This window comes from Actinomadura sp. NPDC048394, assembly GCF_040651755.1.
Classification (GTDB): Bacteria; Actinomycetota; Actinomycetes; order Streptosporangiales; family Streptosporangiaceae; genus Spirillospora; species Spirillospora montaniterrae.
The window spans coordinates 1-54562 of record NZ_JBEZJL010000042.1 but is presented as its reverse complement, the minus strand read 5'-3'; the positions used below and the strand labels follow the sequence as shown (position 1 = coordinate 54562).

General features: G+C 72.7%; 58 protein-coding genes, 1 tRNA gene and 1 pseudogene (1 of these 60 cut by a window edge). 27 read left to right on the top strand and 33 right to left on the bottom strand.

Annotated elements, in window-relative coordinates:
- The 9 genes from AB0C78_RS28855 to AB0C78_RS28815 all read right to left on the bottom strand — a co-directional run.
- On the bottom strand, window positions 1-526 hold the 5' portion of the coding sequence (locus AB0C78_RS28855) for a response regulator transcription factor (RefSeq protein WP_151544541.1). Its footprint begins 128 nt before the window's first position; only the first 526 of its 654 coding nucleotides appear in the window; the start codon lies at window positions 524-526; its stop codon lies off the left edge, out of view.
- Between the two features lie 60 nt (window positions 527-586).
- Complete coding sequence (locus tag AB0C78_RS28850; protein WP_360753726.1) at window positions 587-1939, bottom strand: sensor domain-containing protein; 1353 nt, start codon at window positions 1937-1939, stop codon at window positions 587-589.
- A 181-nt stretch (window positions 1940-2120) separates the two neighbouring features.
- Window positions 2121-4208: a transcription termination factor Rho gene (rho, locus tag AB0C78_RS28845; RefSeq protein WP_360753724.1), complete on the bottom strand. Its 2088-nt coding sequence runs from the start codon at window positions 4206-4208 to the stop codon at window positions 2121-2123.
- Window positions 4209-4676: 468 nt separating this feature from the next.
- On the bottom strand, window positions 4677-5630 hold the full coding sequence (gene thrB / locus AB0C78_RS28840) for a homoserine kinase (protein ID WP_360753722.1): 954 nt from the start codon (window positions 5628-5630) through the stop codon (window positions 4677-4679).
- On the bottom strand, window positions 5630-6697 hold the full coding sequence (gene thrC / locus AB0C78_RS28835) for a threonine synthase (RefSeq protein ID WP_360753719.1): 1068 nt from the start codon (window positions 6695-6697) through the stop codon (window positions 5630-5632). The genes thrB and thrC overlap by 1 nt, the downstream gene beginning before the upstream one ends.
- Window positions 6698-6750: 53 nt before the next feature.
- Window positions 6751-8064, bottom strand: a complete 1314-nt coding sequence (locus AB0C78_RS28830) for a homoserine dehydrogenase (RefSeq protein ID WP_360753716.1) — start codon at window positions 8062-8064, stop codon at window positions 6751-6753.
- A complete protein-coding gene (gene lysA, locus AB0C78_RS28825; RefSeq protein ID WP_360753714.1) occupies window positions 8061-9458 on the bottom strand; it encodes a diaminopimelate decarboxylase in 1398 nt (465 codons plus the stop codon). The genes AB0C78_RS28830 and lysA overlap by 4 nt, the downstream gene beginning before the upstream one ends.
- Window positions 9455-10135 carry a DALR anticodon-binding domain-containing protein gene (locus tag AB0C78_RS28820; protein WP_360753711.1) on the bottom strand — a complete coding sequence of 227 codons (681 nt, stop codon included), beginning with the start codon at window positions 10133-10135 and terminating at the stop codon, window positions 9455-9457. The genes lysA and AB0C78_RS28820 overlap by 4 nt, the downstream gene beginning before the upstream one ends.
- A 36-nt stretch (window positions 10136-10171) precedes the next feature.
- Window positions 10172-10534 (bottom strand): response regulator, encoded by a 363-nt coding sequence (locus tag AB0C78_RS28815; protein ID WP_151541835.1) that lies wholly within the window; start codon window positions 10532-10534, stop codon window positions 10172-10174.
- Window positions 10535-10664: 130 nt separating this feature from the next.
- Here AB0C78_RS28815 and AB0C78_RS28810 point away from each other — a divergent pair.
- A tRNA-Arg gene (locus AB0C78_RS28810) sits at window positions 10665-10736 on the top strand.
- A gap of 146 nt (window positions 10737-10882) precedes the next feature.
- On the opposite strand, the gene AB0C78_RS28805 is transcribed toward AB0C78_RS28810, so the two are convergent.
- On the bottom strand, window positions 10883-11308 hold the full coding sequence (locus AB0C78_RS28805) for a hypothetical protein (RefSeq protein ID WP_360753709.1): 426 nt from the start codon (window positions 11306-11308) through the stop codon (window positions 10883-10885).
- Window positions 11309-11486: 178 nt separating this feature from the next.
- On the opposite strand from AB0C78_RS28805, the gene AB0C78_RS28800 reads away from it, so the two are divergent.
- Window positions 11487-11714, top strand: a complete 228-nt coding sequence (locus AB0C78_RS28800; protein ID WP_360753707.1) for a hypothetical protein — start codon at window positions 11487-11489, stop codon at window positions 11712-11714.
- A 170-nt stretch (window positions 11715-11884) separates the two neighbouring features.
- Here the strand turns inward: AB0C78_RS28800 and AB0C78_RS28795 are convergent, their stop codons facing one another.
- From AB0C78_RS28795 to AB0C78_RS28785, 3 genes are all read right to left on the bottom strand, one after another.
- A complete protein-coding gene (locus tag AB0C78_RS28795) occupies window positions 11885-12313 on the bottom strand; it encodes a hypothetical protein (protein ID WP_360753701.1) in 429 nt (142 codons plus the stop codon).
- Window positions 12310-12492 (bottom strand): hypothetical protein, encoded by a 183-nt coding sequence (locus AB0C78_RS28790; protein WP_360753698.1) that lies wholly within the window; start codon window positions 12490-12492, stop codon window positions 12310-12312. Before AB0C78_RS28790 ends, AB0C78_RS28795 begins: the two co-directional genes overlap by 4 nt.
- A 235-nt stretch (window positions 12493-12727) precedes the next feature.
- Window positions 12728-13861, bottom strand: a complete 1134-nt coding sequence (locus tag AB0C78_RS28785; protein WP_360753695.1) for a hypothetical protein — start codon at window positions 13859-13861, stop codon at window positions 12728-12730.
- 687 nt (window positions 13862-14548) lie between these two features.
- On the opposite strand from AB0C78_RS28785, the gene AB0C78_RS28780 reads away from it, so the two are divergent.
- A complete protein-coding gene (locus AB0C78_RS28780; protein ID WP_360753693.1) occupies window positions 14549-14785 on the top strand; it encodes a hypothetical protein in 237 nt (78 codons plus the stop codon).
- 199 nt (window positions 14786-14984) lie between these two features.
- Here AB0C78_RS28780 and AB0C78_RS28775 read toward each other — a convergent pair whose 3' ends face one another.
- Window positions 14985-15116 (bottom strand): hypothetical protein, encoded by a 132-nt coding sequence (locus tag AB0C78_RS28775; RefSeq protein ID WP_360753691.1) that lies wholly within the window; start codon window positions 15114-15116, stop codon window positions 14985-14987.
- A gap of 107 nt (window positions 15117-15223) precedes the next feature.
- Window positions 15224-15505 (bottom strand): DUF6247 family protein, encoded by a 282-nt coding sequence (locus AB0C78_RS28770; RefSeq protein WP_360753689.1) that lies wholly within the window; start codon window positions 15503-15505, stop codon window positions 15224-15226.
- Between the two features lie 520 nt (window positions 15506-16025).
- Here AB0C78_RS28770 and AB0C78_RS28765 point away from each other — a divergent pair.
- The 10 genes from AB0C78_RS28765 to AB0C78_RS28720 are packed head-to-tail and all read left to right on the top strand — an operon-like array spanning window position 16026 to window position 26430.
- On the top strand, window positions 16026-17210 hold the full coding sequence (locus AB0C78_RS28765) for an ROK family transcriptional regulator (protein ID WP_360753686.1): 1185 nt from the start codon (window positions 16026-16028) through the stop codon (window positions 17208-17210).
- Complete coding sequence (locus AB0C78_RS28760; RefSeq protein ID WP_360753683.1) at window positions 17210-18223, top strand: enolase C-terminal domain-like protein; 1014 nt, start codon at window positions 17210-17212, stop codon at window positions 18221-18223. The genes AB0C78_RS28765 and AB0C78_RS28760 overlap by 1 nt, the downstream gene beginning before the upstream one ends.
- Before the next feature lie 8 nt (window positions 18224-18231).
- A complete protein-coding gene (locus AB0C78_RS28755; protein WP_360753681.1) occupies window positions 18232-19752 on the top strand; it encodes an ABC transporter substrate-binding protein in 1521 nt (506 codons plus the stop codon).
- A complete protein-coding gene (locus AB0C78_RS28750; protein WP_360753679.1) occupies window positions 19749-20699 on the top strand; it encodes an ABC transporter permease in 951 nt (316 codons plus the stop codon). Before AB0C78_RS28755 ends, AB0C78_RS28750 begins: the two co-directional genes overlap by 4 nt.
- Window positions 20696-21568, top strand: coding sequence for an ABC transporter permease (locus AB0C78_RS28745; protein ID WP_360753676.1), 873 nt, complete (start codon window positions 20696-20698; stop codon window positions 21566-21568). Before AB0C78_RS28750 ends, AB0C78_RS28745 begins: the two co-directional genes overlap by 4 nt.
- The gene (locus AB0C78_RS28740; RefSeq protein ID WP_360753674.1) at window positions 21565-22341 is read left to right on the top strand and encodes an SMP-30/gluconolactonase/LRE family protein; all 777 of its coding nucleotides are present in this window, start codon (window positions 21565-21567) and stop codon (window positions 22339-22341) included. The genes AB0C78_RS28745 and AB0C78_RS28740 overlap by 4 nt, the downstream gene beginning before the upstream one ends.
- A 14-nt stretch (window positions 22342-22355) precedes the next feature.
- On the top strand, window positions 22356-23096 hold the full coding sequence (locus AB0C78_RS28735) for an SDR family oxidoreductase (protein WP_360753671.1): 741 nt from the start codon (window positions 22356-22358) through the stop codon (window positions 23094-23096).
- Window positions 23097-24902 carry an ABC transporter ATP-binding protein gene (locus AB0C78_RS28730; RefSeq protein ID WP_360753668.1) on the top strand — a complete coding sequence of 602 codons (1806 nt, stop codon included), beginning with the start codon at window positions 23097-23099 and terminating at the stop codon, window positions 24900-24902. It begins immediately after the preceding gene.
- Window positions 24899-25489, top strand: a complete 591-nt coding sequence (locus AB0C78_RS28725) for a bifunctional 4-hydroxy-2-oxoglutarate aldolase/2-dehydro-3-deoxy-phosphogluconate aldolase (protein WP_360753666.1) — start codon at window positions 24899-24901, stop codon at window positions 25487-25489. Before AB0C78_RS28730 ends, AB0C78_RS28725 begins: the two co-directional genes overlap by 4 nt.
- Window positions 25486-26430: a sugar kinase gene (locus tag AB0C78_RS28720; protein ID WP_360753664.1), complete on the top strand. Its 945-nt coding sequence runs from the start codon at window positions 25486-25488 to the stop codon at window positions 26428-26430. The genes AB0C78_RS28725 and AB0C78_RS28720 overlap by 4 nt, the downstream gene beginning before the upstream one ends.
- A 105-nt stretch (window positions 26431-26535) precedes the next feature.
- Here AB0C78_RS28720 and AB0C78_RS28715 read toward each other — a convergent pair whose 3' ends face one another.
- The 4 genes from AB0C78_RS28715 to AB0C78_RS28700 form a co-directional block, all read right to left on the bottom strand.
- A complete protein-coding gene (locus AB0C78_RS28715) occupies window positions 26536-27141 on the bottom strand; it encodes a carbonic anhydrase (protein ID WP_360753662.1) in 606 nt (201 codons plus the stop codon).
- 104 nt (window positions 27142-27245) lie between these two features.
- A complete protein-coding gene (locus tag AB0C78_RS28710) occupies window positions 27246-27725 on the bottom strand; it encodes a hypothetical protein (protein WP_360753659.1) in 480 nt (159 codons plus the stop codon).
- An 86-nt stretch (window positions 27726-27811) separates the two neighbouring features.
- Complete coding sequence (locus tag AB0C78_RS28705; RefSeq protein WP_360753657.1) at window positions 27812-28261, bottom strand: DUF6069 family protein; 450 nt, start codon at window positions 28259-28261, stop codon at window positions 27812-27814.
- Window positions 28262-28321: 60 nt separating this feature from the next.
- Window positions 28322-29293 (bottom strand): RNA polymerase subunit sigma-70, encoded by a 972-nt coding sequence (locus AB0C78_RS28700; RefSeq protein ID WP_360753654.1) that lies wholly within the window; start codon window positions 29291-29293, stop codon window positions 28322-28324.
- Window positions 29294-29440: 147 nt separating this feature from the next.
- On the opposite strand from AB0C78_RS28700, the gene AB0C78_RS28695 reads away from it, so the two are divergent.
- Window positions 29441-30457, top strand: coding sequence for a hypothetical protein (locus tag AB0C78_RS28695; RefSeq protein ID WP_360753651.1), 1017 nt, complete (start codon window positions 29441-29443; stop codon window positions 30455-30457).
- 115 nt (window positions 30458-30572) lie between these two features.
- Here the strand turns inward: AB0C78_RS28695 and AB0C78_RS28690 are convergent, their stop codons facing one another.
- On the bottom strand, window positions 30573-31052 hold the full coding sequence (locus AB0C78_RS28690; RefSeq protein WP_360753648.1) for a hypothetical protein: 480 nt from the start codon (window positions 31050-31052) through the stop codon (window positions 30573-30575).
- Between the two features lie 304 nt (window positions 31053-31356).
- On the opposite strand from AB0C78_RS28690, the gene AB0C78_RS28685 reads away from it, so the two are divergent.
- Window positions 31357-31968, top strand: coding sequence for a glyoxalase (locus tag AB0C78_RS28685; RefSeq protein WP_360753796.1), 612 nt, complete (start codon window positions 31357-31359; stop codon window positions 31966-31968).
- 50 nt (window positions 31969-32018) lie between these two features.
- Here AB0C78_RS28685 and AB0C78_RS28680 read toward each other — a convergent pair whose 3' ends face one another.
- From AB0C78_RS28680 to AB0C78_RS28665, 4 genes are all read right to left on the bottom strand, one after another.
- Window positions 32019-32279 (bottom strand): hypothetical protein, encoded by a 261-nt coding sequence (locus AB0C78_RS28680; RefSeq protein WP_360753646.1) that lies wholly within the window; start codon window positions 32277-32279, stop codon window positions 32019-32021.
- Window positions 32280-32299: 20 nt separating this feature from the next.
- Window positions 32300-32662, bottom strand: coding sequence for a nuclear transport factor 2 family protein (locus AB0C78_RS28675; RefSeq protein WP_360753643.1), 363 nt, complete (start codon window positions 32660-32662; stop codon window positions 32300-32302).
- A gap of 12 nt (window positions 32663-32674) precedes the next feature.
- Window positions 32675-33871, bottom strand: a complete 1197-nt coding sequence (locus AB0C78_RS28670) for an MFS transporter (RefSeq protein WP_360753640.1) — start codon at window positions 33869-33871, stop codon at window positions 32675-32677.
- A 287-nt stretch (window positions 33872-34158) separates the two neighbouring features.
- Entirely contained in the window at window positions 34159-34815 is a 657-nt protein-coding gene (locus AB0C78_RS28665; protein WP_360753637.1) for a TetR/AcrR family transcriptional regulator, read from the bottom strand.
- A 114-nt stretch (window positions 34816-34929) separates the two neighbouring features.
- Between AB0C78_RS28665 and AB0C78_RS28660 the strand changes: the two genes are divergently transcribed.
- From AB0C78_RS28660 to AB0C78_RS28650, 3 genes and pseudogenes are all read left to right on the top strand, one after another.
- Entirely contained in the window at window positions 34930-35799 is an 870-nt protein-coding gene (locus AB0C78_RS28660; RefSeq protein WP_360753635.1) for an alpha/beta fold hydrolase, read from the top strand.
- Window positions 35800-35840: 41 nt separating this feature from the next.
- A pseudogene (locus tag AB0C78_RS28655) lies at window positions 35841-35996 on the top strand (methyltransferase domain-containing protein); the annotation flags it as partial.
- A gap of 70 nt (window positions 35997-36066) precedes the next feature.
- Window positions 36067-36414, top strand: coding sequence for a hypothetical protein (locus tag AB0C78_RS28650; RefSeq protein ID WP_360753633.1), 348 nt, complete (start codon window positions 36067-36069; stop codon window positions 36412-36414).
- On the opposite strand, the gene AB0C78_RS28645 is transcribed toward AB0C78_RS28650, so the two are convergent.
- Together AB0C78_RS28645 and AB0C78_RS28640 are read right to left on the bottom strand one after the other, a co-directional pair.
- Window positions 36377-37699, bottom strand: a complete 1323-nt coding sequence (locus AB0C78_RS28645) for an ATP-binding protein (RefSeq protein ID WP_360753631.1) — start codon at window positions 37697-37699, stop codon at window positions 36377-36379. The genes AB0C78_RS28650 and AB0C78_RS28645 overlap by 38 nt on opposite strands.
- The gene (locus tag AB0C78_RS28640; protein WP_360753629.1) at window positions 37699-38361 is read right to left on the bottom strand and encodes a response regulator transcription factor; all 663 of its coding nucleotides are present in this window, start codon (window positions 38359-38361) and stop codon (window positions 37699-37701) included. Before AB0C78_RS28640 ends, AB0C78_RS28645 begins: the two co-directional genes overlap by 1 nt.
- 142 nt (window positions 38362-38503) lie before the next feature.
- Here AB0C78_RS28640 and AB0C78_RS28635 point away from each other — a divergent pair, with 142 nt between their 5' ends.
- A complete protein-coding gene (locus AB0C78_RS28635; RefSeq protein ID WP_360753627.1) occupies window positions 38504-39082 on the top strand; it encodes a hypothetical protein in 579 nt (192 codons plus the stop codon).
- Window positions 39083-39164: 82 nt separating this feature from the next.
- Here the strand turns inward: AB0C78_RS28635 and AB0C78_RS28630 are convergent, their stop codons facing one another.
- The 5 genes from AB0C78_RS28630 to AB0C78_RS28610 all read right to left on the bottom strand — a co-directional run bounded on the left by AB0C78_RS28630 (window position 39165) and on the right by AB0C78_RS28610 (window position 44627).
- Window positions 39165-40400, bottom strand: a complete 1236-nt coding sequence (locus tag AB0C78_RS28630; protein ID WP_360753624.1) for an ABC transporter permease — start codon at window positions 40398-40400, stop codon at window positions 39165-39167.
- The gene (locus AB0C78_RS28625; protein ID WP_360753622.1) at window positions 40397-41194 is read right to left on the bottom strand and encodes an ABC transporter ATP-binding protein; all 798 of its coding nucleotides are present in this window, start codon (window positions 41192-41194) and stop codon (window positions 40397-40399) included. Before AB0C78_RS28625 ends, AB0C78_RS28630 begins: the two co-directional genes overlap by 4 nt.
- Window positions 41191-42351, bottom strand: a complete 1161-nt coding sequence (locus AB0C78_RS28620) for a peptidoglycan-binding protein (protein ID WP_360753619.1) — start codon at window positions 42349-42351, stop codon at window positions 41191-41193. The genes AB0C78_RS28625 and AB0C78_RS28620 overlap by 4 nt, the downstream gene beginning before the upstream one ends.
- Before the next feature lie 118 nt (window positions 42352-42469).
- Window positions 42470-43129, bottom strand: a complete 660-nt coding sequence (locus AB0C78_RS28615) for a methyltransferase domain-containing protein (protein ID WP_360753616.1) — start codon at window positions 43127-43129, stop codon at window positions 42470-42472.
- Window positions 43130-43232: 103 nt separating this feature from the next.
- The gene (locus AB0C78_RS28610) at window positions 43233-44627 is read right to left on the bottom strand and encodes an MFS transporter (RefSeq protein ID WP_360753613.1); all 1395 of its coding nucleotides are present in this window, start codon (window positions 44625-44627) and stop codon (window positions 43233-43235) included.
- 88 nt (window positions 44628-44715) lie between these two features.
- On the opposite strand from AB0C78_RS28610, the gene AB0C78_RS28605 reads away from it, so the two are divergent.
- From AB0C78_RS28605 to AB0C78_RS28585, 5 genes are all read left to right on the top strand, one after another.
- The gene (locus AB0C78_RS28605) at window positions 44716-45306 is read left to right on the top strand and encodes a TetR/AcrR family transcriptional regulator (RefSeq protein WP_360753610.1); all 591 of its coding nucleotides are present in this window, start codon (window positions 44716-44718) and stop codon (window positions 45304-45306) included.
- Window positions 45307-45408: 102 nt separating this feature from the next.
- On the top strand, window positions 45409-46062 hold the full coding sequence (locus AB0C78_RS28600; RefSeq protein ID WP_360753608.1) for a TetR/AcrR family transcriptional regulator: 654 nt from the start codon (window positions 45409-45411) through the stop codon (window positions 46060-46062).
- 315 nt (window positions 46063-46377) lie between these two features.
- Complete coding sequence (locus AB0C78_RS28595) at window positions 46378-47067, top strand: hypothetical protein (RefSeq protein WP_360753605.1); 690 nt, start codon at window positions 46378-46380, stop codon at window positions 47065-47067.
- 292 nt (window positions 47068-47359) lie between these two features.
- On the top strand, window positions 47360-48130 hold the full coding sequence (locus tag AB0C78_RS28590; protein ID WP_360753603.1) for a hypothetical protein: 771 nt from the start codon (window positions 47360-47362) through the stop codon (window positions 48128-48130).
- Window positions 48131-48197: 67 nt separating this feature from the next.
- Window positions 48198-49016: a hypothetical protein gene (locus tag AB0C78_RS28585; protein WP_360753600.1), complete on the top strand. Its 819-nt coding sequence runs from the start codon at window positions 48198-48200 to the stop codon at window positions 49014-49016.
- Between the two features lie 114 nt (window positions 49017-49130).
- Here the strand turns inward: AB0C78_RS28585 and AB0C78_RS28580 are convergent, their stop codons facing one another.
- Both AB0C78_RS28580 and AB0C78_RS28575 read right to left on the bottom strand, forming a co-directional pair.
- Entirely contained in the window at window positions 49131-50309 is a 1179-nt protein-coding gene (locus AB0C78_RS28580; RefSeq protein WP_360753598.1) for a HAMP domain-containing sensor histidine kinase, read from the bottom strand.
- On the bottom strand, window positions 50309-50971 hold the full coding sequence (locus AB0C78_RS28575; RefSeq protein WP_151541790.1) for a response regulator transcription factor: 663 nt from the start codon (window positions 50969-50971) through the stop codon (window positions 50309-50311). Before AB0C78_RS28575 ends, AB0C78_RS28580 begins: the two co-directional genes overlap by 1 nt.
- Before the next feature lie 186 nt (window positions 50972-51157).
- On the opposite strand from AB0C78_RS28575, the gene AB0C78_RS28570 reads away from it, so the two are divergent.
- From AB0C78_RS28570 to AB0C78_RS28560, 3 genes are read left to right on the top strand one after another with little or no spacing between them, the layout of a single operon-like run.
- Window positions 51158-52093 (top strand): ATP-binding cassette domain-containing protein, encoded by a 936-nt coding sequence (locus AB0C78_RS28570; protein WP_360753595.1) that lies wholly within the window; start codon window positions 51158-51160, stop codon window positions 52091-52093.
- Complete coding sequence (locus AB0C78_RS28565) at window positions 52090-53661, top strand: ABC transporter permease subunit (RefSeq protein WP_360753592.1); 1572 nt, start codon at window positions 52090-52092, stop codon at window positions 53659-53661. The genes AB0C78_RS28570 and AB0C78_RS28565 overlap by 4 nt, the downstream gene beginning before the upstream one ends.
- Window positions 53662-53663: 2 nt before the next feature.
- The gene (locus AB0C78_RS28560) at window positions 53664-54440 is read left to right on the top strand and encodes an ABC transporter permease (protein ID WP_360753793.1); all 777 of its coding nucleotides are present in this window, start codon (window positions 53664-53666) and stop codon (window positions 54438-54440) included.
- The last annotated feature ends 122 nt before the right edge of the window (window positions 54441-54562 follow it).

Sequence of the window (54562 nt, the reverse complement as noted above, 5' to 3'; positions counted from 1 at the left end):
CGAGGCCCTCGGCGATCGCGCCGTTGGAGCGGCCCTGCGCCATCAGCCCCAGCACCTCCCGCTCGCGCGGCGTCAGCGCCTCCAGCGGGTCGTCGGCGCGGCGCCGGCCGAGCAGCTGCCCGATCACCTCCGGGTCGATGACGGTCCCGCCGGCGGCGATCCGGCGGACCGCGTCGATGAACTCCGCGACGTCCGACACCCGCTCCTTCAGCAGGTAGCCGACGCCCTCGGCGCCGCCGCCGATCAGGTCCGTCGCGTACCGCTCCTCCACGTACTGCGACAGGACGAGGATCGGCGTGCCGGGCCTGCGCTCGCGGACGGCGAGCGCCGCGCGCAGCCCCTCGTCGGTGAACGACGGCGGCATCCGCACGTCCACGATGGCGAGATCCGGCTCGTGCTCCTCGACGATGCCGAGCAGCCCGGGGCCGTCCCCGACCGTCGCGACCGTCTCGATCGCCGCGTCCGCGAGCAGCCGGACGAGCCCTTCGCGCAACAGCACCGAGTCCTCGGCGATCACTACCCGCATGCGCCCATTATCGGGCCTCGCGGGCGGCGCCGGGCCGCGCCGCCGGGTGCCGTCAGGGGGTCACCAGGTGCAGGGCAGGTCCGCCCGGACGATCGTGGGGCCGCCGGGCGGGCTGTCCACGATGAGCATCCCGTCGATGGTGGCGGCCCGGTCGGCCAGCCCGGACAGGCCGCCGCCGGCCCGCGCCACCGCGCCGCCGACGCCGTTGTCGGTCACCTCGACGACGACCCAGCGGTCCTCGCGGGCGACCCGGACGGACGCGCGGGTCGCCCGCGCGTACTTGGCGATGTTGGCGAGCGCCTCGGCGACGATGAAGTAGGCGATGCTCTCCACCGCGGCCGGCGGCCGGTCCGGCAGGTCGACGTCGACCTCGACGGGGACGGGCGCCCGGCCCGCGAGCCCGGACAGCGCCGGGTCGAGGCCGCGGTCGGTGAGGATCGCCGGGTAGATGCCGCGGGCGAGGTCGCGCAGCTCGGTGATGGCCTCCTTGGTGCCGGCGTGCGCCTGCTCGATCAGCGCCCGGGCGCCCTCCGGGTCCTCGTCGAGCTTCGCGCGGGCCCGGCCGATGTCCATCGCGACGGCCAGCAGCCGCTGCTGCGCGCCGTCGTGCAGGTCCCGCTCGATGCGGCGGCGCTCGAACTCGGCGGCGTCGACGCCGCGCGCCCGGCTGGCCCGCAGGTGCGCGGTCCGCTCCCGCAGCTCCAGGTTCTCCGCCTGGGACGCGTTCGGGCCGAGCATCAGCCGCGCCCACGCCCCGTGCGCGATCGCCATGCCCCGCGTCACGTACAGCGCGCCCGCGAGGACGACCAGCCCCGCCAGCGACACAGGGAGCGCCTCGACCGGGTTCCCGGACCAGTACGTCACCCATCCGAGGTTGATCTCCATGCCGCCGCCGACCAGCACGATCAGCGGCATGAACAGCAGGGTGCCCGTCAGCCCCCACAGCGCGACCGACACCACGAACTCGACCAGCGTGAGGGGGAACAGCAGCCCGAGGTAGACGAGGTCCTTCCAGGTGGCGGGGTCGGCCGCCATCGCCTTCACCCGGGCGAACGGGTTGCGGCTCTCCGGCCGCGGCCGGTACGGGTCCGGGACGGCGACGCCGAACGCGGCGCGGACGAGCCGGCGCTCCAGCCGCGCGCCGCACCGCCACGCCACCATCAGCAGCGCCAGCAGCGGGAACCCCACCCAGATGATCAGCGTGCCGAGCGACACCGCGAGGCCGGCGACCAGCACGACGAACCAGGTGAGCCCGAACGCGAAACTCACCGCCAGGTACAGCGCGGACGTCCAGGTCACCGCGGACCGGGCCATCGCCGCGGGATGCCACGGGCCGTCCATGACCGACACCGCGCGGCCCGCCCGCGTCGCGCCGCCACCGGCGGCCCCGATGTCCCTGCTCAGCTCGCCCACGTCGTCCCTCCACGCCCGTTCCAACCTACGGTGCAAGCCTGCCTTCCGGGACGCCCGGCCACCATGGAGGTCCCCGCCGGATCGGGGTGGGGCTAACCCCACCATCGCCCTGCGCGGCGGCGCCCCGGAAACGCGGAACGCCCCCGCCCGGGGTCCGGGCGGGGGCGTCGCGGCGCGTGGATCAGCGGTCGTCGGAGACCGTCGTCTTCTGCACCTGCAGCAGGAACTCGGCGTTGGACTTGGTCTCCTTCATCTTCTCGATGAGGAGCTCCAGCGCCTGCTGGGTGTCGAGGGCGTGCAGCACCCGGCGCAGCTGCCAGACGACCCGCAGCTCCTCCGGCGCCATGAGGATCTCCTCCTTGCGGGTGGACGACTGGTCGACGTCCACCGCCGGGAAGATCCGCTTGTCCGCGAGCGACCGGTTGAGCTTCAGCTCCATGTTGCCGGTGCCCTTGAACTCCTCGAAGATGACCTCGTCCATCCGGGAGCCGGTCTCGACCAGCGCGGTGGCGAGGATCGTCAGCGAGCCGCCGTTCTCGATGTTGCGGGCCGCGCCGAAGAACCGCTTGGGCGGGTACAGCGCGGTCGAGTCGACACCACCGGACAGGATCCGGCCGGACGCCGGCGCCGCCAGGTTGTAGGCCCGGCCGAGGCGGGTGATCGAGTCGAGCAGCACGACGACGTCGTGGCCCAGCTCGACGAGCCGCTTCGCGCGCTCGATCGCCAGCTCGGCGACCGTGGTGTGGTCCTCCGCGGGACGGTCGAAGGTCGAGTGGATGACCTCGCCCTTCACCGTCCGCTGCATGTCGGTGACCTCTTCCGGACGCTCGTCCACGAGGACGACCATCAGGTGGCACTCCGGGTTGTTCTTGGTGATCGCGTTCGCGATCGCCTGGAGCACCATCGTCTTGCCGGCCTTCGGCGGCGACACGATCAGGCCGCGCTGGCCCTTGCCGATCGGCGACACCAGGTCGATGATCCGGGTGGTCAGGATGCCCGGGTCGGACTCCAGCCGCAGCCGCTCCTGCGGGTACAGCGGGGTCAGCTTGGTGAAGTCGACGCGGCCCTTGGCCTGCTCCGGCTCCATCCCGTTGACGGTGTCGAGCCGCACGAGCGCGTTGAACTTCTCGCGCCGCTCGCCCTCGCGGGCCTGCCGGACGGCGCCGGTGATGACGTCGCCCTTGCGGAGGCCGTTCTTGCGGACCTGCGCCAGCGAGACGTACACGTCGTTCGGGCCGGGCAGGTAGCCGGTGGTCCGGACGAACGCGTAGTTGTCGAGGATGTCGAGGATGCCCGCGACCGGGATGAGGACGTCGTCCTCGGTGATCACCGGCTCCTCGTAGCGCTCGCGGCCGCCGCGGCCCCGGTTGCGCTCGCGGAACCGGCGCCCGCGCCGGCCCCGGCCGCCCTCGTCGTCGTCGTGCTGGCCGCCGCCGCCCTGGCTCTGGCCGCGCTGCCGGCCGCCGCCGTCGCGGCCGCCGCCGTCGCGGTCGCCGCGCTCGCCCCGGTCGCCGCGCTCACCGCGCTCGCCCCGGTCGCGGCCCTCGCCGCGGTCGCGGCCGCCGCGCTGGCGCTGGCGCCCGCCCTCGCGCCCGTCCCGGCCCTCGCGGCCGCCGTCCCGCCCGGACTCGCGGCCGCCCTGGGCCTCGCCGTCCTCGGAGCCGCCGCCCTGGGCCGCGGCGGGCTCCCGGTTCTGCCGGTCGTTCTGCCGGTCGCCCCGGCCCTCGGACGCCCCCCGGTCCTGCTTGTCCGCCGTGCGCGCGCTCTGCCGGCCGCCCTGCCGCTCGGCCTTCTCCGGCCGGCCGTCCTGCTTGTCGGCCTGCCGGTCGGCGGCGGGCTGCTCCGCCGCGGTCTCGGGGATCGCGACCTGCTCGGACGTCTCGCGCTTCGCCGCGGCGCGGGTGCGGCGCGGGCGCTCGGCCTTGGCCGTCTCGGCCTTGCCGGCGTCCTGCGCGGCCTTGCCCGCGTCGGCCGCGCCGGCCCCGGCGGCGGCCTTGGCAGCGGCTCCCTGCTCGCCCGCCGAGCCCTGCCCCTGGCCGCCGCCCTGCTTCTCCTGGATGGCCGCGATGAGCTGGCTCTTGCGCATCCCGGTCACGCCGGTGATGCCGAGGCTGGACGCGAGCGCCTTGAGCTCGGGCAGCACCATGGCGGACAGGCCCGTGCCGCTCCGGCGGCGCCGGGGGGCGGCGGGCTCCGCGCCGTTCTGGGCGGCGTCGGCCGCGGGTGCCGTGCTGGATGCGTCCGTAAGGAGTTCGCTGGATTCGCTCACTAAGGGTCCTTCCCAGGGAGCGGGCGTCGGCCGGCGTTCGGCCAGTCAACCCGGTAATACGGCCCGGCGGGGGCGCCGAGTCGGGCTCCGCTGATCACGATGGGGCCGGGATCGGCGATTTTCTGGGCACAGCCAGATGGTGGACGGGACGGTTCGCTCGCACGTGTCCCCGCTACCGCCACGTCCGTAGTTTCGCTGGAATGCCTGACAACGGGATGTCACGGTGTCGGGGAGCCTGGTACGCGGGACCGCCACGGCCGGAGGGCCGGGCAGGTGACGCGCGGCTGACGAGCACGCTGCCCCGAACGGGGCATCTGGTGCGGCAATCAGCCTAACATCACCAGGGCACACTGCTATTCCCCAGAGGTCGATGTCTTCGCATTTTACCTAGGTGGATCCTGCGGGGACCCGCACCGGCCGGAGCGCCGCGGCGGCCCGGGCCGCGGGCCGGCCCGTCCGGGCGCCGCGTCAGGTCCGGCGGCCGGGTTCACCGGGCACGACGCATGCGCCGCGGGTCGCGACGTCCAACGGGTGTTCGTGCCACCCATTACCCACTCGCGAAGCCATCGAATCAACTCGTGATGCGTTTGTGAAGGCCAGGACAGTGGGTCCTGCCCCCGAAATCACCGCGGGCACTCCGGCGGAACGCAGCCGTTCGACGAGTTCCGCCGACTCCGGCATCGCGGGGGCGCGGTAATTCTGGTGCAGCCGGTCCTCCGTCGCGTCCAGCAGCACCCCGTCGCCGAGGCCGCCGGTGAGCGCCGCGACGAGCAGCGCGGCGCGTCCGGCGTTGGCCGCGGCGTCGCCGTGCGGGACGGTCCCGGGCAGCAGCCCGCGCGCCCGCTCGGTCGCCAGCCGCTGCTCCGGCACGAACGCCACGACCTGCCTGACCTGCGGTTCCAGCCGGACGAGCCGGGCACCGGACGGGGTCGTCCAGGCGATGGTGAGGCCGCCGGCGAGGCACGGCGCGACGTTGTCGGGATGCCCCTCGATGTCGGTGGCGAGGCGCAGCGCGGCGTCGTCGTCCATGAGGTCGCCGTGCGGGTGCAGCGCGCGCGCCGCGACGATCCCCGCGACGATGGCCGCGGACGACGAGCCGAGCCCCCGGCTGTGCGGGATGCGGTTGCGGCACCGCAGCCGGATGCCCTTCGGCTGGCCGGACGGTTGGCCGGGTCCGGCCGCGGCGAGTTCGTCCAGCGCTTCGAAGGCCCGGCGCAGCACCTTCACGATCAGGTGCCGCTCGCCGCGGTCGGCGACCTCGGCGCCCTCGCCGTCCACCTCGATGGACACCCCGTCGCCGGTCAGCGCCACCTCGACGTCGTCGTACAGCGACAGCGCGAGGCCGAGCGAGTCGAAGCCCGGCCCCAGGTTCGCGCTCGTCGCCGGCGTCCGCACCAGGACGGACCGTTCCGGCGCCCCCATCAGGTGAGGCCGAGCGCGGAGGCCGCCTCGTGGGCGTCGACGCGGACGACGGTCGGCGCCGGCGCGCCGGAGATCGCCCAGTCGGGGTCCTTGAGGCCGTTGCCGGTCACCGTGCAGACGACCTTCGAGCCGGGCTTCACGACGCCCCGCTCGGCGGCCTGGAGCAGGCCCGCGACGCTCGCCGCGGACGCCGGCTCCACGAACACGCCCTCTTCCCGAGCGAGGAGCCGGTAGGCGGCGAGGATCTGCCGGTCGGTGACGGAGTCGATCGCGCCGCCGGACTCGTCGCGGGCGGCGATCGCGAGGTCCCAGGACGCGGGGTTGCCGATCCGGATCGCGGTCGCGATCGTCTGCGGCTTCAGCACCGGCTCGCCCTTGACGAACGGCGCCGCGCCGCTCGCCTGGAAGCCGAGCATCCGGGGCGTCTGCGCGGCGACCTTGTCGGCGGCGTACTCCTTGTAGCCCATCCAGTACGCGGAGATGTTGCCGGCGTTGCCGACGGGCAGGCAGTGCACGTCGGGCGCGTCGCCGAGCGCGTCCACGATCTCGAACGCGGCGGTCTTCTGCCCCTGCAGCCGGTACTTGTTGACGGAGTTGACCAGCGCCACCGGATAGTCGACGGACAGCTTCCGGGCCAGCTCCAGGCAGTCGTCGAAGTTCCCGTCCACCTGCAGCAGCCGCGCGCCGTGCACCAGCGCCTGCGCCAGCTTCCCCATCGCGATCTTGCCGTTGGGGACGAGCACCGCGCACGTCATCCCGGCCCGCACCGCGTACGCCGCGGCCGACGCGGAGGTGTTGCCGGTCGAGGCGCAGATGACCGCCTTGGCGCCGTCCTCGGCCGCCTTGCTGATCGCCATCGTCATCCCGCGGTCCTTGAACGACCCCGTCGGGTTGAGGCCCTCGACCTTCAGGTGCACCTCGCAGCCGGTCAGCTGGGAGATCCGGACGGCCGGCACCAGCGGCGTGCCGCCCTCCAGCAGCGTCACCACGGGCGTCGCGTCCGTCACCGGAAGCCGGTCGCGGTATTCCTCGATGAGGCCGCGCCACACGCGGGCGTTCCCGTTCACGTCAGTGTCTCCTTGGCTGACCTGCGAATGTGGACCCGGATTCTACCGGGATCTCACTCCTCGCCCTCGACGCGCATGACGCTCGCGACCTCGCGGACGCTGCCCAGCCCGCGCAGACCCTCGACGACCGCCGACAGCGCCGCGTCCGGGGCCCGGTGCGTCACCACCACGAGCTGCGCCTCCTCGCCCAGCCCCACCTGCCGGACGGCCTGGATCGACACCTCGTGCCGCGCGAACTCCGCGGCGACGGCGGCGAGCACGCCCGCCTCGTCCGTCACGTCCAGGTGGATGTAGTAACGGGTGACGGTCTCGCCCATCGGCAGCACCGGCAGCTTCGCGTACGTCACCTCGACCGGGCCCGGCGTGCCGCCGACCACGTTGCGCGCCACCGCGACCAGGTCGCCGAGCACCGCCGACGCCGTCGGGGCGCCGCCCGCGCCCGCGCCGTAGAACATCAGCGACCCCGCCGACTCCGCCTCCACGAACACCGCGTTGTAGGCCTCGCGGACGCTCGCCAGCGGATGCGACCGCGGGATCATCGCCGGGTACACGCGCACCGACACCCCGCGCCCGTTGCGGCCGTCCTCCGAGGGGACCCGCTCGCAGATCGCCAGCAGCTTGACCACGCAGTCCATGCCCTTGGCGCCCGCGACGTCCGCCGCGGACACCTCGGTGATGCCCTCCCGGTGCACGTCCGCCGCGGTCACCGGGGTGTGGAACGCCAACTGCGCCAGGATCGCGGCCTTCGCCGCCGCGTCGAAGCCCTCGACGTCCGCCGTCGGGTCCGCCTCCGCGTACCCGAGCGCCTGCGCCTCCTCCAGCGCCTCGTTGAACCCGGCGCCGTTCGAGTCCATCTGGTCGAGGATGTAGTTCGTCGTGCCGTTGACGATGCCGAGCACCCGGTGCACGTGGTCGCCGACCAGCGACTCCCGCAGCGGCCGCAGCAGCGGGATCGCGCCCGCCACCGACGCCTCGTAGTACAGGTCCGCGCCGTACTCGCGGGCCGCCGCGAACAGCGTCGCCCCGTCCTCGGCCAGCAGCGCCTTGTTCGCGGTGACGACCGACTTGCCGGTCTTCATCGCCTCCAGCATCAGCGTCCGGGCCGGCTCGATCCCGCCGATCACCTCGACGACGATGTCCACGTCGTCCCGCGTGACCAGGCCCTGCGCGTCCGTCGTGACCAGTTCCGGGTCGACGCCCGCGCGGACCCGCTCGGGCCGCCGCACCGCGACCCCGGCCAGCTCCAGCGGCGTCCCCACCCGCGCCGCGAGATCGTCGGCCTGCTCGCGCAGCAGCCGGACGACCTCGCTGCCGACGACGCCGCATCCCAGCAGCGCGACCCGCAGCGGGCCACGTTCGGGTTTCACGCTCGGACCTCCGCATCCGCATCCAGCCGCAGCAGGTCCTCGGCGGTCTCCCGGCGGACGATCACGCGCGACCTGCCGTCCTTCACCGCCACCACGGCGGGCTTCGGGACGTGGTTGTAGTTACTGGCCATCGATCGACAGTACGCACCGGTCGCGGCCACCGCCACCAGGTCCCCCGCCGCAATATCTTCGGGGAACCACAGGTCCCGCACGACGATGTCCCCGCTTTCGCAGTGCTTGCCGACAAGCCTACTGAGCATGGGGGATGCGTCGGACGACCGGCTCGCGAGCGCGCCGGTGTACTCCGCGCCGTACAGCGCGGTCCGCAGGTTGTCGCTCATCCCGCCGTCCACGGACACGTACGTCCGCAGCCCCTCGACGTCCTTCACCGTGCCGACCTCGTACAGCGTCACGCCGCCCGGGCCGATGATCGCCCGTCCCGGCTCCACCGTCAGCCGCGGCATCGCCAGCCCGTACGCCCGGCACTCGTGCGCGACGATCTCCCGGAGGCCGTCCGCCATCGACTTCGGGTCGTGCGGCTCCTCCCCCGGCAGGTACGCGATCCCGTAGCCGCCGCCGAGGTCCAGCTCCGGCAGCTCGATCCCGTGCTCGTCGCGGATCGCCACCAGCAGCTCCGCCAGCCGGTGCGCCGCGACCTCGAACCCGTCCACGTCGAAGATCTGCGACCCGATGTGGCTGTGCAGCCCCACCAGCTCCAGCTGCTTGAGCGCCAGCACCCGCCTCACGGCCTCGAGCGCCGCCCCCGAGCTCCTGGAGAACCCGAACTTCTGGTCGTCGTGCGCGGTCGCGATGAACTCGTGCGTGTGCGCCTCGACGCCCGTCGTGACCCGCACCATCACCTTCGGCCGGACGCCCCGCTCCTGCGCCAGGTACCCCAGCCGGGCGATCTCCTCGAACGAGTCCACGACGATCCGGCCGACCCCGGCCTCCAGCGCCTGCTCCAGCTCCCAGGACGCCTTGTTGCTCCCGTGCAGCGTGATCCGCTCCGTCGGGAACCCCGCCGCCAGCGCCACGGCCAGCTCGCCGCCGCTGCACACGTCCAGCCCGAGGCCCTCCTCGTTCAGCCACCGCGCCACCGCCGTGCACAGGAACGCCTTGCCCGCGTAATGCACGTCACCGTCGTGGAACGCCGCCGCGTACTCCCTCGCCCGGGACCGCACGTCCTCCTCGTCATAGACGTACAGGGGCGTGCCGTACTCCTTCGCCAGGTCCCGCACGTCGACGCCGCCGATCGTCAGCACGCCGTCCGCGCGGGTCGCGCCGCGCGGCCACACGTGCGGGTCCAGCGCGTTCAGGTCGTCCGCCGGCCCCGCCGGGTGGTCTTCGGGCAGGACGTCAGCGTGCCGGGGCCCGGCAGGGTGAACTCGACTCATATCCGCTCTCTAGGGGTCTCACCGATCATCTTCAGGCCGTTGCCGAGGGCGATGCGCACGGCCCGCGCCAGCCCGGCGCGTCCCGCGTGCACCGCCCCGGGTTTCTCGTCCCCCAGGGGCACGGCCGGGCACCGCTCATGGACGTCGTGGTACGCCCCGGCGACCCTCTCCAGACAGAACGCCAGCGGCCGGGCGTCGCCTTCCCGCTCCGCCTGCTTCGCTCGCCCGGGCACCTCGCCCAGCACACCCACCAACCGCAGCTCCGCGGGCTCCGGGGTTCGCAGTTCCCCGGTCCCCACCCCGAGATCCCGAGCCCACCGCCCCGTCCAGCAGGCCCGCGCATACGCGTACCGCACCGAAAAACCCGGATTCTCGAACGACCTCGGCCGGTCGTCCCACCCGAACCGCGGAACGCACGCGGTCCCGTAACCGGGATCCCGCAGGATGGCCTTCACCACGTCCGCCGCCGGCACCTCGACCCGCACGAACCCGCGCCCGGTGACGGACCCGCCGACCCGCTTCGCGATCGCCTCCGGCTCCAACCCCAGCACCAGCGCCACGGGACTCTCGAAGACCCCGGCCCCGCACGCCAGGACGAGCACCTCGTCGGGCACCTCGACGGCCCGCCCGCCCTCGGCGACGGCACCGCGCGCCGCCTCCACAAGGGCATCGCTCACCTCGGCCGGAGTCACCCTGGTGAGACTATCCGACCACTATCTGGACACCGCAGCGAGTTTCCGCACCGTCTGGATCAGCTGGTTCGGGTCGAACGGCTTCGTCACGTAGGCGTCCACGCCGATCTCGTGCCCGCGCCGCACGTCGTGCTCCTGCGCCCGCGCCGTGATCATCACGACCCTGATGTGCGCGGTCCCCGGGTCCTCCCGGAGCCGGACGGCCGTCACCCACCCGTCCAGCCGCGGCATCATCACGTCCAGGGTGATCACGTCCGGCCGCACCTCGGCCACCTTCTCCAGGCAGTCCTGGCCGTCCACCGCGGTCGCCACCTCGAACCCCTCGAGCTGCAGGTTCACGGCGATGAGCTGCCGGATCACCTCGTCGTCGTCGACGACCAGCACGCGTCCCAGAGGCTCGGTCACGGCCTCGAAGTTAGTCGACTCCACCCCCGAACGCACGGCGAACGTCCACGTACGCGCAAGCCCGCCAACCCTGGTAACCTTCCAACACGCGCCGCACCGCGACGCAAGGGCCCCCTTAGCTCAGGGGATAGAGCAACGGCCTCCGGAGCCGTGTGCGCAGGTTCGAATCCTGCAGGGGGCACCCCTAAACGATCAGCCGGTTTCCGCGCTTGACCTGCGGAAACCGGCCCTTGTCGTCCACGGGCCATGAGACATCAGATGCCACCGCGAGACGCCGTATGCCACGGCGCGCGTTCCATCTGTGTTCCAGCATCACCGCCGCCCGCCCTACAGATGCCACCAACCGGGCTGCCGCCTTCGCTCTCGCCAAACCTGAGCGGCCTGTTCGATCTCGGGCCTGATCTTTCTCGCCAGATGTTTCACCATCGTCACAGCGTGCCCTAGATCTTCTCTGAGGTTCTCTTCTACGACCGCGGGCTCGTCTTGGGCCTGCTGCAGGGCCTTGTCGGACGCAGCGGCAAGCCTTCGATGCAGTGATTGGCGAGACACCCCGTAGTAGCTAGCGATCGCGTCCCAAGACATCCCCGCATCCTGCATCAAAGCGCAGGTCAGAGCCTCTAACTGCAAAAGATCCTTCTGCAGACTCCGAATCACGCCAGCCTCGATAACGATCTCGCCGGGATCCGCTGCCTCGCATGGGTCAGCAACACCTAGGAGGTAGCTCGCCATGCCGAGTGCCGTCTCAGCTCGCATCAGCACCAGGTTTCGGAGTCTCTCGTCACGGCTGGACATATCACGCAAGCATCGCAGGACTGTCAGCACACGGCTGACACTTTGAGCGGGTTGATTCGAGACCGTTGAGAACGTAGGAGGGCGGTTCCCCTGCTGGCACAGGGAACCGCCCTAGAGCCATCAAGTCTCGGGAGACATGATGACGCCCTTCGAGGGTAGCGCGCGCGAGATTGACCAGGAGGCACAGGTGGTCGCCTTCACTGTGAACGTCACTTTCGACGCCGAGCGTGATCGAAATGCAGCGGCCGACATGCCTGCGGCGCGCTCCGGACGGGTGGCGGCGAAGATAGCTGCCACCGTCGTCGGTGTAGCAACCGTGCTCAGTTCCGCAGTCGGCCTGGCCCAATGGTTGCACTGGCCTAGCTAGGGACCTCGGGCTTCCGAGTCTGAGACTAGGCGCCGACCCACACATAGCGAGTCGGCGTCTAGTTTGCCCAACAAGTGCATTCAGCCGCCCAACGGCTCAGTTCATCAAGGCGTCGTCTATGCGTCCCTCCCACACGCGGTCCTGACCGGCGATGACCTTGGCGTAGATCTTCAGGAGCACCTCGACACTATGGCCGTCCGGGTACGAGTAGCGAACTTGGCCAGGCCCCTGACAGGATGCCAAACGTCCGCCTGTCCGGCTACTTCAGGAAATGAAGCGTTCGCAGCCTTTTCCGGCGGCTCTGAGTCGTACACATCAACGGTCAACCCCGCGTGCGCCAACTGCGCAGCCCAATACCCTCGCCCGCCCCCAAGCTCTACAATCGGCAGGTCGTCACAAAAGTCCGCTATCCATTCGATGGTTTGCGGGGCGGGGATCGCATACGCGTAGGTTGCCTGCAAAAGCATCTGCGCGAAGGCGAGTCGCGCGCTTCCTTCTGCCCGACCACCGTTCACCACGAGGCGGCCGTCATGCTCATTAACGAGCGGTTCAACGATATCCCAGTACGGGTTACGGCTCACGATGCTGCCACCCGTCATGTAGTGAACGAATCGCAAGTCGAACTGAGCGTCGACGTGATCGTCACCGGCCCTGCCAGGTTTGCCGCCATGTCCAGATACTCAGCAACCTTGGGGTACTCACGACGAAGTCTCTGCTCATCTTTTAGCAGGGCCGTGAGTTCTTCCCACCGGCTCGATGTCATGGCCAGCTTGGCCATGCCACAAGCTTCTCGCACTACACGCGAGCAGTCCACGTCTGCCGGACGTGGTCCAACACACTACCGACGTCTGTCCAGGTAAGGAGGCCACGTTGGGTCGCACACGCCTGGCTCGGCGTCGCCGGCCTTCGACCACGAGATAGCCCACATCCGCGCCGCTGACCGAACGGAGGAAGATGGATTGCCGCATCGGGCGCGCAAGAGCATTGGACGTCCGTTCTGCGTGGACTAGACGTTATTTCGATGATCCCGGTTCTAGGTTCGCACTGCCGCCCTCAGTCGAAGATTTTTCCTCGGCTTTAGCATCGTCAGGTTGCGCCTCCCCATCGGCTAAAGCAGTACTAATCTCGATGTTAAGCACTTGTTTCGCGATCCATTCATGGAGTTCATCTTGCTTCCCCGAGTCACCTATGGAACTGGCGATGGAAAGTGCTTTCGCGACTCGCCATCCAACCTGCTGATCATGTCTTAACATCGCTACTAGCCTAGCTAGATGTTTCCTCGCTTGACTTGATTGCACAATGAAGACACCAGCAACAATATCGATCGTTGCTCCGGCTAGCGTTGCGACAATCGATGCATACATTTGGCCGTCGGAACCATTCTTGAAGACACCCATACCGACACCTGCGAAAACTATTAGAGCGCCCGCTATAGCACCTAGGATGCTTACGCGAAAGCTCGTTCTTGAATCTCGGAGCCCCTGCTCATACATATCAATGAGTAGCTGCTGCTGCCGCAACTCGCGACTCTGAGCCTCAACTTCGCGATCAAGTCCCCTACTTAGCTCCAGAAGCCGCGTCTCCAGTTCGCTGATTCTTTCGTCGCCCTGCGCCCGACTCTCCCGAGTCGTGAGAATATCGTCCAACTCCTTTAGGCGATCTATCGGGACGTTGACGTCAACCGAGGGCCTTATGCCGTCGCTATCAAATTTACTGAACGAGGAAAATTGCCTCAACAACTCTGGACTAACCACCCCAATACCGAAGGCAATAACCGGTCTGTCGATAGACACGAACGATGCTCCGGCTGCAGCCAGAGCAGCACCCATTGTGACCCTAATAACCACAACAACAGCATCCGCCATATCGAAAATTCTGACTGACTCCTTATAGGTTGCTTTGTCTCTAATGCCGTTTACTCCACTATCCTCATTAGTTTCAATAGCAGAGTTTCGCCTTACATCTTCATTACCCCCTTTTCCGTCGGCTCCTTTTCCCTCGATTTTCGCATCACCCTTCTCACTTCGGACCTGTGAACGTCTATCCAGAACCGCATTCATTCTCTGGAGGAAAAATAGCGTTTGATAAGCAAGCGCTCCAAAGGCTCCCCATATCGCGGCATAACCTGCATTCAAATTTTCATGCATCACTACGCCCTTGTCATCGATTTTCCAGTCGCCGGGTGTTCTTCTATCAGACGGTGCTCCTCAGGGCACGGCCTAGTCCGGATGTGGTCTCCTCACCGGGGAGCAGGTGGACTCCCGCTCCGCGCAAGAAGGGCGGCATAGCGATCTCGGCATAGGCGATCCGAGGGCTTAATCGTTCCCCATGCGTGGCGGTAGAGCACAGTGCAGCGCATCGCATGAGACCCCTGGGCGCTGCACGCGGCCACGCTGGAGGAGCTTTCAGCGGCCCCCTGTGTTCCATCTGCGTCCACAATCTGGCAAAGCCCCGATGTCTCGCTGGTAGACAGGCTGTTCGGTGGTGGTCTCCGGAGCCGTGTGCGCAGGTTCGAATCCTGCAGGGAGCACCCAGAAACGATCAACCAAGACCCCGGTCGACCTGGCACAACGCCGGTCCCCGGGGTTTCGCGTATGCGCAGCCGTACGCCACCGTTTGTCGCCGTTCACGAACATACGCGGAACGGGATCAAGGGCGGCGGCGCTTGGGGCGCTGTGCGGGCCCGCGCCTGGGCGGCCGGAACGTGCGGCGGGGGCGCCGGTCACCGGGCGGCCGCGTCAGGCCGCGCATCGCGATGCGTCCGCCGGCCCTGCTCCGGCCGGTCCCCATGGGGTCGCGCCGCCGCCTACGATCGGTTCAGACCCACTTTGAAGGTGACCGTGACCATCCCGGCGGAACTCAAGCGTTCCTTGAAGCGGCTACGCGAGGTGCGTGCCCGTCGACCATCGGAGGCTCAGTCCCTCGCGTTCGCTGAGTGGCGGGACGAGATGGCGGATGTACTCGATGAGTTGGCCCAGCGGCTCTTGTTCGAATCGGACCGGGAGCAAGCGGCCGCAGCGGCGGAGGCCGCTCGGGCACAGGCCAACGAGATCCGCGCGAGAGTTGGTTGAGCGAGCTCGAACTAAGAGGGCTGCGCCGCTCCCTGGCCCCCGCGCCCCGGAGGGTGGTCCGTTCGTCCGTGCGGTCCTCGTCGGGGCCGGGGGGATGAAGGTGGGGAAGAACTGCGGCCACGCTGCACGGCCGAGGCTGTCGTGGGGAGCGGTACCACGCGACGAGAGGGCCGTCGAGATGTCTCAGGCGCTAGCCGGCCTAGAGGATGTCGATGATGCGGATGGTCTCTGCCTTGCCGTCGGCGAGGAGGGGCAGCATGCCCTGGTTGTCTTTGCCGAAGATCGCATGGCGTAGTGCCGTCTGAGCCCGACGTTCCGGGACGGCATCCAAGGGGACTCCAGGAGTTGGAGGAGACGTTCGAGCGGCCGTTGCGGGTCTGCTCGGGGAGCCCGTTCAGCCGTGCAGGGCGCGGCCGTGGAAGCCGTCGAAGCGGTAGGTCACACCTGGCCTTCCCAGCCCGGCGGTGTGTACCGGACGAAGGCGTCCTCGCGGCCTTGTAGGGCGTCCTGGATGGCCTCTTCGTAGCCGGGACGGGCGTAGGCGATGGCTCGTAGGCGCCACGGCTGGAGCAGAGTTCGGACCTGTTTGAACCGCGCCAGGTCGTGCGCAGCGTCCAGCGCCTGGTCGTACTCGGTCCTGAACTGCTCGCGGTGTGATCGTGGGAGCGCGTCGTAGATCGCGGCCGGGCCCTCGGAGGGTTCCTCGGGCCGGGCGGTCATGGTCCGCAATTTGTCGGGGCTCGTTGCGGAACAGGCGCCGAGCGGGCGGGTGTGGGTGGGGTGGCGGAGTGTCTCGGCGCAGGGCAGAGAGCCTGCAGGTGGGGGGCGGGTTTGGGCTCGTCGGCAATCGCGAGGAGGCGCAGAGCACGGTCGGTGCGAGCGGATGTGGGGGTGTCGTCTGTCGGCGCTGCAACGCGCCGGCGAGATGGACGGCGTCGGGGCCGAGTTGGGGGGTGGCGGGGGTCATGCGGTCGGGGTTCAGTTTGGTGGGCTTTTGGTCGTCGCCTGTGCCGGCGAACGATTTCTCGGCGGTCTGGGCGTGCCCTCGGGTTGTGCCCTGCGAGCGACTCGCGGCCAGCCCTGGCGCCGCATGCGCCTTGGCGGTGCTGGACATGCCGTCCGCGCCCCGTCGGCGGTGGGTGCGGGTGGTTGTGACTTGACTGTGATGGAGGGAGGTCTTGCGTCGACCAGGGGCGACTTATTAAGTTTCGGAAACTTAGTAAATCGATGGAGTGGTGGCGTGGATCTGGAGAGCGACCGCATCGGCGTGGTCACCAGCGGCAATCGCGCGGAGGGCATGCGGCGGGCGAACGCGTCGGCGGTGATGCGGGCGGTGCTGGGGGCGGGCCAGGCCTCGCGCGCGGAGATCGCGCGGCGGACGGGCCTGTCCGCGCCGAGCGTCACCAAGCTGACCGCGAGCCTGATGGAGGCGGGCCTGCTGGCGGAGGGCGGCGCGCAGCAGCCGGCGGACCTCGGCCGGCCGAGCATTCCGGTGCGGATCGAGCGCAGCAGGCGGGTCGTCCTCGGCGTCCACATCGGGCTGATGCGCACGACGCTCGGGCTGGTGGCGCTGGACGGCGGCCCGCTCGCGCAGACGGCGCTGCCGCACAAGGACCTCTCCCCCGAGGGCATCGTCGGGCAGGCGGCCGAAGGCGTGGCCGCGTTCCTCGCCGGCAACGGCGGTGCCGGCCGCGTGCTGGGCTGCGGTGTCAGCATCGGCGGCTGGGTCGATGGCGGGACGGTCGTCGAGCACCGGCCGCTCGGCTGGACGGACGTGCCGCTGCGGGCGCTGCTGGACGGGCGGCTGCCGGGCCCGGTCCGGGTGGAGCAGCACGTGCGCGCCACCGCCGAGGCCGAACTGTGGTTCGGGGCGGGGCGGGAGGCCGACGACCTGGTGCTGGTGTTCGTCGGGCAGGTGGTGGACGCCGCGATCGTGCTCAACCGGAAGATCCACAGCGGTCCCGGCTCGGCGGCGGGCGGCATCGACCATCTGCAGGTGGCGCCCGAGTCCGGTGTCGAGTGCGGATGCGGCCGGACCGGCTGCCTGATCGCCGTGGCCAGCGACGCGGCGGTGCTGGCCGCGGCCGGCGGCGAGCCGGCGCTCGAACCGGTCATCGCCGCCGCCAGGGACGGCCGGGAGGACATGCGCGCGCTGCTGCGGGACCGGGCCGTGATGGTCGGGCGGGCGCTGGGGACCGTGATCGACCTGGTGAACCCGAGCCGGGTGGTGCTGGCGGGCGGGGTCGTCCAGGCCGAGGAGTACCTCGACGACCTGCGCGCGGAGGCCGCCCGGTGCGCGCGGCGCGGGCGCGATGTGGAGGGCCGGATCGGCGCGACGGCGCTGGGCGCCGGGGCCCTGGTGGTCGCGGCCGCGGCGCCGGTGCTGGCGGACGTGCTGACCGACCCGCTCGGGGTGCTCGCGTGATGCGGCTGTACCGGGTGGACGTGTCGCCGCGCACCGACTGGATGGTCCTGCGCCTGGACGAGGCGGGCCTCACCGGCTGGGGCGAGTGCTCCGACGGCGGGACGCCGGAGGCGATCGCCGGCCGGCTGGCGGCGCTGGCGCGAGGCGAGGACCCGGATCCGGGCTCGTTCCTGTCCACCACCGTGCGGGGCGCGATCGAGCAGGCGCGCTGCGACCTGGCGGCGCGGCGCGCCGGTGTGCCGCTGTGGAAGTGGCTGGGCGGCAGCGATCCCGGTCCCGTCCCCGTGTACGCGAACCTGAACCGCGTCCCGGGCGGCCGGGAGCCCGGGGAGGTGGCCGCGACGGCGCGCGCGGCCGTCGCCGCCGGGTTCTCGCGGGTGAAGCTCGCGCCGTTCGACGTGCCGGGCGACCGGTCGCTGCCCGAGCTGGGCCTGGCCCGGGTCCGGGCGGTGCGCGCGGCGGTCGGCCCGGACGTCGAGATCATGATCGACTGCCACGAGCGGCTGCCGCTGGACGATCTCGAACCGGTGCTCGGCGAGCTGGCGGCGCTGCGTCCGGCCTGGCTGGAGGACGCGGCCGGCATCGGCGACCTGCCGGGGCTGCGGCGGCTGCGCGCGCTGTGGCCGCTGCGGCTGGCGGGCGGCGAGTTCGCCGCCGCGGCCGGGGAGGTGCGCGCCGCGGGCGGCCTGCTCGACGTGGTCATGCCGGACGTCAAGCACGCGGGCGGCGTGCGGGCCGCGCTGGAGCTGGCGCGGGCGGCGGCCGACGGCGGGGCCGAGGTGTCGTTCCACAATCCGAGCGGCCCGGTGGCGACCGCGTTCAGCGCGCATCTCACCGGGGTCGTCCCCGGCGTCCTGGAGTACATGTTCGGCGAGGCGGACTGGCGGCCCGGGGTCGCGCGTCCGGCCGAACGGCTCCGCGACGGCCTCCTTCATCTGCCCGACGGTCCCGGCGCCGGCCTGGACCTCGATCCCACCCACCCCCGTGTGACCCTCGTCTGGAGCGCTCCATGAACCCCCACATGAACCGTCGCGCCTTCCTCGGCGCGCTGGGCCTCGGTGTCGCCGCGACCGCGCTGCCGGGCTGCTCGTCGGCCGTCGACCAGGCCGCCTCGGGCGGCTCGGGCGGCAGGAAGGTGCTGCGGATCGCGCAGGGCGCCGACATCGCCCCGTCGACGCTGTTCAGCCAGAACAACCCGAACATGTCGATCTGCCGGACGGTGTTCAACACGCTGACCGAGTACGACCACCGGACGTTGAAGCCGATGCCGGGGCTCGCGCGGTCGTGGGAGCAGAAGGACACGTCGATCACGCTGAGGCTGCGCACCGACGTGGTGTTCCACTCGGGCCGCCCGTTCACCGCCGACGACGTGGTGTTCGCGCTGGACAACCTCAAGCAGCCGACGGTCGCGTCGCAGCTCAAGCACGTCGCGCAGGCCGTCTCGAAGGTCACCAGGAACGGCGACCACGAGGTGACGATCGAGTTCGAGCACCCGGTCAGCAACGTCTTCGACCTGTTCGAGATCATGATCATCCCGGACAGGGAGTCGATCAAGGACCTGATGACCGGGAAGAAGTTCGTCGGGACCGGGCCGTTCAAGGTCGAGTCCTACACGCCGGGCCAGGGCCTCAAGCTCGTCTGCAACGACAAGTACTTCAAGCCGGTGAAGCTGGACGGCGTCCAGATCGACATCATCACCGAGTCGCAGTCGATGGTCGCGTCGCTGCGGTCGGGCCAGACGCACCTCGCGCTCGACCTGGCCCCGCTGGACGCCGCCGCGATCAAGGGCGACCCGGACTTCCACGTCGTGGCCTCCGACGCGAACGACTCGGCGTTCTACGTGGCGTCCAACGTGACCGTCAAGCCGCTGGACCGCAAGGAGGTCCGGCAGGCCATCGCGTTCGCCGTGGACCGCGACCGGATCCTCGGCCAGGTGCTCGGCGGCATCGGCACCGTCTCGTCGCTGCCCTGGTCGCCCACCTCCCCCGCCTACGACAAGGCGAAGGCCGCGACCTACACGCGGAACGTCGCCAAGGCCAAGGAGCTGATCGGCAAGGCCGGCGCGGACGGCGCGAAGGTCCAGATCCTGTACAACGCCGCGCTCGGCACCAACGCCAAGATCGCCGAGATCGTGCAGTTCAACCTGAAGGAGATCGGGCTGGACGCGACCGCCGTGCCGCTGCAGGGCCCCGACTTCCAGGCCAAGCTGACCGGCGACGGGCTGCCCGGCCTGTTCGTCAACGGGCACGGGTTCGGCCACCTCAGCCCGGCCACGCTGATCAAGGGCGCGTTCCCGTTCAACGCGGAGAAGAACTCCTCGCGGTTCGAGTCCGCGGAGTACCGGGGGCTCGCCGACGACCTGTGGACGAAGCAGTCCCCCGAGGTCATCGGCAAGGTCAACGACTTCCTGCTCGACCAGCAGTTCGTCAGCGACCTGGTGGTCAGCGCGCACACCTACACCGTGTCGAAGCGCGTGAAGGGCCTGTCCTACTCGATGTTCGACTACATCGACCTCGACGGTGCGGAGCTGGGCTCGGCATGATCCGCTACAGCCTGCGCCGCGTCCCGTCCGCGCTGCTGGTGCTGGCCGTGGCGTCCGTCCTGGTCTTCTTCGTGCTGCGGCTCGCCCCCGGCGATCCCGCGGTCGTGCTGGCCGGACCGGACGCGACGCCGCAGACGATCGCGAACGTCCGGGAGAACCTCGGCCTGGACCGGCCGCTGCCGATGCAGTACCTCGGCTGGCTCGGCGGGACGCTCACCGGCGACCTCGGGAACTCCTACATCCTCGGCGCGCCGATCTCGCGGCTCATCGGCAACGGGCTCGGCGCGACGCTCGAGCTGACGCTCGGCGCGCTCGTCCTCGCGATCGTGATCGGCGGCGCCGCGGGGATCCTCGCGGCGGTGCCGCGGAACCGCTGGATGCGGGGCGCCGCGAGCGGCTTCACCGGGCTGGCGTTCGCGGTCCCGCCCTACGTCACCGGCGTGCTGCTGGTGCTGCTGTTCGCGGTGTCGATCCGGCTGCTGCCCGCCGGCGGGCGGGTCGCGCTGCCGGCCGATCCCGCGATCGGCTGGCAGTACCTGATCATGCCGGCGCTGTGCCTGGCGCTGCCCGCCGCCGCGACGATCGCCCGGTTCCTCACCGCGTCGATCCGCCGCGTCCAGGACGAGGACTACGTCCGGACCTGCGTCGCCAAGGGGCTGAGCCGGCGCCGCACCCTGGTCCGGCACGTGATCCCGAACGCGCTGCCGCCGGTCGTCACCTTGCTCGGCATCCAGATCGGGCAGCTGCTCGGCGGCGCGATCGTCGTCGAGGCGATCTTCGCGTGGCCGGGCGTGGGCCAGCTGCTGCTCAAGGGCGTGCTCAACCGCGACTACCTGCTCGTCCAGGACCTGCTGCTGCTCGCGGTCGCGGTGTTCGTCGTGCTGCAGACGCTCACGGACCTCGCGCACGCCGCTCTCGACCCGCGCCGACGGCTGGAGGCGTCATGACCCAGGGCGTGATGGAAACCCCCGAACGGGCCCCTGTGAAGAAGGGCGCCGCCGGGCGGGGCGTGATGCGGCGGGGCCTCGCGACCCCGTCCGCCCGGATCGGCCTCGCCATCGTCGGCCTGCTGTACCTGGCGGGGCTCGCCGCGCCGCTGCTCACCGGGTACGACCCGGAGGCGCAGAGCGCGCACGCGCTGCTCAAGGCGGGCGGCGGCCACCTGCTCGGCACCGACGAGTTCGGCCGCGACATCTTCTCGCGGGTGCTGTACGGCATCCGGACGGACGTCCTCGTCACGCTGGTCGCGGTGCCGATCGGCGCGGTGACCGGCACCGCGCTCGGCGTGCTGTGCGGAGCGCACCGCGTCGTCGACCTGGTCCTGCAGCGGTTCTTCGACGTCGCGCTGGCGTTCACCGCGCTGATCCTCGGGGTGACGGTCGCGGCGATCGCCGGTCCCGGCACCACCGCCGTCCTGATCACCGTCGCCGGGGTGAACGTCCCGCTGTTCGGGCGCATCGCGCGGGACGCGGTCATGACCGAACGGGACCGCGACTACGCCGTCGCCGCGACGATCGCCGGCGTCGGGCCGGGGCGGCTGCTGCTGCGCCACATCCTGCCCAACGGCCTGGACGCGCTGATCGTGCAGGCCGCGCTGTCGCTGTCGCTCGCGGTGTTCGTCGAGGGCGCGATGAGCTTCGTCGGCATCGGCGTGCGGCCCCCGGCGCCGTCGCTCGGCTCGCTGCTGCGCTCCAGCGCCTCGTTCCTCAACGCCAACCCGGCGTACGCGATCGGCCCCATGATCGCGGTGACGCTGCTGGTGGTCGGCTTCAACCTCGTCGCCGACGGGCTCGGCAAGGGGCTGCTGCGGCGATGACGGAACGGATCGAAGCGATCGGGGACGTGCGCGCCCTCGTCGGCGAGAGCCCCGTCTGGGACGGCGGGCGGCTGCTGTGGGTGGACGTCCCGGGCGGCCTGGTGCACCGCACCGACCTCGGTTCCGGTGCCACCGAGACCGTGGACGTCGGCCCGCCGGTGTCGTTCGCGTGGCCGCTGGACGGCGGGGAGCCGCTGGTCGCGCAGGGGACCGGCCTCGTCCGGCTCCGCTCGCGGACGGTCGAGCACTCGGTGCCCGGCGCGCCGGGCGAGCGGCTCAACGACGGGGTCGTGGACGCCGCCGGACGCATCTGGATCGGCACGAAGGCCGAGCCCGGCCGCGGTGCGCTCTACCGGATCGAGCCGGGCGGCGTCCCGGAGCCGGTCGTGACCGGGGTGACGATCTCCAACGGGATCCGGTTCTCCCCGGACGGCTCGCTGCTCTACTACGTCGACACCCCGACCGGCCGCGTCGACGTGTTCGACGTCCGCGACGGCGCCCTGTCCGGCCGCCGAGTGTTCGCCGCGACCGGCGGCGAGCCCGACGGCCTGGCCGTCGCCCCCGACGGCGACGTCTGGGTGGCGATGTGGGGCGGGTCGTGCCTGCTCGCCCACGCCCCCGACGGCCGGCTCCGCCGCCGCGTCCCGCTGCCGGTCTCGCACCCGACGAGCTGCGCCTTCGCGGACGGCCGGCTCGTCGTGACCACCGCGTCCCGCCCGCTCGGCGGCGCGGCCGGGCCGCTCGACGGCGCCCTCCTGGAGGTGCCCCTGTGACCGGAAAGAACCCTGTGCCCGGAACGAACGCGACCGGCAAGAACGCGACCGGACGGGTCGCCGTCGTCACCGGCGCGGCCGGCGGCATCGGCGCCGCTATCGCCGCCGCGTTCGCCGAGCGCGGCGACACGGTGATCGGCGTCGACGTCGCGGCGGGAAGCGGGCTGCGCCTCGACATCACCGGCGCCGACGCCCCCGAACGCGTGCTCGCCGCCTGCCCGCGACCGCCGTCCGTGCTGGTCAACTGCGCGTTCGCGGAGGAACGCGCGCCGATCGCCGAAGGGACGCCGGACGGCTGGCACCGCACCTTCGAGGTCTCGCTGCACGCCGCCGTCCGGCTGTCCCGGGCGTTCGCCGCGGCGGAAGGCGCGGACGGGGACGGCGGGGATCGCGCGATCGTCAACGTCGCGTCCGTCCACGCGGGCATGGCGGCGCCCGGTTTCGCCGCCTACTCCGCCGCCAAGGCCGGGCTCGCCGCGTTCACCCGGACGGCCGCGCTCGAATGGGGCCCGCAGGGCGTCCGGGTCAACGCCGTCTCCCCCGGCTTCATCGCCGTCGAACGCAACCGGCACATCTGGTCGGACGGGGCCGCGATGGCCGGCCGCGTCCAGGCCTATCCGCTCCGCCGCGCCGGGACGCCCGAGGAGGTCGCCCGCGTGGTCGCGTTCCTGGCCTCCCCGGAGGCGTCCTACGTCACCGGCGCCGTGATCCCCGTCGACGGCGGGCTCACCGTCCGCCTCCCGGAGGTGCTCTAAGTGCTCGAAGTGAACGACCTCGTCACCCGGTTCCCGGGCCTGACCGCCGTGGACGGCGTGAGTTTCGGCGTGGACGCCGGGGAGACCGTCGCGCTGGTGGGCGAGTCGGGGTCCGGCAAGTCCGTGACCGCGATGTCCATCCTCAACATGGTGCGCCGTCCCGGCCGCGTCGAGGGCGGGACGGTCCTGTTCCAGGGCCGCGACCTGCTGTCGCTGAGCGAGAACGAGCTGCGGGAGGTGCGCGGCGCCCGGATCGGGATGGTGTTCCAGGACCCGATGTCGTCGCTGAACCCGGTGATGCGCGTCCGCGACCAGATCACCGAGGGGATCCGCGGGATGGGCCGGCAGGCGGCCCGCGACCGCGCCGTCGAGGTGATGACGCAGGTCGGCATCCCCGACCCGGAGGCCCGGCTCGGCGACCATCCGCACGCGTTCTCCGGCGGGATGCGCCAGCGCGTGATGATCGCGATGGCGCTGGCGAACAAGCCGGACCTCATCATCGCGGACGAGCCGACGACCGCGCTGGACGTGACCGTCCAGGCGCAGATCCTCGACCTGCTCGCCGGCCTCAACCGCGACCTCGGCACCGCGGTGCTGCTCATCACCCACAACCTCGGCGTCGTCGCGCGGCTGTGCTCGCGGGCCGTCGTCATGTACCGGGGGAAGGTCGTCGAGCAGGGCCCGGTGGACCGGCTGTTCACCGCGCCCGAGCACGACTACACGCGCGCCCTGCTGGACGCGGTGCCGCGCCTGTCCGGTCCCCGCGACCTGCCGGAGCCGGGCGACGGCGTGCTGCTGGAGACCCGGTCGGTGAGCCGCCACTTCACCAGCCGCAAGCCGTTCAGCCGCAGGACGTCCGTCGTGCGGTCGGTCGACGAGGTCAGCCTCACGGTCGCGCCCGGCGAGACGCTCGGGCTCGTCGGCGAGTCCGGCTGCGGGAAGTCCACGCTCGGCAAGGTGGTGCTCGGCATCCACGAGCCGACCGGCGGCAGCGTCACCGTCGACGGCGTGGAGCTGAACCGCCGGTCGCTGCGCAGGGTGCGGCGCGGCGTGCAGATGGTGTTCCAGGACCCCTACGGCTCGCTCAACCCGCGGATGACGATCGGCGCGCTGCTGCGCGAGCCGCTGGAGGTCAACGGCTACGACGGCGACACCGGGAAGCGGGTCGCGGAGCTGCTGGAGCTCGTCGGCCTCGACCCGGACATGGCCGGCCGGTACCCGCACGAGTTCTCCGGCGGTCAGCGGCAGCGCATCGCGATCGCCCGCACGCTCGCCGTCGAGCCGCGGCTGGTCGTCTGCGACGAGGCGATCTCCGCGCTGGACGTGTCGCTGCAGCAGCAGATCGTCGACCTGCTGCTGGACCTGCAGCGGCGGCTCGGCCTGGCGTACCTGTTCATCGCGCACGACCTGGCCGCCGTCCGGCGGATCTCGCACCGGATCGCGGTCATGTACCTCGGGCAGATCGTCGAGCTGGGCCCGGCCGGGGAGGTCACCGCCGACCCGCAGCACCCGTACACGGCGGCGCTGCTGTCCGCCGTCCCCGAGCCCGACCCGGCCGGCGAGCGCGAGCGCCGCCGGATCACCCTCGCCGGGGACGTCCCGTCGCCGCTGAACCCGCCGCCCGCCTGCCGGTTCCACGGCCGCTGCCCGATCGGCCCGGCCGTCCGTCCCGAGCGGACCGTCTGCGCGACCGAGGCGCCGCCGCTGCGGGAGGTCGCGCCGGGACGGCACGTCGCCTGCCATTTCGCGGGCGAGCGCATCGACGCGGGCCCCGCCACTGGGAAGCGGATGGAGAAGTCGCTGTGAGCCCCGCCCCGGAAACCGGCTCGAAGGTCGTGGCGATCCTGCGCGGCCCGGACGACCGCCACCTCGTCCGGGCGGCGACCGTGCTGCGCGACGCGGGACTCCCGCTCGTCGAACTGCCGCTCACCACCCCGGGCGCGCTGCGCGCCATCGAGCGGCTGGACGGGGTCGGCGCCGGGACGGTGCGGACCCTCCAGGACGCGAGGGACGCGGTCGGCGCGGGAGCCGCGTTCCTCGTCACGCCGGCCGTCGTGCCCGACGCCATCGCCTACGGCGCCGAGCACGGCGTGCCGGTGTACGCCGGCGCCCTCTCCCCCACCGAGGTGCTCGCCGCGCACGCCGCCGGGGCGTCCTACGTGAAGATCTTCCCGGCGGGGACGGTCGGGCCCGGCTACCTGGCGGCGCTGCGCCAGCCGTTCCCCGACATCGCGTTCGTCCCGACCGGCGGGGTCGACCTGGCGGCGGCCCGCGCGTTCCTCGCGGCCGGGGCGGCGGCGGTCGGCGTCGGGTCGCCGCTGGCCGGCGACGCCCTGGTGACCGGCGACCTCGACGCCCTGCACGAGCGCGCCCGCGTCTGGGCGGCGCTGTGATCCTCACCTACGGCGAGACGATGGCCGCGTTCCGGTCGGCGGACGCCGCGCCGCTGCGGATGGGCGGGACGATGGCGGTGTCCATGGCGGGCGCCGAGTCGACGGTCGCGATCGGCACGTGCCGGCTGGGCGGCGCGGCCCGCTGGGTCGGCGTCGTCGGTGACGACGAGCTCGGCCGCCTCATCGCGATGCGGCTGCGCGCCGAGGGCGTCCTGACCGACGGGATCGCCATCACGGCCGACGCGCCGACGAGCCTCATCCTCAAGGAGCGGCGCACCGCCGCCACGACCCGCGTCTCCTACTACCGGCGGCACTGCGCGGGCGCGCTGCTGTCACCCGAGCACGTGCGGGAGGAGCACGTGCGGGACGCGGCCGTCCTGCACGTCACCGGCATCACGCCCGCCCTCTCGCCGTCCGCGGACGAAGCGGTGCGCAAGGCCGTCCGGCTCGCGCGCGACCACGGCGTGACCGTGTCGTTCGACGTGAACCACCGCTCCGCGCTGTGGTCTGCCGCCGAGCCGGCCGGGCCGCTGCGCGACCTCGCCCGGCAGGCCGACGTGCTGTTCGCCGGAGAGGCGGAGGCGGCCCTACTCACCGGTGCCCGCGGCACGCCGCGTGAGGCGGCGCTCGCCCTCGCCGGCCTCGGGCCGCGCCAGGTCGTCGTCAAGCTCGGCGCCGAAGGAGCGCTCGCCCTCGCGGACGGCGAGTTCGCGGCGGCGCCGCTGCTCACCGTCCCGGAACGCGACCCGGTCGGGGCGGGCGACGCGTTCGCCGCCGGGTTCCTCGCCGACCTGGCGCTCGGCCGCACGGCGGCGGAGTGCCTGGAGACGGCCGCCCGCACCGCGGCCGTCAACGTGACCTGCGACGGCGACTGGGAGGGCCTGCCCACCCGCGCCGAGCTGGCCGCGCTCACCGGCGGAGGCGACCCCGTCCTCCGCTGACCCCCCGTAAGGATCCGCCGGACGGGGCCGCCTACCACGTCAGGGCCACATGGCGGCCGGAGAAGACCGCCCGGCCGCCGCGCGGCCCTGCGGGAGCAGCCGGCGTCACAGCGGAGCGAAAGAAGATGCGGAGTTCTCGGTCGGCGCGGCGAGGATCCGGCCGTCGGACAGGTTGTAGAACCAGCCGTGGACGCGCAGGCGGCCATGAGCGAGGCCGCGCGCGACCTTGGGATAGCGGCGGAGCTTCTCCAGCTGCGCCAGGAGGTGGAGCTGCCCAGGATCAGCGGGGGCGGCCGACGCGGCCTGCCGAGAACGCTGGTTGGTGCGGGTGAGCCACCACCAGGTGGTGAACGCGCTGAACGAGAGGCCTCCGGGCCGGAGCGTGCGGACGGCGCCGCAGTCGGAGTGACCGCAGACCACGATGTCGGTGACGCCTAGGACGCCGACCGCGTACTCGATGGTGGCGGCTTCACCGGTGGGACGGCCGGGCCGGTACGGCGGGACGACGTTGCCGACGTTGCGCAGCTCGAAGAGCTGGCCCGGCCGGGCGCCGGTGAGGAAGGCCGGCGAGACGCGGGCGTCAGAGCAGGCGATGAACAGCGCTTCGGGCCGCTGCGGCGCCGTGGTGCTCGTTCCGGTCCGGGGATGGGGATGCGGGCTCGCGGACGAGTGCGGGGTGATGGTGCGGGCATGCTGGATCAGCGACTCCATGGCGGGTCTCCCACGGTCGGTGGAATGAGGGGGTGATCGGCAAGACCGCGCCGCTCGCGCAGGGCGAGATCGCGGGCGGCCTGCCCGAGGCGCGTGGCGTTCGATCAGAGTCGGAAGATCTGCAGCGACGACGGCGTCAAGGAGTACGCCGCCTGGCTCTCGGCACGCCATTTCCTCGACGGGGGACGGCAGAGGCCGGAACCGCGTTCCAGGCCTGTTCCGGATGCGACGGCGCTGAGATGGCAGCCCGCAAACGCTCGGGAGGCGGTCGGCGCCTCGCCGATGAGCCGCTGACGCGGTGCGATGCCTCGCTCGCGTTGGCCGGCGGTGTACCAGCGAGGATGCGCGTCCTTCTCTCCGTGGGCGGCGGCGATCGCGTCCGCCACCAGGGAGACGACGGCGACGCCTCGTGCGAGCGTCTCCGCCTGTGCGCCCTGGCCATGCTGCGCGCCTGCGAGCGGCAGGCGGGTGGTCTGGTGATGTCCGTCGGGATTGGCGGCAAGGTGTCCGGTCAGCAGCAGGGCGAGCACCAGCACCAGCAGGCGGGTCGTGCGGGTGAGGCAGGTCGCCATCCTGGTGTCCATCCGATCCTCGGAACCCTGGTACCAAGTCACCGGTTATCACTGTGCGTAGCCAATCATAGCGTGCGCGTTACCAAACGTCACTGCCCTCATGGACAGGAGAGGCTCCGCGTCAGGGTGGGGATCATCACCGCCGCCGGGACGAGGTGCAGTGCGAGGAGGGCGGTGGTGGTGGCGGTGTTCCCTCCGGCGAGGAGGGGCGCGGCCATCGAGATCGCGGTCAGTGACGCCGCCGTCCACGCGAAGCGGGTGGCGGGGCGGGCGCTCCAGCGAAGGAGGGCCGCGGCGATGCCGACGCCCACGACCGAGAAGAAGCCGGTCACCACGGCGAATCCGGGCAACGGGATCGACTCCCCGCCGTCGGGGACCTCGAAGTCGACGCCGGCGGCCTGGGCGAGCGCAGCGGCGATCGTGGTGGCCGCCACCGCTGCGAGCGTGGCGACCAAGCCGGTGCCGACGAGCCTGCGGATCCGGCGGGGGTGGCCGGTCTGGCCCGATGCCCGGCCTGCGGCGGCTCCGGTGTCAGGCGTGCTGTTCATGTCGTCCTCCATCAATCGGTGACCGGCGCAGGGGTGGCGATGCGAGCGTCCGAACCGGGACTACTCCGGCAGGCGCTCGGGGAGCGCGAGCCGCGGGAACCGGTCGGCGTGGAAGGTGGTGATCTCGGTGATCGCGCCGCCGGTGACGCGCAGGACGTCGATCGTCAGCGGCAGGTAGGCGCCCTCGGGCTCCCGCCACTGGTAGAAGGCGACGGCGGGTTGCCGGTTCACGGAGGTGAGGACGGTGCGCAGGCGCTCCATGCCCTCGAAGCCGTCCTCGACCCAGCCGTTGACGACCGTGTCGCGGCCGACGTGCAGGCCGGGCGTGGGCGGCATCGAGAAGCGGACGTCCTCGCGCAGCAGCGCGGCGAGCGCCTCGACGTCCGTGGCCACGCTGGCGTCGGTGTAGCGGCGCACCACCTCGCGCGTCCCGGCGTCCTGCTCGCCGCCGGTCCAGTCCTGCCGCTCGGCGGGCAGATGCTCCCGCATGCCGGCGCGGGCCCGCTGCAGGGCGCTGTTCACCGAGTTGACGGAGTCCCCGAGGAGCTCGGCGACGTCCTTGGCCGGCCAGCCGAGCACGTCCCGGAGGATCAGCACGGCCCGGGGGCGCGGCGCGAGGTGCTGGACGGCGACCAGGTACGCCAGCTCGATCGTCTCCCGCGCGACGGCGACGGCCTCCGGCTCGTCGGCGCCGCCGGCGGGCGGCTCGTCGAGCAGCCGGTCCGGGTAGGGCTGCAGCCACGGCACCTCGCCCCCGGTCGCGGGCTCCGGGCGGCGCTTGGCGAGCAGGTCCAGGCAGGCGTTGGTGGCGATCCGGTACAGCCAGGCCCGCGGCGTCGACCGGCCCCCGAAGGTCTCCCTCCGCCGCCAGGCGCGCAGGAACGTCTCCTGCACGGTGTCCTCGGCGTCCTCGAACGACCCGAGCATCCGGTAGCAGTGCACGTGCAGCTCCCGCCGGTGCTGTTCCGTCAGCCCCGCGAACGCCGGCTCGTCGACCTCCGCCAGAGCGCCCGGTCGTGTGTCCGCACCCATGGGGTCGTCCTTCCGCCTCGTCGTGTCCCGTCCTAGGTATGACGGGTGCGGGGCCGGTAACTCATCACTCGGGCCGGGGACGGGCGCGAAGGGGGCGCCCCGACCTCCCCAGTAGACACTGGCGTCTTTTTGGCGAATAGTGCTCACATGAAACGTGCCATCGCGGCCGTCACCGCCGCCGCCGTCCTCGCGTCCCTTCCCGCGCCCGCCCTCGCGGCCGAGCCCGAACTGCGCACCGTCTCCCTGCCGTTCCTGTGGCCGACGGCCCGGCTCAACGACGTCACCGCCGACGGCGCGGGCGGTGTCTGGGTCGGCGGCGTCCAGGGCAGGTACTGCGTCCGCTGGGGCGACCTCTGCCCCGTGTACAACGACGGGAACCCGGTCGTACGGCGCCGGGTCGGCTCGTCCTGGAAGGAGTACCCGATCAACGGCTGGACGGGCCAGGGCGAGATCACGCGGATCGCCTCGGGCGCGGGCGAGACCTGGATCGCCGGTTCGAGGTCGTACATGGCGCGCTTCGACGGCTCGGCGTTCCAGAAGGTCGCGGGTCCGACCGGCTCGGTGTCGGTGCTCGCCACCGGTCCGGCGGGCACCTTCGTCAACGCCTGGGACCTGGAGTCCGGGGAGCGGGTGTTCAAGCGCACCGGCGACGGCTGGACGGTCGTCGACGTGCCCGGGGTCGACTACGTCGCCGACCTGCAGGCGCTCACCGCGACCGACGCGTGGGCGGTCGGGTACGAGAACGGCATCCAGCAGAAGCCCGCCGCCGCGCACTTCGACGGCACGGCCTGGAAGAACGTCCCGCTGCCCGCCGTCTCCGAGAACGACTGGTTCCGCAAGGTCGTCCCGGTCTCCCCCAACGACGTCTGGGGCATCACGGCCCAGCGTCTAGCGCACTGGAACGGCACCGCGTGGACCTGGATCGCACCCCCGGATGGGCTCGGCGAACTCGTCGACCTGACCGTGGACGCGTCCGGGACCCCCTGGGTCGCGCCGGCGGAGTCCGCGCCACCGGCGAAGCCCCCGTACCGCTACAGCGGCGGCAAGTGGGAGAAGGTGACGATCCCGTCCGGGACCATGGTGAACGGCCTCGCCGCCGTGCCCGGCGGCGTCTGGGGAGTCGGCACGCAGGGAGACGGCCCGGCGGCCTTCAACGGGTCCTGACGCCCGGCCGAGCCGCGGCGGCTACGCGAGACCGGCCCCCGCACGGACGAGGCGCGGGGCCGGCGGCCCGCGCGGACGAGGCTCGGGGCCGGCGGCCCGTCCCGGAGGACGGGGGTCAGGTGCTCTTGACCTCGGTGATCGCGCCGCGCAGGGTGTCGAGGAACGCCCTGCCGTCCGCGTCGTCGCCCAGGCCGATGTAGAACGAGGCGGGCTCCGTCGTCCCCGTCCACAACCCGGTCGCGCTGACCCCCGTGTCGATGGCCGAGGCCAGGCCCCGGCCCACGCTCACGTCCTCGAGGCGGATCGACCGGACGTGGACGCCCCGCTGCTCGCCCGCCACGGCCACGACCAGGTAGCGCGGCAGGATCAGCGCGACCGTGGTGTGCTCCTTGTCGGGGTCGCCGGACTTCGTCAGCCGCATGAGCAGGCCCGGGCGCTTGAGCCGCACGCTGCGCGTCGCGCAGCACCACCGCGCCGCGCCCAGCACGTCGCCGAGCTGGTGCGCCTCGGCGTGCGCGGCGATCGCGTCCCGCACCGCCGGGTCGAGCGACCCGGCCTCGCACCGCCTGCTGGAGCGTTCGTACAGCCGATCCATCCACGACCTCCCGAGATCGCCGCCAGCGTACGGTGCCGCGATCCGGAAACCGGCCCTCGACCTGCGACGACCGGCGTCCACAAGTGGACGGCGGACACCGCCCCCGTCCGGGACGCCACCGAGCGCGTTCCGTGTCCCCTCTACGTAGGCGAATCCGTGGTCGCCACGCATGCGCGCAAGGCGGGCCGGACGACAAGCTGTGAGCACCTGAACGACCGGCCCGCATAGGCCCACGACGCCAGGAGCGACCGTGACCGACACCGCCCCCACCGAGACCTCACCGACAGCACTGGACGGGAATGCCATGACCTCCCTCGGATCCGTCATCCTGGAAGCCGACGACCCCGCGGCCGCGATGGCCTTCTACGAGGCCTTCGGGCTGGGCCCGTACGTGGACGTGCGCGCCTCGGACGCGCCGACCGGCGGCTTCCGCGGGTTCGCGCTGTCGCTCGTGGTGTCCCAGCCCGGCAACGTCGACGCCTTCATGAACGCCGCCGTCGACGCCGGCGCCACGACCCTGAAGCCGGCCACGAAGAGCTTCTGGGGGTACGGCGGCATCGTCCGCGCCCCGGACGGGACGATCTGCAAGATCGCGTCCTCGAAGAAGAAGGACACCGGCCCCGCCGCCCGGGAGATCGACCAGGTCGCGCTCCTGCTGGGCGTCGCGGACGTCAAGGCGAGCAAGCGGTTCTACGTCGAGCGCGGCCTCGCGGTGGCGAAGAGCTTCGGCGGCAAGTACGTCGAGTTCGACACGCCCTCGTCGGCCGTCACGCTGGCGCTCTACCCGCGCCGCGCGCTCGCCAAGGACGCCGGCGTCCCCCAGGACGGCACCGGATCGCACCGTATCGTGATCAGGGGCGACGCCGGCACCTTCACCGACCCCGACGGGTTCGTCTGGGAGACCGCGTCCCGATGAGGGCGCGCGGGATCAGACGACGCCGCCGTTGACGCGGATGTTCTGGCCGGTCACCCAGCTCGCCTCGGGCGAGGCGAGGAAGGCGACGACGTCGCGATCTCGTCGGGACGTCCGATGCGTCCCATGGCGGTCATCCCCTTTAGGCTCGCGACGACCTCGGCCGCCTCGGCGGCCTGCTCGGGCAGGTGGTTGACGACGACCGAGGCGCCGCAGGACGCGAGGCCGATCGTGATGCGGGCGCCGAGGCCGGTGGCGGCGCCGGTCACGATGGCGCTCTTCCCCGCCAGGGAGCCTTCGAGGGAGTGGGTCATGGTGGGGCGCTCCTGGCCGGTCAGGCGACGGGGTTGCCGCTGGCGGTGGTCTCGGGGACGTCCTCGCGCACGTCCCAGTGCTCGACGATCAGCCCGCCGGCGATGCGGAACACGTCGACCACGGCGGTGCCGCGGGCGCCGGGCTCGGCGGTGAAGAGGCTGTGCGCGAACACGAGGTCGCCTTCGGCGGCCGTCCGGCGGACGTCGAAGCGCAGGCCGGGCAGTCGCCGGCGCAGGCCGTCGATGAACTCGGCGAGCGGCTTGCGCCCGTCCGGCAGGTGCGGGTTGTGCTGGACGAGGTCGTCGGCGAGGAACCGCCCGGACTCCTCGGTGCGGCCCTGGTTCCAGACGGTCTCGATGTAGTCGCGGATGAACTCGGACATGCGATCGGCCTTTCAGCGGTGGGTGAGGAGCGGGCTCTCGGTGACGGCCCGGACGGGCCGGGTGCGGCGCACGGACGCCAGGTGGGCGGCCGCCGCCAGGGCGAGCGGGAGCAGGGCGAGAGCGGAGAGCGAACGCGCGCCGAGGGCGGGCAGCAGGGCGCTGCCGGCGAGGCTGCCGAGGCTCATGCCCAGGTAGAGGCCGGAGGCGTTCAGCGCGAGCAGGATGCCGCGCCGCTCCGGGAGCAGCTCGACCAGCCGGGCCTGCTGCGGGGCCATGAACAGCCCGCTCGCGAACGCCCACACCGCCAGCGCGGGCAGGGCGAGCGGCAGCGATCCGGGGATGCCGGTCAGCGCGGCGAACCCGGCCGCGAAGCAGCCGAGCGCGACGCCGACGGTCCCCGTCCCGCCGAGCCTGGCGTACAGGCGGGAGCCGAGGACGTTGCCGAGCGTCCCGAGCGCGCCGAACCCGAACAGCACCAGCGCGACGGTGCCCTGCGCGGCGCCGAACCGGGCGGCCAGGTAGGCACCGGCGACGCCGTACACGGTGAACTGCGCGGTCATGATCATGAACGTGGTGCCGACCATCGGCATCGCGCCGGGGGCGCGCAGCGTGCCGGCGAACGTCCGGGCGGTCGGCGCCGGTTCCGGCTCCACCGCGGGCAGGAACCGCGCGAGCAGGACGAACGCGACGGCGGTGAGCGCAGCGACCCCCAGCATCGTGCCGCGCCAGCCGAGCGCGTCCCCCGCCGAGGAGGCCAGCGGGACGCCGAGGACGGAGGCGGCGGTCATCCCGGCGAAGACGGTGGCGAGGGCGCGGGCGCGCTGATCGGCGGGCACGATCGCCGACCCCGCGGCGGACGCGGCGGGCCCGAACACCGCGGCGCCGAGCCCCGCGAGCACGCGCGCCGCGCACAGCGCCGGGTAGCCGGGGGCGACCGCCGCGGCGACCCCGCCGAGCGCCAGCAGCCCGAGCCCCAGCAGCAGCGCGCGTTTGCGGCACATCCGCCCGAGCAGGATCGTCGCAGCGGGCGCCGCGAGGGCGAAGACCAGCGCGAAAACGGTGACCAGGGTCCCGACCGTGGCCGGCCGGACGTGCAGGTCCCGGCCGATCGGGGCGCTCAGGCCGACGACCGCCAGCGAGGCGGTGCCCAGCGCGAAGTAGCCCAGCGAGAGCGCGAGCAGCGCCGGGCGCGAGGAACGGGTCCGCACGAGGCCCTCCCTTCCGAGGGGTCCGTTGGTGGTGGGGACGGCGCCGCCCGGGGACGGCCCGCGGCGCCTGAGGCGATCTTCGACCGGCGGGCGGGGACGGGCACAGTGCCGGACGTCACCGGAGCGGCGTGCATTTTGCACACCGGCTCCGGTGCGCGCCGCACGGCCGTCGACGATCACGGACGCGGGGCCGGGGCCGCCGCAGCACGTTCCTCATGCGGCGAGAAGACCGCCAAGCGGCTCCGCGAGCCGCGGGCGGGCGAGGGGCTGCGCTCCGTCCAGTGCGGTCAGGCGGACCCGACGCCGGCGCGGACGACGGTGTAGAAGGCGCTGAGGTCGCGGATCAGCGCTTCGACGTGCTCGTGGTCGCGGGGATCGGCGTCCAGCAGCCAGTCGGAGATGAGGTCGAACAGCCCGCCGACGAGACCGATCGCGATGCGCCGCACGTCCGGGCCGGGGGACGCGACGCCGTGCCGGTCCCACAGCGACTCGACGAACGCGGCGGCCCAGCGCCGGTTCCGGCGGCGCTGCCGCTCGACGGCCGCGGAGATGGCGCCCGCGCCGCCGAACGTGACCAGCGCGCGGCGCGGGTCGTCGATCAGGGCGTGCGCGAAGGCCTCGACCAGCATCCGCTCGGCCTGTTCACCGTCGGCACGGACCGTTTCGAGGCGTTCGAGCATGTACGCCTGGAGCTGCTCGGTGATCTCCTGCAGCAGGGCGATGTAGCAGTCCTCGCGGCCGTCGAACGTCTCGTAGAAGCCCTTGGTGCCGACGTAGGCGTGCTGGCAGATCTGCTCGATCGAGGTGCCGTGGTAGCCCTGCTCGGCGAACAGCTCCAGCGCCGAGTCCAGGAGCTGCCGGCGACGCTGCTCGCGGCGCTGCTCGGCGTCGAGCCCCCGGATCCGCCGCGGCCGTGCCCCGGTCGCGGGCTTCCCAGCGTTCATCGCAGGTGAGTCTACCGGCGGAGGGAACACCCGCGATTTATCAACAAGGCACCTTGTTCGGAACAAGGCACCATGTTCTACTGGCGTCGCCACCCCCCGACCATGGAGGCCACCATGGGCTTCAGCTCGTTCCGGAGAACACTCGGCATCTGCCTGGCCGCGCTGGCCGCCGTGCCGGTGCTGCAGGCCGCCCCCGCGTCCGCCGCGTCCTCGTCCGGGTTCAACGACTACGACTGCCGCCCTTCGGCGGCGCACCCGAACCCCGTCGTGCTCCTGCACGGGCTCGGCGGGAACGGCCCCGGCAACTTCCTCACGCTCGGCCCGGCGCTCGCGGCGGCCGGATACTGCGTCTACGCCGAGACCTACGGCGAGGCTCTACCGCCGATCCCGGTGGGCGGCTTCCAGCCGATCGACTCCTCGGCCCGGGAAGTCTCGGCCCTGATCGACAAGGTCCTCACCAGGACGGGCGCGTCGAAGGTGGATCTCATCGGGCACTCCGAGGGCGGATTCCTGTCGCTCTACATCCCCAAGTTCGTCCCCGGCCAGGCCGCCGAGATCGACCGGGTGGTGGCGATCGCTCCGCCGACGCACGGCACCTCCTTCGCCGGCCTGGTCGCGATCGCACGCGGGCTCGGCATCATGGACCAGGTCGACCAGGTGATGGCGACGGCCGGCTGCAAGGCCTGCACGGAACTGACCACCGGCGCGCCGACCGTCGCGAAGCTCGGCAGCGGCCCGATCACCCGGCCCGGCATCACCTACACCGTGATCGCCTCGACCTCTGACGTCCTGGTCACCCCGAAGGGCGTCTCCTTCGTCGACGAACCCGGCGTCACCAACACCTACGTCCAGGACCACTGCCCCGACGACCCCGTCGGGCACATCGGCCTCGCCTACGACTCCGCCGTGGCCGACCTGGTCGCCAACGCCATCGACCCCGCACATCCGCGCCCCATCACCTGCGGAACCGGACTACCGTTCTGAACCCGCCGGTGTCCTTGACGCGGAATGCGCTATGGCTCCCAATGGGGGGATGGCTGCTCGCGCCGGGCCCGCGGGACCGGCTGCTCGATGTCGGCTGCGGACGCGGCGCGGTGCTGGCGCGGATCGCTCCGCTGGTCAGGGAAGCGGTCGGGATCGACATCTCCCAGCGGATGGTCGCGATGGCGCGGGAGAACCTGGACAGGGCGAGGAACGGGGGGCCGCTGTGCGATCTCGATCTTCGGCCGGCCCGGGGCGGGGTGGCAGGCGGTGGACGAGGCGTTCCTCCCGTACCTGCCGGCCGGGACGCGCGACGCGCGGGCCGAGGGACCGCTGAGCCCGCGCAGCACCGACGAGCAGGCCGAAGCCCTTCTCACCGCCGCCGGATTCACCGGCGTCCGGACCGTCTCCCGACGCCTCCGCACGCGGTTCGCGACGGTCGAGCAGTGGGAGGCGTTCTCCTGGTCGACCGGCCAGCGCGCCATGTGGGCCGCGATGCCCGATGCCGACCGGCCCGCACTCCGCGCGGCGGTCGCCGACCTGCTGCGCTCCTCACCGCACCCCGACGGCGGTTACGTCCTCAGCCAGGACGTCCGCTACCTCGTCGGCCACGCCTGAGCCCGCGCTCGGCCGCAGGGTCGCGCAACGCGTCGCCGGACGGTACCGGGGGGAACGCGGTCTCGATGAGCAGGCCGCCGCCCGTCCTCGGCCGGGCGGTGATCTCGGCGCCGTGCGCGGTGGCGATGGCGTCGACGATGGACAGGCCCAGGCCGTGGCCGTTGTCGCGGCGCACCCGGCGTTCGTCCAGGCGGAGGAAGGGCTGGAACAGCCGGTCGACGGCCTCGGGCGGGACGTCCGGGCCGGTGTTGGCCACCGCCAGGACCGTGCGTCCCTCCCTGGTCCCGATCCTGACGTCGATCTTCCCGCCCGCGACGTTGTGGCGCACGGCGTTGTCGACCAGGTTGGACAGGAGCCGCCGTACGAGCACCTTGTCGCCGAGCAGCGGCGCGCGCTGCGTCGTTACGTCCACCGACAGGCCCCGCCGCGCGGCCTCCGGACGGGCGGCGCGGACGACTTCGCCGGTGACGTCCGCCAGGTCGACGGTCTCGCGTTCGCCGAGACCGCCCTGGCTGCTCGCCAGGGTGAGCAGCGCCTCCAGGAGGCCTTCCTGCTCGGCGTTGGAGGCGAGCACCTCCGCGACGACCTCGCGCCAGGTCTCGGCGGTGGCGCCGGGGTCGTCGAGGGCGACCTGCAGCATGGCGCGCTCCCTGGTCAGCGGGGTGCGCAGCTCGTGCGAGGCGTTGGCGACGAAGTCCCGCTGAGCGCCGAAGGAGGCCTCGAGGCGCTCGAACAGCTCGTCGAGGGTGTCGCCGAGTGCCTTGAGCTCGTCCTCGGGGCCGCGGAGGGCCAGCCGGCTGTGCAGGCTGCTGGCCGAGATGCGGCGGGCGGCCGCGGTGATCAGCGCGAGCGGGCGCAGGACGCGTCCGGCCGCGAACCAGCCGAGCACGAGCGCGATCAGGGTGACGATCGCCTGGGCGGCGGGCGCCTCGATCAGCACCCGGTGCAGGTCGCTCGCGGCCATCTGCTTGGCCAGTGCGGACTCGAGGCCGGCGAGGTCCGGCAGCCGTCCGTCGGGAAGCTGCTCCTTGCTGAGCGGACCGCCGCCGGAGACGGAGACGTCACCTGGCGGAAGGGCCGCCTCGTTGATGTGCCCGACGGGGTTGATGGCGTGTTCGACGAGCACGTACGTGATGGCGAGGAGGATCACTCCGCAGGCGAAGAACAGCCCGCCGTACAGGAGGGTCAGGCGTAGGCGGGCGGTGCGGTGCGGCAGGCGCAGCCATGCGGGGCGACGTCGCGGGCCCGGCCGGGTGAGGGACGGGCCGCGCCGGTCAGAGGGCATCACGCGTCTCCGATGCGGTAGCCGCTGTCGCGGACGGTCTCGATCAGGGGCGGGTCGCCGAGTTTGGCGCGCAGCCTGGCCATGGTGGTCTTCACGGTGGTGGTGAACGGGTCGATGGCCTCGTCCCACACCCGCTGGAGGAGTTCCTCCGCGCGCACGGGCCGGCCGCCGGCCCGCAGCAGGCACTCCAGCACGGCGAACTCCTTCGGCGTCAGCGCCAGCTTCCGCCCGGCGCGGGCCGCCGCTCGGCGTTCCGGGTCCAGGACGAGGTCCGCGAAGCCGAGGGTGTCCGGCGGCGGAGGGCCGGGGCGCCGGGCGAGCGCCTGGACGCGGGCCACCAGCTCGGTGAAGTCGAACGGCTTGGGCAGGTAGTCGTCGGCGCCCAGCGTCAGGCCCTCGACCCGTTCGCGTACGGACCGCGCCGCGGTGAGCATCAGGATCCGGCTCGCCGAGCGGTCGGCGGTCAGGCGGCGGCAGATCTCGTCGCCGTGCACGCCGGGCAGGTCCCGGTCCAGGACCACGACGTCGAAGGTGTGCACGGCCAGCTTGTCGAGGGCGTCGCCACCGTCGAGGGCGATGTCGGCCGCCATTCCGTGCCGGCGCAGTCCCGCGGCCAGCGCGCGGGCCAGCCGGTCGTCGTCTTCGGCGATCAGGACTCTCATCGGCGCTCACCGGTTCCAGCATCGCAGGTCTTCGCGGAACGGCCTTCGAAGGTGACAGCCAGGTGACATTGTCACCTTCCTGTCACCGCCCGCCCCCTAGACCTGATTGTGACGGTGCTCTGCCGCAAAAAGGAGACTCGAAATGAGCGGACGCAGGACGCACGGCTCCTCTGGTCGCGCACGCGACCAGCAGCGATCCGGATTGGGGCTCGCTGCCGGCCCGGTCACGGTGACCCTGATATGCCTGCTGGGAACGGCCTGCGGGAGCGGCTCATCTGCGGACAAGACCGCCACCAGCGGCCCCACCCCCTCGGACGGAGGGCGCCGGGAGGCGGCACTCACCTATGCGAAATGCATGCGCGCGCACCATGTGAAGGATTTCCCCGACCCGGACACCAGCGGAAACTTCGACGTGAGCAGCGAGCCCAGCAGCGGCCAGGAAGCGGACGCCAATCGGGCCTGCAACCACCTGCTGGACGTCGGCGGCCAACTGAACGCGGCGCAGACGCAGCGCACACTCGCCAACCTCCTGAAATACTCCCGGTGCATGCGGGCGCATGGTGTGCCGAATTTCCCGGACCCGCGGACGACCACCGGCGGGATCGGAGTACCCGGCGGGTTCACCTTTGACACGGCAGGCCGGAATCTCGGCCAGAAGTCCGCGCGGTACCAGGCCGCCGCCCGAACCTGCGAACCGTTCGCGGAGCATTCCAAGGGATAACGGAGTCCTTCCAAGGGTTAACGGCGCATTCCAAGGGATGAGGCGAGTTAAAAGGCCGCGCACCGGCGCGGCGTCGTGCCGGTCATATGCTCAGCAGCGCGCGGGTGGGGGGCATGCGGGCCGCGCGGACGGCGGGCAGCAGCCCGGCCAGCGCACCGGTGACGACCGCCGCGGCCAGACCGCCGGCCCAGTCCTGCGGCGGGATGATGATGGCCTCGCCGTGGGTGCGCGCATAGGCGGCGGTGACGGCCGCACCCGCGACGACCCCGGCGACGCCGCCGATGAAGGAGAGCAGGACCGCCTCGGCGAGGAACTGGGCGCGCACCTGGCCTCGGGTGGCGCCCAGCGCTCGGCGCAGCCCGATCTCCCGGCGGCGCTCCAGCACCGAGATGACCATGATGTTGGCGACCCCGATCGCCCCGACGAGCAGCGCCACCGCGCCCAGTCCGAGGAACAGGGTGTTCAGCGCGCCCTGCGCGTCGGCCCGGGCCTTCAGGACGTCCGAGGGCCGCGAGACGTCGACCTGCCCGGGGTGCTCCGGGTCGGCCTGCCGGGCGAGCATGCCGCCGACCGCGGTGGTGGCGGCGAGGGTGTCGACCGTCCGCACGTAGATCTGCGACGGGTGCCCGTCGAAGTGCAGGTACGTCTCGGCCGCCGGGAAACCGACCAGCACCGCCGAGTCGAGGTCGGGGGCGTAGACGGCGGTAGCGAGGACACCGGTCACGTAGAACCATTGCCCGCCGACCCAGATCCGCGTCCCGGGCCGGACCCGGTCAAGGCCGAGCCGCTGCGCGGCGGCGGCGCCGAGCACCGCGACGGGCCGCCGTGCGGTCGCCGCGTTCAGGTACCGGCCCTGCGCGATCCCGGTGCCGGCCGCCGCGGGCAGGTCGAGGGTGGCGGCTTCCACGCTGAGCGCGTTCGTCTGGACCGCGGGGACGAGCGGGGACCGGTAGGCGCTCGCGCCGTCGACGGTGCCGGTGGCCTGCACGGCGGTGACCCCGGGGAGCCGGGCGATCATGTCCGGTGCCGCCTCCGGCAGCTCGGCGGGCCGGCCGGCCGGGTTCTGCCCGCTGCTCGCGGTCAGCAGGTTGGTTCCGAGCCTGGAGATCTCGGCCAGCAGCGCGGCCTTGGCGGAGGCCGTCAGGCCCAGGACCGCCACGATCGCCGCGACGCCGATGGCGATGCCGGCCGCCGACAGCCCGGCGCGGAGCCTGCGCGTCAGCAGCCCGGCGCCGGCCAGGCCGGCCAGGTCGGAGAGGCTCAACCGGGGCGCGGCCGGGACGTCCGGGACGGCCGGCCGGGGCGACGGGGTGTTCATGACGGTCCCTCCCGATCGGAACGGCACCGGACCGTCCCGCCTCCGGCCCCGGTGCCGGCGGCCGGCGTGCCCGCTCCGCCATCCGCGACGACATGCCCGTCGAGCATCTGGACGCAGCGCCGGGCCCGGGCCGCGACCGCGTCGTCGTGGGTGATGAGGACGATCGTCGTCCCGGCCGCGTTCAGCTCCTCCAGCAGGGCCAGGATGGTGGCGCCGGTGGCGGAGTCGAGGTTCCCGGTCGGTTCGTCGGCCAGGACCACCGGCGGGGAGCCCGCCACCGCCCGGGCGATCGCGATCCGTTGCCGCTCGCCGCCCGACAGCTGGGTCGGCAGGGCGGTGGCCCGGTGCGCCAGGCCGACCCGTTCCAGGGCGCGTAGCGCGAGCCGTCGCCGCAGGCCGCGACGCACCCCGGCGTACAGCAGCCCGTCCGTTACGTTGCCGAGCACGGTCTGCTGCTCGGCGAGGAAGAACTGCTGGAACACGAACCCGATCCGGAACGCCCGCAGCGCCGCCAGCTCCCGGTCCGTCATCCGCGCCACGTCCAGTCCCGTGACGCTCACCCGGCCGGTGGTCGGCTGGTCAAGGGTGCCCATCAGGTGCAGCAGCGTCGACTTGCCCGACCCCGATGGGCCGATCACCGCCACCAGCTCCCCCGCGGCCACCCGCAGGCTCACCCGGTCCAGCGCACGCACAGGCGGAGTGCCCGCGTACGCCTTCGAGACGTCCTCCAGCTCCAGAACCGGCCTTTGCCTTTGGGCCCCGCCGACGGTCATGGTGGTCGTCTCGGCCGTCATGACGAAGCCACGACGACGCGCTGCCCGGGCACGAGAGCACCGGTCACCTGGACCAGCCCGTCGGAGTCGTCGAAGGTCGGGCCGACCGTCACCGGCACGTACCGCCGCGAGCTCCCCGGGCCCGCGACCTCGACGACGTAGCCGCCCGAAGCCTGCGCCATCAGCGCTGTCACCGGAACCACCAGCACGTCGTGCGCGGTACCGGTGACGATGTTGACTGTCACCGGCGCCTGGTCGAGCCGCCCCGCCGGACGCGGATCGGTCAGCGTCACCTGCACCGGGATCGTGGCGTTGGAGCTCCCTCCGCTCCCCGGCGCGACGGTCGCCACCGTGCCGACCCACGAGATCACACCTGGCACGTCCGCCCCGTCCGGCAGCGTCACCGTCACCTTGTCGCCCTTTCCGACCCGCGACTGGTCGGAGGCGGCGAGCGGGATCGTCACGACATGGCGGTCGGAGGTGGACGCCAGCACCGGGCCCGCCGCCGGACCGCCCGGCCTGCCGGTCACCCGGCTGATCCGCAGCGCCTCGGGCTCGAACACGACCTGCCCGAGGGGCAGGCTCCCCGAGGGAAGCGACACCCCCAGATGCCGCTTCAGCCGGCGCATTGCGGCCGCGGTCTCCCACGAGTAGTGATCCCACCCCTGCTCGGCCACGTCCGCACGGTCGGCGTGACCGAGACGCACCAGGTCCCGGTTGAGCTGGGCGACGTCGTGCCCGGTCATCCCCTCGCTCAGGGCGCGCCATGCCGGAACGGTGCCGTACAGGAGCACGACCGGGGTCCCGTCGTCCACCCTGTACAGCACTTCACCCTGGTGGACGACCGTTCCCGGCGCCGGCAGCCAGGTCAGTCTCCCGCTGCCTTGACCGGTCACCGGATAGGAGCCGGCGTACCCCAGCGTCGCGGTCACCGGCAGCACCGCCGACAGGTCCCGCCGGGCCACCACCGCCGTCGCCACCGAAGGCGCCGCCCCTCGACCGGGCGAGGCGGCCGGAGAGAACACCCCGGCCCGCCAGATCCACACTCCCCCGGCCAGCACCACGACCACCGCGCCCAGGGCGACCCAGCGGCCACGACCGCGCCGACCCCTTTCCGCGGCGAGCTCGATCTCCGCCCGCGGCACGGCCTCCGGCCCCTGCGAAACCGTCTCGTTCATCGTTCACCCCGGGAGCTTCGCGGCAGCGGACCACGGTCCGTGGCTCCTTGCCCGCAGTCCTACACCGGAGCGGGTGACAGGCAGGTGACACCCGGCTGGTGGGGGTCCGGGCGCGGGGTCAGCGCTCGGAGGGCCGGGTCGCGGTGCCGAGGATCTGGGGGGCGGCGGGCGGGGGCATCCCCGTGTCGGTGCGGCCGAGCGTGTCGAGCCGGTCGAGGACGAAGCCGGCGCGCTCGATCGCCGCGGCCGTGTCGCGGCCGGTGTGGCAGCCGCCGCTGATGAGCGGCCACACGGTGGCGTCCGCGATGCGCTGGACGCGGCGCCCGCCGGGCGTGCCGGCCCGGACGTGCTCGAAGAAGCGCAACTGCCCGCCCGGACGGAGGATACGGAAGAGTTCGGCGAGGGCCGCGTCCGGATCGGGCACGGTGCACAGCACCAGGCAGGCGACCGCCGCGTCGCAGGATCGGTCGTCCGCGGGGAGCCGGTCGGCGACGCCGTCGACGACCTCGACGGGCACCGGCGCCTGTTCCGCGGCGGAAGCGGCGAGGTGCCGGAGGTGGGCTTCGGGTTCGACCGCGAGGACCTCGGTGACGCCGGCCGGATAGTGGACGAAGTTGGCGCCGGCGCCCGCGCCGACCTCCAGGACCCGCCCGTGCAGCCCGTCGAGCAGCCTGGCTCGGTAGGGGCCGATGCCGCGCTCCATCAGCGGGCTCATCCGGGCGTAGAACCGCGCGAACAAGGGATGCCGCACGGGCGCCGGGTCCGTCTGGGACGTCATGGCTCCCCCTCCGATCAAGGACGCCCTACCCGCGTGGACGCTCCGCCGAACCGCCCATCGGCGGCCCGCCTCATGGCCGCGCCGCCGATGCCCGCGTGGCAGGTCAGGTCGCCTTCGGCCTGCCCGGCGTCAGGACGGCCGCCGCCGCGGCGGCCACGGCCGCGGCCACCGCGGCGAGGACGAAGCCGTCGGTGAAGCCGGACAGGGTGTCGCCGACGATGCTCGCCGCCGCGACGCTGGAGATCACCGCGGCGCCGACGGAGGCGCCGAACTCGTGGAAGGTGCTGACGATTCCGGAGGCGATGCCGGATTCGTGCGGAGCCACCTGCCCGAGCGCGGTCGCCGACGCCACGACGAAGATGGCGCCGGTGCCGGCGCCCGCGATCGCGATGCCGACCACCACGGTCGCGGGACGCATCGACAGGGCGGGCAGGGCCATACCGACGGCGGTGGTGAGCAGCCCGGCCACGCCGAGCAGGCGGGCGCCCGCCCTGGCGATCGCCCGTCCGGTGAGGTTCGCGCCCAGCATCGTCGCGCCCGCGACCGGGAGGAACAGCAGCCCGGTGCGCAGGGCGCCGTAGCCCCGGCCGTGCTGGAAGTAGAACGTGCCGAGGAAGAAGACCGCGATCATCAGGGCGGTCGCCATCGCGATGAGGAACGTGCCGGTGGCGACCGGCCGCCGCACCAGCAGGACGACGTCCATCATCGGCGACGCGGCGGTCTTCTGCCGCACCGCGAACGCCAGGTAGCCGGCGGCGGCCGCGAGCACCAGCCCGCCGGTCGCGGCGGTGGCCCAGCCGTGGTCGCCGGCGCGGTTGACCGCGTAGATCAGGACGCTGGACGAGGCGGTGACCAGCACCGCTCCGAGCACGTCGAGCCGGGGCCGGGGCGCGACCGCGTGCCGCCGGGGCAGCATCCGGGTGAGCGCGACGAGGATCACCAGTCCGACGGGCACGTTGACGAAGAACACCCACGGCCAGCCGGGACCCGCGGTGAGCAGGCCGCCGAGCAGCACGCCGAGGGCGGCGCCGCCCCCGCCGAGCGCGGACCAGACGCCCAGCGCCTTGTTCCGCTCGTCGCCGTCGAACATGCTCACCACGAGCGACAGCGCCGACGGGGACAGCATCGCCGCGCCGACGCCCTGCGCGATGCGGCCGCCGAGCAGCACGCCGGCCGATCCGGCGAGGCCGGTCGTGAGGGACGCCGCCGTGAAGACCAGCAGCCCGGCGAGGACGACCCTCCTGGCCCCGAGCAGGTCGGCGGCGCGCCCGCCGAGCAGCATCAGGCCGCCGAAGGCGAGCGTGTAGGCGCTGACCGTCCAGGTCACGGCCTGGCGGCTCAGCCCGAGGTCGGTCTCGATGTGCGGCAGCGCGATGGCGACGACGGTGACGTCGAGGATCAGCATCAGCTGGGCCACGCCGAGGAATCCCAGGATGCGCCATCGCCGTGGATGGGCCGTCCCTGCCTGCGCCGGCGTGCCCCGGACCTCCTGTGTCATCAGAGCCCTCCCCTAATTCGTATGCCTGAGTACGAGTTACACGAGGGGAGCGTAACACGTATGTCTCAGTACGAGTTAGGATGCGGAGATGCCTTCCGCCGCCGGTCCGCGTCGCCGTGCAGACGCCGAGCGCAGCATCGCCCGCATCGTCACCGCGGCCCGCGAGCGGCTCAGCGGCGACCCGAACGCCGGGATCGACGACATCGCCAAGGCCGCCGGGGTCGGCCGGATGACGCTCTACGGCCACTTCCGCACCCGCGCCGACCTGGTCGAGGCCGCTCTGGCCGACGCGCTGCGCGCCGGCGACGAGGCCCTGTCGGCCGTCGACCTGACGGGCGACGCGCGAGACGCCCTCGGCCGGCTGCTCGGCTCCAGCTGGACCCTCGTCGCCGAGTCCGCCGCGCTCCTGACGGCCGCTCAGGGCGTCCTCCCCGCCGAACGCATCCGCGCGCAGCACGCCGCCCCCGCCCAGCGAGTGGAGGAGCTCATCCGACGCGGGCAGGACGAGGGCGTCTTCCGCACCGATCTGCCGATCGCATGGCTGGTCAACGTCGTGCATTACGTCCTGCAAGGGGCCGCCGAGGAGAACCGCGCCGGACGCCTGAAGCCCGACGAGACCGCCCAGGTCGTGACCGCGACCGTGCAGTCGATCCTCACCCCGCCCGGCGCCCGTCGCTGACCATCGAGGCGGCCGCGCCGCAGCCGTCCTTTCGCCGATTGGAACCCACCGTAGAATCGTGGGTGGACCGCGGGTCCCAGGGAATCGGAATGGCGGCGGGTCATGAAGAAGCTCGACGGTGAACACCAAGGTCACGGCGGTGGGCGACTGCCGTCCGGACGGCACCGGCTGTCCCGCGACTATGTGGCCAGCAATCAGCGGGCGCGCATTCTGCAGGCGGTCATCGAAGCCGTCGGATCGGACGGTTACGCGCAGCTCACCATCGACACCATCGTCGGCAGGTCCGCGGTTTCCAAGAAGACGTTCTACGAGAATTTCAAAAGCAAGGAAGAGGCCTTTCTGGCCGCCTACGACTCGGTCACGGACCGGGTCCTGGAATTGGTGGTCGGCAGCGTCGACGCGGACGCGCCGCTGGCGGACCGGCTGCACGCCGGCCTGGGGGCCTTCCTGCAGTTCATCGCGGACGAGCCGCTGGCCGCGCGGATGTGCGTCGTCGAGGTGCTGGCGGCCGGCCCGGAGGCCGTGGAGCGCAGGGACCGGGTCAAACGGCTGTTCAGCGCGATGATGGTGGAGCACCTGCGGGCCCAGGTCCCGGACTACCCCGAACCCGAACTGACCGCCGAAGTCGCCGTCGGCGGGATGCACGAGGTCATCTTCGACCGGGTGAACCGGGGCGAGGCGCACACGCTGCCCGGCCTGCGGGAAGCATTGGTCAACGTGTTCGCGATCCCCCATCCGCCATCCGCGGACCACTGAGCCGGGTTGTCACTTTTGTGAGCGAAAGGGGATGGCCGGATACGGCCATGCCGCACCCGCGTCCGTAAATCGCCGAGCCCTCGGATGAGGCCGTGTGAGGTGGGTCACGCGCGCCTCCGCTTCGTGACGCAGCGCATTGGAGATGCCTCCTTTTCGCTACGCACCGTGCACGCTTTTCGGTCGCTGGACCGATGCCTCCAGGCGGCCCGAAATAAAGCCCTTCACGTTCTGGGTACGGCGTCGTTCTTGAGAAACGACGCAGTTTATGTTTCCTTTCGGGGGTCCTTCCCACCCCCGATCGAAAGGACAGGAAAGGTGCGGAAACCGTTCAAGATCGCCCTCCCCGCGCTGGGGGCGAGCGCGCTGCTGATCGCCGGCGCGTCCGCCGCGCTGGCCACCACGATCAGCTCCGGCGGCGCGCCCTACAACGGCGACGTCAAGGTCACCAACATCACGCCCACCAAGTTCTCGGGCAACGGCCCGGGCATCGGGCTGATCACCAGCACCTGCAACGCCGTCAGCCTGGTCGCCTCCGTGGTCTCCGACGGGTCCGGCGGGCAGCTCAAGAGCGCCTCGCTGACCAGCTGCACCAACAACTACGGCGGCAGCGACACCTACACCGTGAACAACCTGCCGTACAGCGGCGCCTCGGCGCACTACGACGCCGCCCACACCAACAACCGCGACGGCTACCTGACGATCAACGCGCCCAACAGCAGCGTGGACGTCAGGGCGGTGCTGCACCTGACGAACCTGGGCCGCACCGAGACCTGCCACTACGGGCTCACCACGACGACGCCCCTGACCATCGACCTGTTCAACAGCACCAACCCGAACCGGCCCGACACCGGCAACCCGCACTCGCAGGGACAGCTGACGGGCCAGCAGCTGCAGAAGATCTCCAACCCGGAGAACACCGCGGGCTGCCCGGCCGCCGTCTCGGGCAACGGCAAGTTCCAGGTGCTCACCGAGCCCGGCGGCGCCGACCTCACGATCGCGCCCTGACCCGGCACGGCGTCCCGGAACCGGCACGGCGTCCCCGAGCCGACGTCCGTGACCCGACGTCCGTGACCCGGCGTCCCTGAGCCGGCGTCCCTGACCCGGCGTTCCCGAGCCGGCCGACCCCGACCCGGTCGTCTCATCCACGCGCGGGGCACACCGTCCCCGCCCTGATCAGGCGGGGCCGCCCGGGCTCGAACGGCGGCCCCGCCCCTCCGAATCCCCGCTTCCCCGTCGACCGGCCCGCCCGCTGCGACGGGGCTTCCTTCCTCGCCGTCCCCACCCCCTGGAGAACGCTGTGCGATCCCTGTTCCACCGTGGCCGCAGCAGCCTGGCTTCGCTGGCCCTCGCCGCCGGCACCGCACTGTCCGGTGCCGCCCTCACCCCGTCCGCCTCGGCGGAGACGGTCCCGGCCTTCAGCTTCGCCAAGTGCCCGGCGCTGCCGTCCGGCGCCGACCCCACCTGGTGGAACTGCAACGTCGCGATCATCACCGGCGGGCAGTTCAAGCTCGGAAGGCTGGACCAGGCGATCACCTCGCCCATCACGCTGACCTACGCGGTCGGCTTCGATCCCGTGACGCTGGAGCAGAAGGTCATCGTCGGCGGCTTCCAGGCCGACAAGATGCTCGTCCGGCCGGGCATCTTCGGCGACCCCATCTTCACCGCCGTGTACGCCAAGCCCGAGTACGCCGGGTTCATGGACCTGCAGAACGGCGACGTCCTGCTGAACCTCAAGGTCAAGGTGATCAACCCGAACCTCGGCCCGTACTGCTCCATCGGCTCCAACGGCGACCCGATCAAGCTGCACCTGATCTTCGGTACCACCAGCCCGCCCCCGCCCAACCGGCCGATCTCGGGCAGCACCCCGGTCGACGTGTCGGCGGACCCGCCGGTGTTCAAGGCGACCATGGTCGACAACTCCTTCGCCGTCCCCGGCTCCTCCGGCTGCGGGCTGGGCGGAACCCTCAACTGGGTCGTGAACTCCCAGGCCGGAGTGCCTTCGGCCGCGGGCAACAACACCGCGGTCTTCAACCAGTACGTGAGCTACAAGCCGTACACCGACCTCTGACCCGGGCCGCCCCGCCCCGCCCTGCCCCGCCCCAAGACCCGGCCCGGAATCTCACCCTGGAGCTTCGATGACAGCAACGACCGTGCGGCGCCGCGCAGCGATGGCGCTGGGCGCGGTGACCGGCGCGATCGCCCTGACCGCGCACGCCGCCCCGGCCTCGGCCGCCCCCGCCCTCCCCGTCCGCGACCCCCTGCCCGCCGGGCTCACGTTCGAGGACTGCCCCGCGCTGCCCGCCGGCGCGGACCCGACGTGGTGGAACTGCAACGTCGCGGTGATCGCGGGCGGGCGGCTGCAGATCGGCACGATCGACCAGACGATCGACAAGCCCCTCCGGCTGACGTACGCGATCGGCTACGACCCCGCGACGCTCGAGCAGAAGATGATCGCGGTGCCGCTCAAGGGCGACCCGATCCGCGTCACCGGCGGCATCCTCGGCGTCCCCGGCACCGACGTCCTGCCGGTCCTGCAGGTCAACGCCAAGCCCGAGCTGGCCGCCGACCCGGAGTTCAACGTCGACGCCGACACCCTGCTGCGGCTCAAGCTCAAGGTCGGCGTGCAGAACCCCTTGGTCGGCGACCAGTGCACCATCGGCACCAAGGACGACCCGATCACCCTGAACCTGACGATCGGCACCACCAGCCCGCCTCCGCCCAACCAGCCGATCTCCGGCAGCCCGCCCGTCGACGTCTCCACCGACCCGCTGGTGTTCAAGCTGAAGCTCGTCGACAACGCCTTCGCGGTGCCGAAGTCCAGCGGCTGCGGCCCCGGCGGCCTGTTCAACGGCATCGTGGACTGGCGGGCCGGGCTGCCCGCCAAGGCCGGCACCAACACCGTGGTCTTCGACCAGTACCTGGCCTCGAAGGCCTACACCGACCTGCCCGCATAGCCGGCCCCTCGGCCGGCGGGACCGCCTGGAGCGGTCCTCGGCACGCCACGCCGGCTCGCCGTCCCTCCGGGCGGGGATGGCGAGCCGGCGTCCATGCTCCTCGTGCCTGCCGGGTCAGGGGCGTGGCGGGAAGGCCACCGTGATGTCCAAGCCGCCTTCGGGACGGGGCTCGGGGGTGAGGGTGGCGCCGTGGACACGGACGATGGCGCGGACGATCGCCAGGCCGAGCCCGTGCCCGCCGTCATGGCGGACCCGCTGGACGCCGAGCCGCTGGAAGGGCTGGAAGAGGCGGTCGACCTCGTCCGGCGGGACGAGCGGGCCGGTGTTGCCGACCGTCACGACGGTCCGCCCGCCCTTCACGGCGGTCGCGATCTCGACGGCGCCACCGTCGACATTGTGGCGGACGGCGTTGCCGACCAGGTTCGCCATCAAGCTCTCGGCCAGGGCGGGGTCGCCGGCGGCCGGCGCGGCTTCGAGGGCGGCGTCGATGCGGACGCCGCGCCGTTCGGCTTCGCCGCGGTGGTCCGCGATGGCCTTCCGCGCGATGCCGGCGAGGTCGAAGGGCTCCCAGCGTTCGATGCCGCGCTCGCTGCCGGCGAGGGTGAGCAGCGACTCGATGAGGCGCTCCTGCCGGTCGCCCCACTTGAGGGCCTTCTCGCAGGCCGACCGCAGCGTCTGCGCGGTGGCGTCCGGCTCGGCGAGCGCGACCTGCAGGACGGTCCGGCCGGCGGCGAGCGGCGTCCGCAGCTCGTGCGAGGCGTTGGCCACGAAGTTCCGCTGCGCCTGGAACGCCGCCTCCAGCCGCTCGAACAGGCCGTCGAGGGTCTCCCCGAGCTGCCGGAACTCGTCGCCGGGGCCGTCGAGGGCCAGCCGCTGGTGCAGGTCGCGGGCCGAGATGTCCCGCGCCGTGCTGGTGATCGTGCGCAGCGGCCGCAGGACGCGCCCGGCGATCAGCCGGCCGACCCCGAGGGCGAGGACGACCAGGACCGCGACCATGACGAGGCCCGCGACGTTCTGGCGCGCGTCGTGGGCGATGGTGCCGGCGACGGACGCGTGCGCGGGCCGGCCGCAGGGCTCAGGGGGCTGCGGAACGGACGGCGCAGCCGTGCAGCCGCCGCCCACGAGGACGTTCGGCTTGAAGATCACCGCGAGGGCGGCGAGGGCGGCGGCGGAGGTGCAGAACACGGCGGCGTAGAGGAGCGTGAGCTGGGTCCGCAGCGTCCGCCGCGGCACGCGCGGCCGGCGGAGCACGCGCGGCCGACGCAGCAGGCGCGGCGAGCGGGGCGGGCGCATCACGGCTCTCCGATCTGGTAGCCGCCCTCGCGGACGGTGCGGATGACGGGCGGGTCGCCGAGCTTGGCCCGCAGCCGCCGCATGGTCTGCTTGACCGCGGTGGTGAACGGGTCGGCCGCCTCGTCCCAGACGCGTTCCAGCAGTTCCTCGGCGGGCACGACCCGGCCGGCGGCGCCGAGCAGGCACTCCAGCAGCGCGAACTCCTTCGGGCTGAGCTCGAGGCGCCGCCCGGCGCGGAACGCGGTCCGGCGGCCGGGGTCGCAGGTCACGTCGCCGCATTCGAGCACCGGGGGCAGCGCGGTCGCGGGGCGGCGGCCGAGGGCGCGGACGCGCGCGACGAGCTCGGCGAAGTCGAAGGGCTTCGGGAGGTAGTCGTCGGCGCCGAGGCCGAGGCCCTCCACCCGGTCCCGGACCGTGCCGGCCGCGGTCAGCATCAGCACCCGGCTCCCGGATCCGCCGGCCGCGTGCCGCCGGCAGATCTCGTCGCCGTGCACGCCGGGCAGGTCCCGGTCCAGCACCACGACGTCGTAGCGGGTGCAGGCGAGCCGGTCGAGCGCGGCGTGCCCGTCGAGGGCGACGTCCACCGCCATGCCCTCGCGGCGCAGCCCGGCGGCGACGGCGGTGGCCAGGTCCTCGACGTCTTCGGCTACCAGCACTCTCATGATCGGTCCGTGGTCCTTCCCCGGCGGGCGGCCGGTCCGGCTCGGCGCGAGCGTACGCGGCGCGGCTCCGACGATGCCAGGCCGCCGGTATCAGCGGGGTTTCAGCGGCGGGCACCGTGCTGATACCGGCGCCCGCGTACAACCGCTTCCGGAGCGCAACGTCCACGAGCCCGGAAAGGCGGCCACATGAGCCAGGCGACCATCGAAGTCAGCGGCCTGCGCAAACGGTTCGGGCCAGCGACGGCGCTGGACGGCATGACGTTCACCGTCCGCCCGGGCCGGGTCACCGGGTTCGTCGGCCCGAACGGCGCCGGGAAGTCCACCACGATGCGGGTGATCGTGGGCCTGGACGCGCCCGACGCGGGGTCCGCGCTGATCGGCGGGCGGCCGTACCGGAGCCTGCGCCGTCCGCTGACCAGGGTCGGGTCGCTGCTGGACGCGGCGGCCGTCCAGCCGAGCCGCAGCGCCCGCAACCACCTGCTGTGGCTGGCCCGCTCGCAGGGCTTGGCCGCCGGACGGGTCGACGAGGTGATCGGGCGGGTCGGCCTGGAGCGGGCGGCGCGCCGCAGGGCGGGCGGGTTCTCCCTCGGCATGCGCCAGCGGCTGGGGATCGCGGCGGCGCTGCTCGGCGACCCGCCGGTGCTGCTGCTGGACGAACCGTTCAACGGCATGGACCCGGAGGGGATCGTCTGGATGCGCGGGCTCCTGCGGGCGCTGGCCGACGAGGGCCGGGCGGTGCTGGTGTCCAGCCACCTGATGAGCGAGCTGGAGGGCACCGCCGACCACGTGGTGATCGTCGGCCGGGGCAAGGTCATCGCGGACACGGGCGTGGCGGATCTGATCGCGCGGGTGTCCGCCGGGCGGGTCGCCGTGCGGACCCTCGCCCCGCCGCTGGCCACGGCCGTGCTGGTGGACGCGGGCGCCACCGTCGCCGCGACCGGGCCGGACACCCTGGCGGTCTCCGGGCTGCCGGCCGAGCGCGTCGTCGCGCTGCTCGGCGCGAACGCGGTGCCGTTCTCGGAGGTGGCGGCGCAGCGCGCGACGCTGGAGGAGGCGTACTTCGGATTGACCCGGGACGCGGTCGAGTACCGCGGCGAGCCGGCCGGGGAGGGCACGCGATGACCGCCCCGACGACGACGCCGCGCGAACCCCGGGTCCGGGCCGGCCGGGCGGGGTTCGGGGCGCTGCTGCGAGCCGAGTGGACCAAGTTCCGCACCGTCCGCGGCTGGACGATCGGCATGATCGTCGCGGTGCTGGTCACCATGGGCATCGCGCTGCTCGACCACAGCTCGTGCGGCGGCGTGACGGCACCGGGCGGCGCGGACGTGCCCGGCACGGGCTGCTCCGCCCCGGTGGGGCCGGACGGCAAGGCCGTCACCGACGCGTTCTCCTTCGTGCACCGGCCGCTGGACGGCGACGGAGACATCACCGTCCGCATGGCGTCGCTCACCGGCGGGCGGGGGCCGGCCGGTCTGCAGCCGTGGTCGAAGGCGGGGCTCATCGTCAAGGCGGGCACCCGTCCTGGGTCGGTGTACGCGGCGCTGGTCGTCACCGCCGGGCACGGCGTGCGGATGCAGTACGACTACACCGGCGACATCAAGGCCTCGCCTGGGGCCGTCCCGGCGGCGGCGTCGCCGCGGTGGCTGCGGCTCGTCCGATCCGGTGACGCCATCACCGGTTACCAGTCCGCCGACGGCGTTCGCTGGAGCGCGGTGGGCACGGTGCACCTGCACAGGTTGCCGCCGACCGTGCAGGCCGGGATGTTCGCCACCTCCCCGGCGTCCGCGCAGGGCGGCTCTACGCGGGGCGGCTCCGCGCAGTCGCTCGGCGGGTCGGGCGGGGGCGGCGCCCGCACCCTGGCCACCGCCCGCTTCGACCACATCGGCCTGCGCGGCGCGTGGCCGCCCGGCGCCTGGACCGGTACGCAGGTGGGAGGCGGGCCGTCGCCGGACGCCGGGTTCCGTCAGGCCGCCGGCACCGTCACCGTGACCGGGTCGGGGGACATCGCGCCCTACGTGCCCGCGGTGGACGGGGGCGGCGTCGCCGTCGAACGGACGCTCCTCGGGGCGTTCGGCGGCCTGATCGCGGTGATCGTCGTCGCGGCGCTCTTCATGACCGCCGAGCACCGCCGGGGCCTGCTCCGGGTCACCTTCACCGCCGTCCCGGGGCGGGGCCGGGTCCTGGCCGCGAAGGCGATCGTGATCGGCTCGGTGACCTTCGCCGCCGGCCTCGCCGGGAGCACCGCCGCGGTCCTGCTCGGCGAGCGGCTGCTGCGCTCCAACGGCGCCTTCGTCCTGCCGGTCGGCACACCCACCGAGATCCGCGCGGTCGCCGGGACCGCGGCGCTCCTGGCCGTCGCCGCCGTCCTCGCCCTCGCGGTGGGCACGATCCTGCGGCACGGCGCGGGCGCCGTCACCGCCGTCGTCACCGTGATGGTCGTGCCGTACTTCTTCGCGTCCCCGCTGTCGGTGCTGCCCGCCGGGGTCGCGGGCTGGCTGCTGCGGGTCACGCCGGCGGCGGCCTTCGCCGTCCAGCAGACCACGCCGCGCTACCCGCAGGTGAGCGCCCCCTACACGCCGGGCAACGGCTACTTCCCGCTACCGCCGTGGGCCGGATTCGCCGTGCTGTGCGGCTACACCGTGCTCGCCCTCGGGCTGGCCGCCGTCCTGCTCCGCAGGAGGGACGCGTGAGCATGCGGGAAGCGCTGCACGCGGAGTGGACGAAGCTGCGCACGGTGCCCAGCACGTTCTGGCTGCTGCTCGCCGTCATCGTCGTGACCGTGGCGCTGGGGCTCGTCGCGGACGCGGTGGCCCGGTGCCCGTCCGCGGGCTGCGGGCTGGATCCCGCCCGCACGAGCCTGGCCGGGGTCTACCTCGGGCAGGCGATCGTCGCCGTCCTCGCCGTCGCCGCGGTCAGCGGCGAGTACGGCAGCGGCCTGATCCGCGTCACGCTCACCGCCATGCCCCGCCGGACCGGCGTCCTCGCCGCCAAGGCCGTCACCGTCACCGGCGCGACGCTGGCGGCGGGCGTCCCCGCCGTGCTGGGCTCCCTGCTCGCCGGACGGCTCGTCCTGCCCGGCCACGGGTTCACCGCCGCGCACGGCCGTCCGCCGCTGTCGCCGGACGACGGGGCCGTGCTGCGCGCCGCCGCCGGGACGGTCCTCTACCTCGGGCTGATCGCCCTGCTCAGCCTGGGCGTCGCGGCCGCCGTGCGCGACGCCGCGGCGGCGATCGGGACCGTCCTCGGCCTGCTCTACCTCCTGCCGCTCCTCACCACCGTGCTCGGCGGCTCCCGCCTGGCCCGGCATCTGGAGCGGCTGTCGCCGATGACGGCCGGGCTCGCCGTCCAGGCGACGACCGGCCTGCGCGGCCTGCCGATCGCCCCCTGGGCGGGCCTCGGCGTCCTCGCCGCCTGGGCGACGGCGGCGCTCCTCATCGGCGGGCTGCTGCTCCACTTCCGCGACGCCTGACCGGGACGGGGCGGGGGGGGGGGGGGGGGGGGGGGGCGGCCCCCCCCCCGCGGGGCGCCCGGGGGCCCGCCGCCGCCGCCCGCGGTGCGGCGCCGCCCCCCCGCGCGCCCCGGGCCGCGCCC

Excerpts from the sequence above, each read along its gene's own strand:
- thrB (WP_360753722.1), bottom strand. The coding sequence starts at position 5,630 with ATGGGGGCGCCGGAACGGTCCGTCCTGGTGCGGACGCCGGCGACGAGC.
- lysA (WP_360753714.1), bottom strand. The coding sequence starts at position 9,458 with ATGAGTCGAGTTCACCCTGCCGGGCCCCGGCACGCTGACGTCCTGCCC.
- AB0C78_RS28805 (WP_360753709.1), bottom strand. The coding sequence starts at position 11,308 with ATGCGAGCTGAGACGGCACTCGGCATGGCGAGCTACCTCCTAGGTGTT.
- AB0C78_RS28800 (WP_360753707.1), top strand. The coding sequence starts at position 11,487 with ATGACGCCCTTCGAGGGTAGCGCGCGCGAGATTGACCAGGAGGCACAG.
- AB0C78_RS28795 (WP_360753701.1), bottom strand. The coding sequence starts at position 12,313 with ATGACGGGTGGCAGCATCGTGAGCCGTAACCCGTACTGGGATATCGTT.
- AB0C78_RS28790 (WP_360753698.1), bottom strand. The coding sequence starts at position 12,492 with ATGGCCAAGCTGGCCATGACATCGAGCCGGTGGGAAGAACTCACGGCC.
- AB0C78_RS28785 (WP_360753695.1), bottom strand. The coding sequence starts at position 13,861 with ATGCATGAAAATTTGAATGCAGGTTATGCCGCGATATGGGGAGCCTTT.
- AB0C78_RS28770 (WP_360753689.1), bottom strand. The coding sequence starts at position 15,505 with ATGACCGCCCGGCCCGAGGAACCCTCCGAGGGCCCGGCCGCGATCTAC.
- AB0C78_RS28760 (WP_360753683.1), top strand. The coding sequence starts at position 17,210 with ATGCGGCTGTACCGGGTGGACGTGTCGCCGCGCACCGACTGGATGGTC.
- AB0C78_RS28755 (WP_360753681.1), top strand. The coding sequence starts at position 18,232 with ATGAACCGTCGCGCCTTCCTCGGCGCGCTGGGCCTCGGTGTCGCCGCG.
- AB0C78_RS28750 (WP_360753679.1), top strand. The coding sequence starts at position 19,749 with ATGATCCGCTACAGCCTGCGCCGCGTCCCGTCCGCGCTGCTGGTGCTG.
- AB0C78_RS28745 (WP_360753676.1), top strand. The coding sequence starts at position 20,696 with ATGACCCAGGGCGTGATGGAAACCCCCGAACGGGCCCCTGTGAAGAAG.
- AB0C78_RS28740 (WP_360753674.1), top strand. The coding sequence starts at position 21,565 with ATGACGGAACGGATCGAAGCGATCGGGGACGTGCGCGCCCTCGTCGGC.
- AB0C78_RS28715 (WP_360753662.1), bottom strand. The coding sequence starts at position 27,141 with ATGGAGTCGCTGATCCAGCATGCCCGCACCATCACCCCGCACTCGTCC.
- AB0C78_RS28710 (WP_360753659.1), bottom strand. The coding sequence starts at position 27,725 with ATGGACACCAGGATGGCGACCTGCCTCACCCGCACGACCCGCCTGCTG.
- AB0C78_RS28705 (WP_360753657.1), bottom strand. The coding sequence starts at position 28,261 with ATGAACAGCACGCCTGACACCGGAGCCGCCGCAGGCCGGGCATCGGGC.
- AB0C78_RS28700 (WP_360753654.1), bottom strand. The coding sequence starts at position 29,293 with ATGGGTGCGGACACACGACCGGGCGCTCTGGCGGAGGTCGACGAGCCG.
- AB0C78_RS28695 (WP_360753651.1), top strand. The coding sequence starts at position 29,441 with ATGAAACGTGCCATCGCGGCCGTCACCGCCGCCGCCGTCCTCGCGTCC.
- AB0C78_RS28690 (WP_360753648.1), bottom strand. The coding sequence starts at position 31,052 with ATGGATCGGCTGTACGAACGCTCCAGCAGGCGGTGCGAGGCCGGGTCG.
- AB0C78_RS28685 (WP_360753796.1), top strand. The coding sequence starts at position 31,357 with ATGACCTCCCTCGGATCCGTCATCCTGGAAGCCGACGACCCCGCGGCC.
- AB0C78_RS28680 (WP_360753646.1), bottom strand. The coding sequence starts at position 32,279 with ATGACCCACTCCCTCGAAGGCTCCCTGGCGGGGAAGAGCGCCATCGTG.
- AB0C78_RS28675 (WP_360753643.1), bottom strand. The coding sequence starts at position 32,662 with ATGTCCGAGTTCATCCGCGACTACATCGAGACCGTCTGGAACCAGGGC.
- AB0C78_RS28665 (WP_360753637.1), bottom strand. The coding sequence starts at position 34,815 with ATGAACGCTGGGAAGCCCGCGACCGGGGCACGGCCGCGGCGGATCCGG.
- AB0C78_RS28660 (WP_360753635.1), top strand. The coding sequence starts at position 34,930 with ATGGGCTTCAGCTCGTTCCGGAGAACACTCGGCATCTGCCTGGCCGCG.
- AB0C78_RS28645 (WP_360753631.1), bottom strand. The coding sequence starts at position 37,699 with ATGCCCTCTGACCGGCGCGGCCCGTCCCTCACCCGGCCGGGCCCGCGA.
- AB0C78_RS28640 (WP_360753629.1), bottom strand. The coding sequence starts at position 38,361 with ATGAGAGTCCTGATCGCCGAAGACGACGACCGGCTGGCCCGCGCGCTG.
- AB0C78_RS28635 (WP_360753627.1), top strand. The coding sequence starts at position 38,504 with ATGAGCGGACGCAGGACGCACGGCTCCTCTGGTCGCGCACGCGACCAG.
- AB0C78_RS28630 (WP_360753624.1), bottom strand. The coding sequence starts at position 40,400 with ATGAACACCCCGTCGCCCCGGCCGGCCGTCCCGGACGTCCCGGCCGCG.
- AB0C78_RS28625 (WP_360753622.1), bottom strand. The coding sequence starts at position 41,194 with ATGACGGCCGAGACGACCACCATGACCGTCGGCGGGGCCCAAAGGCAA.
- AB0C78_RS28620 (WP_360753619.1), bottom strand. The coding sequence starts at position 42,351 with ATGAACGAGACGGTTTCGCAGGGGCCGGAGGCCGTGCCGCGGGCGGAG.
- AB0C78_RS28615 (WP_360753616.1), bottom strand. The coding sequence starts at position 43,129 with ATGACGTCCCAGACGGACCCGGCGCCCGTGCGGCATCCCTTGTTCGCG.
- AB0C78_RS28610 (WP_360753613.1), bottom strand. The coding sequence starts at position 44,627 with ATGACACAGGAGGTCCGGGGCACGCCGGCGCAGGCAGGGACGGCCCAT.
- AB0C78_RS28605 (WP_360753610.1), top strand. The coding sequence starts at position 44,716 with ATGCCTTCCGCCGCCGGTCCGCGTCGCCGTGCAGACGCCGAGCGCAGC.
- AB0C78_RS28600 (WP_360753608.1), top strand. The coding sequence starts at position 45,409 with ATGAAGAAGCTCGACGGTGAACACCAAGGTCACGGCGGTGGGCGACTG.
- AB0C78_RS28585 (WP_360753600.1), top strand. The coding sequence starts at position 48,198 with ATGACAGCAACGACCGTGCGGCGCCGCGCAGCGATGGCGCTGGGCGCG.
- AB0C78_RS28580 (WP_360753598.1), bottom strand. The coding sequence starts at position 50,309 with ATGCGCCCGCCCCGCTCGCCGCGCCTGCTGCGTCGGCCGCGCGTGCTC.
- AB0C78_RS28575 (WP_151541790.1), bottom strand. The coding sequence starts at position 50,971 with ATGAGAGTGCTGGTAGCCGAAGACGTCGAGGACCTGGCCACCGCCGTC.
- AB0C78_RS28570 (WP_360753595.1), top strand. The coding sequence starts at position 51,158 with ATGAGCCAGGCGACCATCGAAGTCAGCGGCCTGCGCAAACGGTTCGGG.
- AB0C78_RS28565 (WP_360753592.1), top strand. The coding sequence starts at position 52,090 with ATGACCGCCCCGACGACGACGCCGCGCGAACCCCGGGTCCGGGCCGGC.
- AB0C78_RS28560 (WP_360753793.1), top strand. The coding sequence starts at position 53,664 with ATGCGGGAAGCGCTGCACGCGGAGTGGACGAAGCTGCGCACGGTGCCC.